Source organism: Serratia sp. 1D1416 (genome assembly GCF_003641105.1).
Classification (GTDB): Bacteria; Pseudomonadota; Gammaproteobacteria; order Enterobacterales; family Enterobacteriaceae; genus Serratia; species Serratia ficaria.
In genome coordinates this window covers 2000517-2058187 of the sequence record NZ_CP032738.1, presented here as the reverse complement: position 1 = coordinate 2058187, position 57671 = coordinate 2000517, and the positions used below count along the sequence as shown (strand labels likewise).

General features: G+C 59.9%; 44 protein-coding genes, 1 tRNA gene and 1 pseudogene (2 of these 46 cut by a window edge). 30 read left to right on the top strand and 16 right to left on the bottom strand.

Annotation, left to right across the window (positions count from 1 at the left end; all coding sequences use genetic code 11):
* The 9 genes from D7I37_RS09755 to lptF form a co-directional block, all read right to left on the bottom strand.
* On the bottom strand, positions 1-1909 hold the 5' portion of the coding sequence (locus D7I37_RS09755; protein WP_129543615.1) for a DEAD/DEAH box helicase. Its footprint begins 950 nt before the window's first position; only the first 1909 of its 2859 coding nucleotides appear in the window; its start codon is at positions 1907-1909; the stop codon falls past the left edge of the window.
* A 252-nt stretch (positions 1910-2161) separates the two neighbouring features.
* Entirely contained in the window at positions 2162-4393 is a 2232-nt protein-coding gene (locus D7I37_RS27010) for a hypothetical protein (protein WP_165283092.1), read from the bottom strand.
* Entirely contained in the window at positions 4390-9099 is a 4710-nt protein-coding gene (locus tag D7I37_RS09745; protein ID WP_129543614.1) for a hypothetical protein, read from the bottom strand. The genes D7I37_RS27010 and D7I37_RS09745 overlap by 4 nt, the downstream gene beginning before the upstream one ends.
* Before the next feature lie 258 nt (positions 9100-9357).
* Entirely contained in the window at positions 9358-9612 is a 255-nt protein-coding gene (locus D7I37_RS09740) for a hypothetical protein (RefSeq protein ID WP_129543613.1), read from the bottom strand.
* Between the two features lie 216 nt (positions 9613-9828).
* The gene (locus D7I37_RS09735; RefSeq protein WP_129543612.1) at positions 9829-10209 is read right to left on the bottom strand and encodes a putative T6SS immunity periplasmic lipoprotein; all 381 of its coding nucleotides are present in this window, start codon (positions 10207-10209) and stop codon (positions 9829-9831) included.
* Entirely contained in the window at positions 10206-10727 is a 522-nt protein-coding gene (locus D7I37_RS09730) for a type IV secretion protein Rhs (protein WP_129543611.1), read from the bottom strand. Before D7I37_RS09730 ends, D7I37_RS09735 begins: the two co-directional genes overlap by 4 nt.
* 212 nt (positions 10728-10939) lie before the next feature.
* A tRNA-Leu gene (locus D7I37_RS09725) sits at positions 10940-11024 on the bottom strand.
* Between the two features lie 232 nt (positions 11025-11256).
* On the bottom strand, positions 11257-12327 hold the full coding sequence (lptG, locus tag D7I37_RS09720; RefSeq protein WP_095095541.1) for an LPS export ABC transporter permease LptG: 1071 nt from the start codon (positions 12325-12327) through the stop codon (positions 11257-11259).
* Positions 12327-13421 carry an LPS export ABC transporter permease LptF gene (gene lptF / locus D7I37_RS09715; protein ID WP_061800568.1) on the bottom strand — a complete coding sequence of 365 codons (1095 nt, stop codon included), beginning with the start codon at positions 13419-13421 and terminating at the stop codon, positions 12327-12329. Before lptF ends, lptG begins: the two co-directional genes overlap by 1 nt.
* A 281-nt stretch (positions 13422-13702) precedes the next feature.
* On the opposite strand from lptF, the gene pepA reads away from it, so the two are divergent.
* The 5 genes from pepA to D7I37_RS09690 all read left to right on the top strand — a co-directional run bounded on the left by pepA (position 13703) and on the right by D7I37_RS09690 (position 21400).
* Positions 13703-15214 carry a leucyl aminopeptidase gene (gene pepA, locus D7I37_RS09710; protein WP_061800569.1) on the top strand — a complete coding sequence of 504 codons (1512 nt, stop codon included), beginning with the start codon at positions 13703-13705 and terminating at the stop codon, positions 15212-15214.
* 307 nt (positions 15215-15521) lie between these two features.
* Positions 15522-15971, top strand: coding sequence for a DNA polymerase III subunit chi (locus D7I37_RS09705; RefSeq protein ID WP_095095538.1), 450 nt, complete (start codon positions 15522-15524; stop codon positions 15969-15971).
* Between the two features lie 13 nt (positions 15972-15984).
* Positions 15985-18861 carry a valine--tRNA ligase gene (locus D7I37_RS09700; protein ID WP_129543610.1) on the top strand — a complete coding sequence of 959 codons (2877 nt, stop codon included), beginning with the start codon at positions 15985-15987 and terminating at the stop codon, positions 18859-18861.
* 199 nt (positions 18862-19060) lie between these two features.
* Entirely contained in the window at positions 19061-19564 is a 504-nt protein-coding gene (locus D7I37_RS09695) for a GNAT family N-acetyltransferase (RefSeq protein ID WP_129543609.1), read from the top strand.
* A 228-nt stretch (positions 19565-19792) separates the two neighbouring features.
* On the top strand, positions 19793-21400 hold the full coding sequence (locus D7I37_RS09690) for a GMC family oxidoreductase (protein WP_095095532.1): 1608 nt from the start codon (positions 19793-19795) through the stop codon (positions 21398-21400).
* Positions 21401-21416: 16 nt separating this feature from the next.
* Here D7I37_RS09690 and miaE read toward each other — a convergent pair whose 3' ends face one another.
* Both miaE and rraB read right to left on the bottom strand, forming a co-directional pair.
* A complete protein-coding gene (miaE, locus tag D7I37_RS09685; protein WP_061800578.1) occupies positions 21417-22181 on the bottom strand; it encodes a tRNA isopentenyl-2-thiomethyl-A-37 hydroxylase MiaE in 765 nt (254 codons plus the stop codon).
* 42 nt (positions 22182-22223) lie between these two features.
* A complete protein-coding gene (gene rraB, locus D7I37_RS09680) occupies positions 22224-22652 on the bottom strand; it encodes a ribonuclease E inhibitor RraB (protein WP_061800579.1) in 429 nt (142 codons plus the stop codon).
* 162 nt (positions 22653-22814) lie between these two features.
* Between rraB and argF the strand changes: the two are divergent.
* The 9 genes and pseudogenes from argF (at position 22815) to D7I37_RS09635 (ending at position 32194) form a co-directional block, all read left to right on the top strand.
* A pseudogene (argF, locus tag D7I37_RS09675) lies at positions 22815-23833 on the top strand (ornithine carbamoyltransferase).
* A gap of 235 nt (positions 23834-24068) precedes the next feature.
* Entirely contained in the window at positions 24069-25637 is a 1569-nt protein-coding gene (locus D7I37_RS09670) for an ABC transporter substrate-binding protein (RefSeq protein WP_129543608.1), read from the top strand.
* A gap of 286 nt (positions 25638-25923) precedes the next feature.
* Positions 25924-26859, top strand: coding sequence for an aspartate carbamoyltransferase (gene pyrB / locus D7I37_RS09665; RefSeq protein ID WP_129543607.1), 936 nt, complete (start codon positions 25924-25926; stop codon positions 26857-26859).
* A 13-nt stretch (positions 26860-26872) separates the two neighbouring features.
* Complete coding sequence (gene pyrI / locus D7I37_RS09660) at positions 26873-27337, top strand: aspartate carbamoyltransferase regulatory subunit (protein WP_061800584.1); 465 nt, start codon at positions 26873-26875, stop codon at positions 27335-27337.
* 275 nt (positions 27338-27612) lie between these two features.
* A complete protein-coding gene (ridA, locus tag D7I37_RS09655) occupies positions 27613-27999 on the top strand; it encodes a 2-iminobutanoate/2-iminopropanoate deaminase (protein WP_073970355.1) in 387 nt (128 codons plus the stop codon).
* 240 nt (positions 28000-28239) lie between these two features.
* Complete coding sequence (locus tag D7I37_RS09650; protein ID WP_061799793.1) at positions 28240-29676, top strand: circularly permuted type 2 ATP-grasp protein; 1437 nt, start codon at positions 28240-28242, stop codon at positions 29674-29676.
* Positions 29670-30599, top strand: a complete 930-nt coding sequence (locus D7I37_RS09645; protein WP_095095527.1) for an alpha-E domain-containing protein — start codon at positions 29670-29672, stop codon at positions 30597-30599. The genes D7I37_RS09650 and D7I37_RS09645 overlap by 7 nt, the downstream gene beginning before the upstream one ends.
* On the top strand, positions 30596-31390 hold the full coding sequence (locus D7I37_RS09640) for a transglutaminase family protein (protein WP_061799796.1): 795 nt from the start codon (positions 30596-30598) through the stop codon (positions 31388-31390). Before D7I37_RS09645 ends, D7I37_RS09640 begins: the two co-directional genes overlap by 4 nt.
* Positions 31391-31465: 75 nt before the next feature.
* A complete protein-coding gene (locus D7I37_RS09635; RefSeq protein ID WP_061799797.1) occupies positions 31466-32194 on the top strand; it encodes a proteasome-type protease in 729 nt (242 codons plus the stop codon).
* Positions 32195-32222: 28 nt separating this feature from the next.
* On the opposite strand, the gene D7I37_RS09630 is transcribed toward D7I37_RS09635, so the two are convergent.
* Together D7I37_RS09630 and mgtA are read right to left on the bottom strand one after the other, a co-directional pair.
* Positions 32223-34616 carry a beta-N-acetylhexosaminidase gene (locus D7I37_RS09630; RefSeq protein ID WP_129543606.1) on the bottom strand — a complete coding sequence of 798 codons (2394 nt, stop codon included), beginning with the start codon at positions 34614-34616 and terminating at the stop codon, positions 32223-32225.
* 145 nt (positions 34617-34761) lie between these two features.
* A complete protein-coding gene (gene mgtA, locus D7I37_RS09625) occupies positions 34762-37473 on the bottom strand; it encodes a magnesium-translocating P-type ATPase (RefSeq protein WP_129543605.1) in 2712 nt (903 codons plus the stop codon).
* 414 nt (positions 37474-37887) lie between these two features.
* On the opposite strand from mgtA, the gene treR reads away from it, so the two are divergent.
* From treR to treC, 3 genes are all read left to right on the top strand, one after another.
* Entirely contained in the window at positions 37888-38835 is a 948-nt protein-coding gene (gene treR / locus D7I37_RS09620) for a trehalose operon repressor TreR (RefSeq protein WP_095095518.1), read from the top strand.
* Between the two features lie 143 nt (positions 38836-38978).
* The gene (gene treB, locus D7I37_RS09615; RefSeq protein ID WP_129543604.1) at positions 38979-40394 is read left to right on the top strand and encodes a PTS trehalose transporter subunit IIBC; all 1416 of its coding nucleotides are present in this window, start codon (positions 38979-38981) and stop codon (positions 40392-40394) included.
* Between the two features lie 166 nt (positions 40395-40560).
* A complete protein-coding gene (gene treC, locus D7I37_RS09610; RefSeq protein WP_129543603.1) occupies positions 40561-42225 on the top strand; it encodes an alpha,alpha-phosphotrehalase in 1665 nt (554 codons plus the stop codon).
* 35 nt (positions 42226-42260) lie between these two features.
* On the opposite strand, the gene D7I37_RS09605 is transcribed toward treC, so the two are convergent.
* On the bottom strand, positions 42261-42785 hold the full coding sequence (locus tag D7I37_RS09605; RefSeq protein WP_061799806.1) for an NAD(P)H-dependent oxidoreductase: 525 nt from the start codon (positions 42783-42785) through the stop codon (positions 42261-42263).
* Between the two features lie 104 nt (positions 42786-42889).
* On the opposite strand from D7I37_RS09605, the gene D7I37_RS09600 reads away from it, so the two are divergent.
* The 3 genes from D7I37_RS09600 (at position 42890) to nrdG (ending at position 46808) form a co-directional block, all read left to right on the top strand.
* Positions 42890-43804 (top strand): LysR family transcriptional regulator, encoded by a 915-nt coding sequence (locus tag D7I37_RS09600; RefSeq protein WP_095095506.1) that lies wholly within the window; start codon positions 42890-42892, stop codon positions 43802-43804.
* Positions 43805-44009: 205 nt separating this feature from the next.
* Positions 44010-46148 carry an anaerobic ribonucleoside-triphosphate reductase gene (gene nrdD / locus D7I37_RS09595; protein ID WP_129543602.1) on the top strand — a complete coding sequence of 713 codons (2139 nt, stop codon included), beginning with the start codon at positions 44010-44012 and terminating at the stop codon, positions 46146-46148.
* A 195-nt stretch (positions 46149-46343) separates the two neighbouring features.
* On the top strand, positions 46344-46808 hold the full coding sequence (gene nrdG, locus D7I37_RS09590; RefSeq protein WP_129544761.1) for an anaerobic ribonucleoside-triphosphate reductase-activating protein: 465 nt from the start codon (positions 46344-46346) through the stop codon (positions 46806-46808).
* A gap of 127 nt (positions 46809-46935) precedes the next feature.
* On the opposite strand, the gene D7I37_RS09585 is transcribed toward nrdG, so the two are convergent.
* Positions 46936-48975 (bottom strand): RNA-binding domain-containing protein, encoded by a 2040-nt coding sequence (locus tag D7I37_RS09585; RefSeq protein WP_129543601.1) that lies wholly within the window; start codon positions 48973-48975, stop codon positions 46936-46938.
* Between the two features lie 91 nt (positions 48976-49066).
* Positions 49067-50125, bottom strand: coding sequence for a permease (locus D7I37_RS09580; RefSeq protein ID WP_129543600.1), 1059 nt, complete (start codon positions 50123-50125; stop codon positions 49067-49069).
* Between the two features lie 230 nt (positions 50126-50355).
* Here D7I37_RS09580 and phnF point away from each other — a divergent pair, with 230 nt between their 5' ends.
* The 10 genes in view from phnF to D7I37_RS09530 are tightly spaced (at most 16 nt apart) and all read left to right on the top strand, a layout consistent with a single transcriptional unit that may run on beyond the window.
* Entirely contained in the window at positions 50356-51081 is a 726-nt protein-coding gene (gene phnF / locus D7I37_RS09575) for a phosphonate metabolism transcriptional regulator PhnF (protein ID WP_129544760.1), read from the top strand.
* Complete coding sequence (phnG, locus tag D7I37_RS09570; protein ID WP_061799813.1) at positions 51082-51525, top strand: phosphonate C-P lyase system protein PhnG; 444 nt, start codon at positions 51082-51084, stop codon at positions 51523-51525. It begins immediately after the preceding gene.
* Positions 51526-51527: 2 nt separating this feature from the next.
* Entirely contained in the window at positions 51528-52109 is a 582-nt protein-coding gene (gene phnH, locus D7I37_RS09565; protein ID WP_129543599.1) for a phosphonate C-P lyase system protein PhnH, read from the top strand.
* Positions 52109-53194, top strand: coding sequence for a carbon-phosphorus lyase complex subunit PhnI (locus tag D7I37_RS09560; RefSeq protein WP_129543598.1), 1086 nt, complete (start codon positions 52109-52111; stop codon positions 53192-53194). The genes phnH and D7I37_RS09560 overlap by 1 nt, the downstream gene beginning before the upstream one ends.
* On the top strand, positions 53187-54047 hold the full coding sequence (locus tag D7I37_RS09555) for an alpha-D-ribose 1-methylphosphonate 5-phosphate C-P-lyase PhnJ (protein WP_061799817.1): 861 nt from the start codon (positions 53187-53189) through the stop codon (positions 54045-54047). Before D7I37_RS09560 ends, D7I37_RS09555 begins: the two co-directional genes overlap by 8 nt.
* Positions 54047-54835: a phosphonate C-P lyase system protein PhnK gene (gene phnK / locus D7I37_RS09550; protein WP_129543597.1), complete on the top strand. Its 789-nt coding sequence runs from the start codon at positions 54047-54049 to the stop codon at positions 54833-54835. Before D7I37_RS09555 ends, phnK begins: the two co-directional genes overlap by 1 nt.
* A 16-nt stretch (positions 54836-54851) precedes the next feature.
* Complete coding sequence (gene phnL / locus D7I37_RS09545) at positions 54852-55556, top strand: phosphonate C-P lyase system protein PhnL (RefSeq protein ID WP_129543596.1); 705 nt, start codon at positions 54852-54854, stop codon at positions 55554-55556.
* Entirely contained in the window at positions 55556-56692 is a 1137-nt protein-coding gene (phnM, locus tag D7I37_RS09540) for an alpha-D-ribose 1-methylphosphonate 5-triphosphate diphosphatase (protein ID WP_061799823.1), read from the top strand. Before phnL ends, phnM begins: the two co-directional genes overlap by 1 nt.
* Positions 56692-57261, top strand: a complete 570-nt coding sequence (gene phnN / locus D7I37_RS09535; RefSeq protein ID WP_129543595.1) for a ribose 1,5-bisphosphokinase — start codon at positions 56692-56694, stop codon at positions 57259-57261. Before phnM ends, phnN begins: the two co-directional genes overlap by 1 nt.
* On the top strand, positions 57258-57671 hold the 5' portion of the coding sequence (locus D7I37_RS09530) for a DapH/DapD/GlmU-related protein (RefSeq protein WP_129543594.1). Its footprint extends 189 nt past the window's final position; 414 of the gene's 603 nt are visible here — the first part of the coding sequence; its start codon is at positions 57258-57260; its stop codon lies beyond the right edge, outside the window. Before phnN ends, D7I37_RS09530 begins: the two co-directional genes overlap by 4 nt.

Sequence of the window (57671 nt, the reverse complement as noted above, 5' to 3'; positions counted from 1 at the left end):
ACAGGTCGTGTTCAGTATTTTCAGTGACATTGCTATTCAACAGATCATCGAACAGGCTGGCACCATCGTCCTGCATCATGAATTCAGCAACCTGCTCTTCTTCCTCTTCCTGCGTAAATTTGCTGGTAAATTCGGAGCTGTCACCGATATTCTTCTGCGCCTGTTCGTCTTTATTGATCAGCACTTCCAGCACGCGCATATCACCGTTGATCTGCGGTTCACTGGCTTCAGTCAGCAAGTAACGGATCTGTGGCTGGTGTTTTTGCCCGTAGCGGTCAATACGTCCGTTACGCTGCTGGAATACCATCAGCGACCACGGAATATCGAAGTGAATCATTTTATGGCTGAGGTGGTGCAGGTTGATACCTTCAGACGCCACATCCGAGCAGATGAGCAGGCGTAGCGGAGACTGGGTTTTGCCAAACGCTTCGACGCTTTCCATCAGAACTGTATCGCCCTGATCGCCTCGCAACGTGGCAATTTGATCGTCTTTCAGCTTGAGATCGGAGCGCAGTTGCTGCTCAAGGAACTCGAGCGTTTTGATACTCTCGGTAAAGATCACCAGACGATCTTCCGTGTTATTCGCTTTCCAGCGGAGATCGTTACGGATGGTCTCCAGCAACAACTGATACTTGCTGAACTGGCTGGCATCAATATTATTGAGCGCCAGCAGCAGTGACTCTAATTCGTTAATCTGGCTCTGACTGTTTATTTCTTTGCGGTTCTCAAGCCGCTTCAGGCGGTTAGCCACCACGCTGGCACATGCCATTGGACTGGAGAACAACGCTTTTTCGAGCGTAATTTTGAACAGGCGGCCTTTATTTGACCGCGAGTCTTCATCATCATCGTCACGGAACTGACTCTCAACCAATCGGCGGTAGGCTTCCTCTTCAGCTCCGGTTGCCGGGCGCATCAATTTGACGATATTACGTTCCGGAAACTCGCCAGCCATCTGATCTTTTACGTCTTTTTTGAAGCGACGCACAACCAGATTTTTATCGGCAAAATCGGCGTATTCATACTCTTTCGGATTGGCAATGGCCGTCGGGTCGAGCATGTTCATCAGGCTGGCAAAACTTTCAGCCTTACCGTCATGCGGCGTAGCTGAAAGCATAATCAGCGTATCGCTGCGCCCGGCGAGCAATTTTGCCAGTTTGCTGCGCAAAGAGCTGGTCCCACGTTCAGCGACATTATGCGCTTCATCGATAACAATAATATCCCACCAGGCGTTTTCCAGGTGATGGCGATATTCGATGTCCTGTTTCAGGGTATCGATGGAGATAATGGTCTTATCGAAATAATGGAACGGGTTGTGGTTGGTTGGGATGCGGTTACGCACCTTTTGTAAACCAGCTGAGTCAAGCCGCGTCAACGGAATAGCAAAACGGCTCCAGAACTCTTTCTGGAATTGCGTAAGCATGGATTTAACCGCCAGCACCAGAACGCGTTTGCCACGTCCACGGCGAATCAGCTCTGAAACCAGGATACCGGCTTCAAGCGTTTTACCCAGCCCTACCGCATCAGCAATTAATATCCGCTGGCGCGGTTGCGCCAGTGCCATGCGCGTGGGATCGAGCTGAAATGGCATTGAATCCATCGCAGCCTGATGTCCAAAATGGACTTTGCTGTCAGTCGGTACGCGTTGGCGTAGTTGGCTCTCTATGTACAACTGAGACGCCTGGTAATTGGCTGATTCATCTTCAACCAGTTTTGTTTTTGCTGGATCGAGAATCTCGACTTTTTGCTCCAGCTTTGTCAGAAACAGCCCTTCTTTACCGCGTACCAGCTCCGAAATGCCATCACAGGTCAGCAGGTAACCACCATCTCCGCTGTCATCCGCCCGGCGAATGCGCCACTCTGCATCACGAATAACCACCCGCATTCCAGGTGCATAATTTTGCTTATTCATCGGTTTTTCTGTCTGTATGAGGCAGTGGTGATAACACTATCCCGAGCGATATGTCGCTGCACACTGCGATAAAAAAGAGGGCTTCAAAGATAACATGAAGGGCGGCGTCCGGGGGTATAAAATGGAATGTAATGCGCAGAAATCGCGCATAAATTTCAAACAACGATAGTTAAAAAGTGAGCTTGGTCAACTCCCCCACACTGAGTCGGTGGAGGAGAGTTCGTGATTAAGGGACGATGGTTATAGACCGTGTTAGTTCTCAACCATCAATCGGGAAAGCTTGGCAAAAATCGAACTCTTACTACTTTCGCCGCTCCTGAGCATATCCAGGGTGAAGCTATTGAGGTAAGCACCAGTTAACGGGTGGTTAAATACATCTACGGCCTTACCTTGGGCATCCCATATCAGCAGATTTTCTACCAGGTTAGGCCGTGCAATAGTAGGATTTGTAGGCTGAGCATCGCTTACCAGAACAAACACTCCATTCTCATGCGGTTGCAGGTAAATATGGTGATGCTTCATCTTTTGAGTTTTGGTCAACGGGTCGTATTTCGAGCGGCCCGGTGATATCAGATAAGGCAGTACGTTTTGCTCCAATTTTGCTGAGCGGGTGATGGTATACCCGTTAAATTTATCACCTTGACGCTCCGCCAGCGTTTTTTCTCGTTCCTGATAAGCATATGAATCGACGATATTAAATTGCGCCGGGCCAATCAGGCGTGGCACGCGGGAGCTGTTATAGGTGGTAAGCAGCATATCTGCTGTGTGGTCGTAGAGATAGAAGCTTTTATCGAATAATTTCTTTAGTCGTCCCAGATATGGATGTTCAACAGATAGATACTCGAATTCACCTTCAGCGATCCCGGTATCAACCACCCTAAGTTGGCCGCGCTCTATTTTTAGCTCAACATATCCAAGCAGGGAGAGATAGCTTTTTGTTTTGCGTACTGCATAGGCGGTATAGTGCCCATCCGCCAATTCTGGCAGTGGTATGTTATGTTGATTGAGTAAGCTCTCTTTGAACCATAGCTCGGTTTTTGTTCGGCGTACCTTACTTTTTAATAAGGTAACTGCTGACTTGAGACGACTGTGAGGTTTCGTAAGATCGATTTCGTATTGCGCAGGGTTGCTTACCAATTGTTCATTAATAAAATCAATCGAATCCAACAACTTTCGATCAATATTCATACCCTGTAAAACCACAGGTAGAGGTTGTTGATTTAGCCACCCTTGCAAACGGTCTAGCTTAAGCTGGGTGTAAATATCCCAGTTGAGTTCAGGTTGTTTTCGGACGTCGGCAAAGGCTGCATAGAAATCATTGTACTCAACAGATTCATTATCTTGCTGCCGGATGCTGTTGCTTCGTTCTTCATCTACCGCATTGAGTACAAGAATAGATGTATTGGCAGGCAGCCCAGCAAATCCGGTTTGCTGAGAATGTTTAAGCGATGCCAGCGGCCAGAGTTTATACCCGGGGAACTGGTTGGCTAATGCGTCAAAGAAATAAGCTTCTTGCGTGGCGCTGAATTCGACGCCGTTATTAACCACCAACAGCGTATTAGCCAGCTGTTGATCGAGGTCGGTAGCGAACTGATTGACCTCGTGGGTGGCCTGAAATGGGATAGGTTGATGGGGGATCTCTAGTTCACTGAGCCGCTCGCAGGCAGCATTCATGACCACGTTATAGGTATAGGCTTGGCATTCACCATAGCCGCTGCGCTCACGAAAAAAGTCCAGTTTGCTTTCACGGGCATCAAGTTTGCGCCGAGCTTTAAGCCGACGATTATCGATGTTAAACCACACGCTGGTATCGTCCAGGGATAGGTGCATCTCATCCGCCGGTTCGACCAGGAATTTTCGTTTGTGCAGGGTAAAAGCGAGTTCGTTATATTCTGAAGCATAAATGTCGAGCTCAAAGGCTTCCATCACCCCGGTGCCTTTTTTTTGTGTGACGGGCTGACTCAGGCGAGCGTTAAGGTAAAGCGTTGAGTTGAAGTAAGTCGGCGATACCGAAAAGCGCTCACTGGCTTTTTCCAGCATTACCATTTTCAAATGCAGGCTAAATAATCCCTGAATCAGGCGAGATAGGTCATGATTTTCAGCGGTGAGTTGCTGACAAAGCGTTTCAATACGTTCTGCCAACGTCCTATGAGCCTGACTGTTCGGGTTAGTTGCAGGCGCCAGGAAAAAAAAGACGTGATGGTAATTTGGTAAGCAATGCAGCTCATATTTTACCTCCTGCCCTGCCTCCAGCCCAAGCTTCTGCCGCACGCAAGATTTTACCTGCTGATGAATTCGCGCATAGTAATCAGCGGATTTTTCTTTTCGCTCTTTAGTAAAGCGCTGAACCATAAAGTCTATCGTATAGATATTAGATATAGGGGCCAATAGACGCTGGATGGTCGTCAGCTGATCTTCTTCAAGCTTGATCAAATTGGTTCGGGCAATCGGAGTATCCGTCAGTTCATTCAGATTAGGGATCATGAGACTTTTCCTTTAGTCGGCAACTTTTCTACACCCAGCAGGGTTAGTAACATTGGGTTAATGTCCAATGTCATGCTCAGTTTCGAGTTTTCCTGAGCTCGTCCGCTTTCTCGATTTTTGGGCTGATAGTACTGGTAGTCGGTTTGCAACAGGTTAAGGTAGTGGATCGTGTGATCCACGTTATCTTGCCACATCAGATTATTGGGGTTCTGGCTGTAGGCGACGTTCAGATAGACAAATCGAATGCGTTCGTAACGGCCTGCCAGCACAGCCTGAAGCTGTTTCTGCCCCTCTGTATCTGCCTTTTGGCTGGTGATATTACAGATCTGGCGAATCTTGTTGTTGCTTTTCTCAAGCGTTTCTTCTGCCCGCGTTAAATCGTCCAACTGCGTCGCCCAGCGTTTAACGTCGATGCAGAGCAGGTCGTTACCCACTTCAAGAAAGCGGTCAAAAAACTCATATACTAGCGGTTCAAGGCGTTCAAACACCTGTTGATCAGAAAGTGGGGTAACGCCATAACTTTTTAGCACTTTATCGAAGAGATATTCACCGACATTGCCTTTGAGCAACGGAACTAGCCTGGGGTTGGGTACCCATTTTTTGAATGCTGTTTCCTGGATGTTGTCACATTCACGAATCAACTCGCCGACAAGGTTGCCGGGGGTAAAATCGACATCGTTTCTATACTGCGGAAAGAGGGTGAGCTCAGGCCGGTACTCTCTTGCGCCGCCAGTGAAATCCGACAGGGCGGAATAATCTCTGTGGACAAGTCCATCCGGGCCGCGTTTGTGGCAAAGTAAAATAGTTTGGTTGCCCTGATGGCGGTCGATAAACAGGGCGTGGTGGATAGATTGCATTTGCCGATTGGCGGCATACAAGGAATTAGCCTGAAGTTTTTCCAGCCAACGCAAGGGATCGGCAAAGGAGTCAGAATCGCGGAATAAATTACACAATTCGAGATATTTAAGGTTGCCGGCGCGTACCTGATTTATCCAGTCGGTTTTCAGGACTCGCTTATGAACAGCATCAATGCGGCGACCATTTTCTAGGATAGCCTGTTCAAACGCATACCGCTGTTCTGCATCACTAAATGACTGGCTCTGACTCAGCTTTTCGCACTCCTCCATGAGGCGGTGGTTAAGCAAGGACATGCTTTCTGATACTACCTCGTTACCGCTATCTTCACTGAGAGCGGCAAACTGGAATGCAACATTACGGAACACATCGCGGGGTAAAAAGATTTCTGTTTTCAATAGAGTGTCGCGACGCTCGACTCGCCCTACGGCCTGCACGACGACTTTGAATAAGCTCATATCATGTTCGGCCATTAACAGTCGATAGTTTTCGCCGTGGGCGAAATTAACGTTGAAATCGGCCAGCTTGTGGACGGTAATATCGTCATCAGCGTAGTGTTTAAGCACGGTAACGTAGTTAGGTAATGTATTGAGGTTGCCGCTGTTGTCCTTTACTTCGCTGTAAAATGAGGAGTTGATGAGCACTAAGCGCTCAAAATCGACATCCAGACGTGGTGCATTGATATCATTAATATCGCCGTCATGGTATTTAACAAAGTAGTTGAGGCCGGTGCCTGCACTTTTGTAGCTGCTCATAAATACCAGTACGGTATTGCTGTTCTGGAGATAGGTTTCTTGCCTAATATCTTCGACATTAGCCAGTGGTGAATCGAAAAAAACCAAATGGACGGTGTGACGCCCTTTGAATGGGGTAAAGGTCAGGATCTGGTCATGTTTCTTATCGTTATCCGTTTTATCATCGCACCGGGAGTGCATACCGTACTGCTGACGCCAGGCTGATTGATGAGTGCGCCAGGCGCTGATAAAGGCCCGCTTAAATGTCCCTGAAAGGGACAAAATCAGGCTGTTTTTACCCTCGTAGGCGGCAAGCAATAACGCTTCCAGTTCCCGCTGGTACTGACGCCGTTTATAGGTATTTTTCAGGTCGTACTCCAGCTGTTTCTTCAGCGCGTCGAAAAAGTTGTCATACGTCCTGCGATAGATCTCACAATTTTGGTAGATATCGGTCAATTTTAGCTGCTTATCATCAAACACTCTAAAGTCGACGTTGCGGATACTGGCTCTCAACGCACGTAGTGCTCTAAGCGTATCGATATCTGTTTTTTTACGTTCAATGACTCGATAGCCAAGGTCACGGCTATAGCGCTCCAGGAAGTGACGATTGAAGTTACCGTTTTTGGTGTGGCTAAAACCACTGGTGGCGCTAAGTCCAATCACTTTATTGTGCGTGCCCGTTAATAAACGTAGCAGCATGGCTTCAGGCAACTCTTGTACCAGATCCATCTCGAACGCCAGAATAATTGTACGCTCGGCTCCACTGTTCACGTAATTGAGTTCAACTATCGGCGTCATCGTGAATACGGTTTTGGGTTGCAGATAAGTGTAGAAATGATCAATCAACAAGTTTTTATCGGTGGTGCGATCGAAGATATGTCGCACCACTCCAGCTACATTATTGGCTGCGTCAACAAATTGGCCCAAAGGTGTATTCTGGCTGCTGGAGTTATCCTGGCCACCATTTTTTACCCAGCGCTTAAAGTGTCGGTTAGTGATATCAGAACAGGCGGCGAGGATGACGGAGACCAATTGGAACAGATCGTGCAGGGTGGGATTAGTGTCGCTGGCATCATTTTCGACTTCGTAATACAGCTCGGTGCGCGTTATGTCGCCTTCGCTGTTGCGCATACGAATGCGTTTCAGCCCCTCTTCATTAACGTACATTTTGGGGTTAAAGCTGAACACATTCCGGGTAATGGAAATGATGCGTTCGGCGGCGTCGCCGTTAACTTCGAATGCTCCTAACTGGTCGCGAAACATCTCCAGGATCGAGCCCAGCGTCGTACCGGGTGATAACTCGCACTTTTTCGCCAGTAGGTCTCGAAGGATGGTGATGAATTTGACCATCTCTTGCTCAAAGGTCGTTTGCGCTTCTTTGGGCTTTTTCCGGCGCTCCAGGCTGAGTACCGCATTGTAAATACGTCCCGCGACAGAGATAACATGCGCCAGATTATTTTCCTGTGTGATTAGCTTTACATGGCATGTTTCTTCAAGGCGAGTGTAGGCTTCATGTAGTTCATCAATGATTACCGTAAAGCGAATATTTTTCTGGCGAAAAGGGCAGTCTGGATTACGTCTGAAGTGTTCATCACGAAGATAGGCAACCTGCCCGGTATGGCCAGCTGCCGCAACGGTGCTGATCTGTGGATCTTTGGGAGTCAGCTTGCCGCCAATCAGCAAGTCGAAACCTACGGACTCAAAACGCACGCCTTCACCTCGCTGACGAGGCGCCAGTCGGTAAGTTGATGTGTCGAACTTATTCGTGGTCATTAATAGCACCGACGGGCGGTACTGGCAAACTTCGAAAGGCAATACCTGTTTGATAAGCTCGAAGTAGACTTCGTGTACGCTTAGTTCAGACTTGCTTGGTTTTCGTGCTGTCTCCGCGTTTTGCATTCGCTCTTGGCGCGCCTGGATCCCGCGACGAATGTACTCTTTAATAGAAGCTTTTTCACTATCTGGTCCAAATAGTAATTTACAGGCTGACTCAATCGTATTGCGGATACTATGACGACAGTTTTTTAGCTGCTCTTCAAGAATTTCTCTTTCGTAGTTGGTATCCTGAGAACCGTATGTTGTCAGCTTTTTTAACTGCTCTTCACAGCGATCAATTTGTGAGACATGGTAATTGAGTGAACGCATTGCGCTGCCAATATATTTGCTACCTTTCGCCCCTTCGTACCACTGAATATAGCGGTCGCGATTTTTCAGGCCCGTGGCCCAGTCCATAAAGTCGAGATCGGCAATATCCTTACGAGAGAGAACGCAAATAAATTCGCCGCCAGAAGCCAGAATTTTGTCTTTCTGGCTGCTATCCAGGTCGATTTGTGATTTTTGCGGCGACATGAACAGCAGGTTGGTAAAGCCACCTTCGGGAAACAGATCATCTGACTTTTGGTTTTTGGCGAAACACTCCAGATATTCGACATACCCTTGAATTACGCCATAACTTTTGCCGAATCCTGTGCCATCAGAACTGAAGATGACCTCAGCGCCATCACGTTCATGCACGTGGTAAAGTTGAGAGACTTGGGCGCGGCAAGCGTTAATATCTTCAACCAGCGTTATGTCAGGAATTTGCCTGGAGATGAGATCTTGCAGATTATTATTGATAGTTATCTCTCCAACACGCTCACACTCACGGTAACTATTGATGGTTATTTGGCCGCTGTCGATCAGAAGCTTTTCTATCTGCATGGAGGAAAGATGCAAGGCTTTTGCAATTTCATTGATAGTATTGGACAGTGGTTCGTGTGGATTGCTATTCGTGAAGTGGTTTAGTGCTGCTGCAACGGTATCTGGATGCAATGCTTTTCTGAGAGTGGGAAAGGTGAGGCTGTAATCGTATAGCGCCAAATCATTGTTTATCAGACAGCGAAACAGCTGTTTAGTGGGATCGCCTCCAGGACGGCTGGCAAATCCCAGGATTTTTGCCTGTTCGAGTCGATACAACAATGCTGCGGCATCGCGATCAGGTGAGTCAAATGCATCGTGAAGCTGCTGGCTAAATGGCATTGTGGCATTCAGCCGGTTTTGGCTGACCAACGCGGAAAAGTGCTGACGTACCAAGGTAAGCAGCTTACAATCTTCCTTAATAGTCCAGCTTTTTCTCATCTCTTCTTCCCCTTAATATAAATGCACCTGCAGTCACCCCATAACGTGTTCAACATCAAAAGCGCAGGACACTGATCCCGAATATGATCCAGTTATAATGAGCTTCAAGTTAGTTGCTTATTCTGGCAACCGGCAGATGCAGCAACGAAGCGGTACCGGAACGAAATACGGTTAATTAGCAGCACAAAACATACCTGTTTTTCACTAGCTCGTAGCAGGTATGTAGGCCCTTGCCCCACTCGAACAGACCTACTAACGTCAGCCCTTTTTTGCCAGAGCGTCCTGCAGCATGATGGTCTTGTCGAGGCCCTGATCTACAACCGCCTTAGTCAGGCGAAGATTTTCCTCTTCGAGCTGCCACATGTTCTTCAGTTTTGAATGCAAAATCCTGCCAAACTTCTTGCGCCAGGTATAAAACATGGCAACGGAATGCTCAAATTGCGACAGACTTTCGGCACGGACTTGCCCAGTTAAGCCAGCTTCACGGCAAAGACAACCTGTTCTTCGGCGCATCGAAATCCCCCCATCTCCGCTCGAGGGAGTGAATATAATGCCGGCATTCTGTTTCTGAATGAAACGGGATTTTGAGCCAAGGCTAATAAATTATGGTTGAGCACTAGTTGTCGCAGGTTATCTTTATCCTATGATGCCAAATATCTTCACTATAAAATAGCTTTTGGGTCAAATAACACCTTACCTAGCTAATAATTAACATTGTCACATTAAAACCTAATACGGCTCCAACATAACCTCCTCACCCCGTTTCCACACGATAAACCTTGCTTCGTAAGGATGCAAAGGCGTACTGACAATAACACTGTATCCTTCACCAGCGATAAAGTCATACTCACCAATGCCGGGAACACACTTCCCCGGTTCCAACGCGACGGGCGTGTTTGCATATGATTTTTCATAGACATAATCATCGTTGCCATACTTCCATATGGCTACCTTGAGAATGGACTCCTCTCTTTCCATGTCATTCTTATCGACAAAAACGCAGATCTTGCTGCCGACAGCCGTTGCTTTTGCCGGGCGTAAATTGACTTTATCCCCCATAGGGCATCCAGAGATAAAAAGAGGAATAAAGAGCAAGAGGAATTTTTTCATAGTGGCAGCCCTGCGCTTCTGATTATGGGTTGAAATTTTGACAATGTACTTCTGTCTACTATCCCTGAGTAATTCCTACCGTATAAACCGATAAAATCGCTAACGCCAAACTTCTTAAGATAGAAATAGTCTGCAATTATCGATGCTTGCTGTTCCATACTATACTCACGCAACAGCAACCGATCGAGCCGATATTGATAGCTCACCGCCCAACTGAGAAGCCCACGGGTACGCACCCACATGCCTCTTTGATGCTGCCACACATGTGCCATCTCGTGGATAAAAAGGTGCTGTGCCAAATGATGCACCGTAAAATCAGGTCGGTATAAAGCTCTGCGAAAGTACAACTCCCCATTCGGGCTCATCGCCGTGTACTGATTCTGTAGCCCAAACGGCAAGTAGCTGTCGCAGTGAACCAACACACTCTGATAGAAAATGGTGCTGCCAAACACCGAGCGTGCCGGATTGACTTCGCCCGGCGTTAACGCCCGCGTGATTCCTTCCTGTTGTGGCTCCATCCTGGAACTCCTTGATCCGAAAGAGTTCAATGAAACGTCATTTTAGCCTTTAAGGTCAATCAGATAGGCCTTAGGAAAACATCAGGAAGATCCGTTTTTTACTGAAATGGGAAATGCGTCAATACAGAGTAAAGTGGGCAAGTAGAGGCGGCGGGCAGATTCCAGGCACAAAAAAACCACCTTTCGGTGGCTTCTTGTTCGCGCTGTACTAATGGTGCCGAAGGCCGGACTCGAACCGGCACGTATCTCTACGGTTGATTTTGAATCAACTGCGTCTACCGATTTCGCCACTTCGGCACTGAAGTAGTATGCGGAAAACGGGTGCATTATACCTTCCAGCGATCCGTGCGCAACACTTATCCGTTGTTCAATGAGTTAAGTGTTGAAAAAAGCGCCGACCGGGCCGCGTCGGGCGCTTTGCCCAATATCGCCGCCGGCCCCAAATTCGCCCCTCAGCCCGCGCTGCGCGCACCAAACGAAAAAGGCGCAGCCCAACGGCCGCGCCTTTCAACCATGCCCTGCTGCCCCGTTACCGGCGTTTCAGCAGCATATATACGCTGATCAGCAGGAACAGCATGCTCGGCAGCAGCGCGCCCAGCACCGGCGGCATGTTGTACACCAGGCTCAGCGGGCCGAAGATCTGGTCCAGCACGTAGAACAGGAAGCCGAAGCTGATGCCGGTCACCACGCGGATGCCCATCGGCACGCTGCGCAGCGGGCCGAAGATGAACGACAGCGCCATCAGCATCATCACCGCCACGGAAAGCGGCGAGAAGATTTTGCTCCACATGTTCAGCTGGTAGCGGTTGGCTTCCTGGCCGCTCTGCTTCAGGTACTTCACGTAGTTGTGCAGCCCGCTGATGGAAAGCGAGGTCGGATCCAGCGCCACCACGCCCAGCTTGTCCGGGGTCAGGTTGGTTTTCCATTCGCCGGTCAGCGTCTGGGTGCCGGTCACCTGTTTTTCGTTGGTCAGGTCGGAGGTATCCACCTGCGAAAGCTTCCACACCCCGTCTTCAAAGCTGGCGGTGGCGGCGTAGCGCACCGTCTCCAGCCTGCGCTGGTCGTTGAAGTGGTAGATGTTCACGCCGGAAAGCTCTTTCTCGCCGGAGACGCGCTCGATGTAGATGAAGTCGTTGCCGTCCTTCGCCCACAGCCCGCTCTTGGTGGAAAGCAGCGAACCGCCGTACATCTGCTGCGCGCGGTAGTTGCGCGCCATCTGGTCGCCCTGCGGCGCCACCCACTCGCCGATCGCCATGGTCAGCAACACCAGCGGAATGGCGGTTTTCATCACCGAGCCGGCGATCTGCATGCGGGTAAAGCCGGAGGCCTGCATCACCACCAGTTCGCTGCGCGTCGCCAACTGGCCCAGGCCGAGCAGCGCGCCCAGCAGCGCCGCCATCGGGAAGAAGGTCTCGATGTCTTTCGGCACGCTCAGCAGGGTAAACATGCCGGCGCCCAGTGCGGAGTAATCGCCCTGGCCCACCTTGCGCAGCTGGTCAACGAACTTGATGATGCCGGACAACGACACCAGCATGAACAGCGTCATGATGATGGTGTTGAAAATCGTTTTGCCGATATAACGGTCCAGTACGCCAAACATCAGGCCGCTCCTCTCAGGCGTGCGCGCAGCTTGCGCATCGGCACGGTATCCCACAGGTTCAGCGCCAGCGCGATGACGAAGTAAACGGCGTTAACCGTCCACAGCCAGATCATCGGGTCCAGCTTGCCCTTGCCGGCGTTGGAGCGCAGCGAGGTCTGCAGCAGGAAGAAAATCAAATACAGCAGGATGGCCGGCAGCATGCTCAGCACGCGGCCCTGGCGCGGGTTCACCACGCTGAGCGGCACCACCAGCAGCGCCATCAGCACCACCGAAAGCACCAGCGTCAGGCGCCAGTGGAACTCGGCGCGGGCGTCCGGATCCTCGGATGCCCACAGCGTCTGCATCGACATCTGCTCGGCCTCGGAGTTGTCCACCGCCACCGTGCGGTGGCCCACCACCGCCTTGTAGTCTTTGAAGTCGGTAATGCGGAAGTCGCGCAGCAGCGCGGTGCCCTCGAAGCGGGTGCCCTTGTCGAGCGTCACCACCTGCGAGCCGTCTTTCTGCTGAATGATGTTGCCGTGCTCGGCCACCACCACCGAAGGGCGCTGGTTGCCGTTCGGCCGCAGCTGCGCCAGGAACACGTCATTGAAGGTGCTGCCCTTCACGTTGCCGATGAACAGCACCGCGTTGCCGTCCTGCGAAGGCTTGAACTGCCCTTCCGCCAGCCCGGCGATGCTCGGGTTGGCCTTCGCTTCGCTCACCACCACATCCTGGTAGCGCGAGGCCATCGGCCCGGCCCAAAACACGTTCACCGCGGCGACCGCGGAGGTGAGCAGCGCCAGTATCATGGCGGCGATAATCAGGGTGCGTTTGCCCAGCCCGCAGGCGTGCATAACGGTGATTTCGCTTTCGGTATACAACCGCCCAAGCGTCATCAACAAGCCGAGAAACAGGCTTAAAGGCAGGATTAGCTGCGCCATCTTCGGCACACCCAATGCGAGCAGAGAAAGTACTAAGTTTGTCGGGACATCGCCGTCCACCGCGTCGCCTAACACCCTGACCAGATTCTGACAAAAGAAGATCAGAAGCAGGATGAACAGGATGGCGATTTGGCTCTTTAGCGTTTCCCGTACCAGATATCTTATGATGATCACGCTTATTACGCCTGTGAAAACTTGTCTTTTTGCAGGAAAATCGATAGTTTCATCGCTAATCCGCCATTTATTCTCATCATATGGCAACCTTCACAGCTAAAATAGTATTACAACATCTAGCGTTTGGGTGTCCTATAGGAACTTGCTTATAGTCGCCAAAACAGAGCAATTTACGCCGTTCAGGTTAACATAGTTGGTTAACTCAAATGGCGGGAGATCGTTACGGAGTTGGTCATTCTAGCCGTAGCTTCCGCCTTTGTCTTTAAGATTCAGGAGAGTGCATGGAGTTCAGTGTAAAAAGCGGTAGCCCGGAAAAACAGCGCAGCGCCTGTATTGTAGTCGGTGTTTTCGAGCCGCGCCGCCTGTCACCTATCGCAGAACAACTCGACAAAATCAGTGATGGTTATATCAGCGCATTGCTGCGCCGTGGCGAACTGGAAGGCAAAGTCGGGCAGACGTTACTGCTGCACCATGTGCCTAACATTCTCTCCGAGCGCATCCTGTTGATCGGCTGTGGCAAAGAGCGCGAGCTCGATGAACGCCAGTACAAACAGGTGATTCAGAAAACCATCAATACCCTCAACGACACCGGCTCCATGGAAGCGGTCTGCTTCCTCACCGAGCTGCACGTGAAAGGCCGCAACACCTACTGGAAGGTGCGTCAGGCGGTGGAAACCGCCAAAGAGACGCTCTACACCTTCGATCAGCTGAAAAGCAACAAGGTCGAGCCGCGCCGCCCGCTGCGCAAAATGGTGTTCAACGTGCCGACCCGCCGCGAGCTCACCAGCGGCGAACGCGCCATCCAGCACGGCCTGGCGGTGGCTTCCGGCATCAAGGCGGCCAAAGATCTCGGCAACATGCCGCCGAACATCTGCAACGCCGGTTACCTGGCCTCGCAGGCGCGCCAGCTGGCGGATGCCTTCAGCACCAACATCACCACCCGCGTCATCGGCGAACAGCAGATGAAAGAGCTGGGGATGAACGCCTACCTGGCGGTTGGCGCAGGTTCGCAGAACGAATCATTGATGTCAGTGATGGAATATAAGGGCAACCCGAACCCGGACGCTAAGCCGATCGTGCTGGTGGGTAAAGGCCTGACCTTCGATTCCGGCGGCATCTCGATCAAGCCGGCCGAAGGCATGGACGAGATGAAGTACGACATGTGCGGCGCCGCGACGGTGTACGGCGTGATGCGCGTGGTGGCGGAACTGAACCTGCCGCTGAACGTGATCGGCGTGCTGGCCGGCTGTGAAAACATGCCGGGCGGCCGCGCCTATCGCCCGGGCGACGTGCTGACCACCATGTCCGGCCAGACCGTCGAGGTGCTGAACACCGACGCCGAAGGCCGCCTGGTGCTGTGCGACACCCTGACCTACGTCGAGCGCTTCGATCCGGAGCTGGTGATCGACATCGCCACCCTGACCGGCGCCTGCGTGATCGCCCTGGGCCACCACATCACCGGCCTGATGTCGAACCACAACCCGCTGGCGCACGAGCTGATCGGCGCCTCCGAGCAGGCCGGCGACCGCGCGTGGCGCCTGCCGATGGCCGACGAGTACTACGAGCAGCTGGACTCCAACTTCGCCGATATGGCGAACATCGGCGGCCGTCCGGGCGGGGCTATCACCGCAGCCTGCTTCCTGTCGCGTTTCACCCGCAAGTACAGCTGGGCGCACCTGGACATCGCCGGCACCGCCTGGCGCTCCGGCAAGGCCAAAGGCGCCACCGGTCGCCCGGTCGCGCTGCTGTCTCAATTCTTATTGAACAGGGCCGGACTCAACGGCGACGATTAAATACCCTTCATCTTTCAAGCCGCAGCGTTGTTGGCCGCATTTAGTTACATGGCCCATCCATGGGCCATGCCCCGTAAGGGGCCGCTGCAAGCAGCGTTCAAATCTGCTCCCGGCAGATTTGTCACCCCAGTCACTGACCTCATGTCAGCTCCTGGGGATGAACGAACTTGCCGCCTAGCTGCAACTTGAAACCTATTGGGTATATAATCCTTTCAGCAGCGAAGGGGCAGAGTTATCTGCTTCGTCCCAAAAGGGCGCAACCAACACGTTGTACCCTGTTTTTTTATAGGCAGCGGTGAATCAGATGATCAAACAGGCAACGTTCTATCTAATCGAACAGGCGGAACCGGCGGGCGCGCTCAGCGCCCATGAGGCCGTAGCCTGCGCCGTTGCCGCCGAGCGTTGGCGTTCCGGCAAGCGGGTGCTGATCGCCTGCGAGAGCCAGGAACAGGCCCAGCGGCTGGACGAAGCGCTGTGGCAGCGCGAGCCCCATCAGTTCGTGCCGCACAACCTGGCCGGCGAAGGGCCGCACTACGGCGCCCCGGTGGAGCTGTGCTGGCCCGGCAAACGCGGCAATGCCCCGCGCGATCTGCTGATCGCCCTGCTGCCGCAGTTTGCAGATTTTGCTACCGCTTTCCATGAAGTGGTAGACTTCGTCCCTTACGAAGACACCCTGAAACAGTTGGCGCGCGACCGTTACAAAGCCTATCGCAGCGTCGGCTTCCATTTGACCACGGCTACGCCGCCAACTCACTGAACAACGATATACAATGGAAAAGACAAACAGTCAGCTCGACACCGCATACGACCCAAAACAGATCGAACAGAAGCTGTACGATCACTGGGAAGGCCAGGGTTACTTCAAGCCGAACGGCGACACCGGCCAGGAAAGCTTCTGCATCATGATCCCGCCGCCGAACGTCACCGGCAGCCTGCACATGGGCCACGCGTTCCAGCAGACCATCATGGACACCATGATCCGCTACCAGCGCATGCAGGGTAAAAACACCCTGTGGCAGGCCGGTACCGACCACGCCGGCATCGCCACCCAGATGGTGGTGGAGCGCAAGATCGCCGCGGAAGAAGGCAAAACCCGCCACGACTACGGCCGCGATGCGTTCATCGAAAAAATCTGGCAGTGGAAAGCGGAATCCGGCGGCACCATCACCCGCCAGATGCGCCGCCTGGGCAACTCCGTGGACTGGGAGCGCGAGCGCTTCACCATGGACGAAGGCCTGTCGAACGCGGTGCGCGAAGTGTTTGTCCGCCTGCACAAAGAAGATCTGATCTACCGCGGCAAGCGCCTGGTGAACTGGGATCCTAAACTGCGCACCGCCATCTCCGATCTGGAAGTGGAAAACCGCGAGTCCAAAGGCTCCATGTGGCACCTGCGCTACCCGCTGGCCGACGGCGCCAAAACCGCCGAGGGCAAAGACTATCTGGTGGTGGCCACCACCCGTCCGGAAACCGTGCTGGGCGACACCGGCGTGGCGGTCAACCCGGAAGACCCGCGTTACAAGGACCTGATCGGCAAAGAGATCGTTCTGCCGCTGGTCGGCCGCCGCATCCGCATCGTCGGCGACGAACACGCCGACATGGAAAAAGGCACCGGCTGCGTGAAGATCACCCCGGCGCACGATTTCAACGACTACGAAGTCGGCAAACGCCACGGCCTGCCGATGATCAACATCCTGACCTTCGACGGCGACATCCGCCAGCAAGCCGAGGTGTTCAACACCCTGGGCGAAGTCTGCGCCGACTACTGCAGCGAGATCCCGGCCGAGTTCCGCGGCCTGGAGCGTTTCGCCGCACGCAAGGCGGTGGTGGCGGCCTTCGAGCAGCTGGGCCTGCTGGCAGAGATCAAACCGCACGACCTGACGGTGCCTTACGGCGACCGCGGCGGCGTGGTGATCGAGCCGATGCTGACCGACCAATGGTACGTGCGCACCGCGCCGCTGGCCAAAGTGGCGGTGGAAGCGGTCGAGCAAGGCGAGATCCAGTTCGTGCCGAAGCAGTACGAAAACATGTACTTCAGCTGGATGCGCGACATTCAGGACTGGTGCATCTCGCGCCAGCTGTGGTGGGGCCACCGCATCCCGGCCTGGTACGACGTGAACGGCAAAGTCTACGTCGGCCGCAGCGAAGAAGAAGTGCGCAGCGAGAACAACCTGGGCGCCGACGTGGCGCTGACCCAGGACGAAGACGTGCTGGACACCTGGTTCTCCTCCGGCCTGTGGACCTTCTCCACCCTGGGCTGGCCGGAGCAGACCGAAGCGCTGAAAACCTTCCACCCGACCAGCGTGATGGTCAGCGGCTTCGACATCATCTTCTTCTGGATCGCACGCATGATCATGCTGACCATGCACTTCATCAAGGATGAAAACGGCAAGCCGCAGGTGCCGTTCAAGACCGTCTACATGACCGGCCTGATCCGCGACGACGAAGGCCAGAAGATGTCCAAGTCCAAGGGCAACGTCATCGATCCGCTGGACATGGTCGACGGCATCTCGCTGGAAGACCTGCTGGAAAAACGCACCGGCAACATGATGCAGCCGCAGCTGGCGGAGAAAATCCGCAAGCGCACCGAGAAGCAGTTCCCGAACGGCATCGAGCCGCACGGCACCGACGCCCTGCGCTTCACCCTGGCGGCGCTGGCCTCGACCGGCCGCGACATCAACTGGGACATGAAGCGCCTGGAAGGCTACCGCAACTTCTGCAACAAGCTGTGGAACGCCAGCCGCTTCGTGCTGATGAACACCGAAGAGCATGACTGCGGCTTCAACGGCGGCGATAAAGTGCTGTCGCTGGCGGACCGCTGGATCCTGGCCGAATTCAACCGCACGGTGAAAGCCTACCGCGAAGCGCTGGACACCTATCGCTTCGATCTGGCGGCCAACATCCTGTACGAATTCACCTGGAACCAGTTCTGCGACTGGTACCTGGAGCTGACCAAGCCGGTGGTGAGCAACGGCAGCGAAGCGGAACAGCGCGGCACCCGCCACACGCTGATCACCGTGCTGGAAGCGCTGCTGCGTCTGGCGCACCCGATCATTCCGTTCATCACCGAGACCATCTGGCAGCGCGTGAGGCCGCTGACCGGCAGCGCCGCAGACACCATCATGCTGCAGCCGTTCCCGGCCTACGACGCCGCGCTGGAAGACGAGCAGGCGCTGAACGATCTGGAGTGGATCAAGCAGGCGATCACCGCGGTGCGCAACATTCGCGCCGAGATGAACATCGCGCCGAGCAAGCAGCTGGACGTGCTGCTGCGCAACTGCAGCGCCGACGCCCAGCGCCGCCTGCAGGAAAACCAGAGCTTCATCGCCCGCCTGGCGCGCCTGTCCTCCATCGCGCCGCTGCCGGCCGGTGAGAAAGGCCCGGTCTCCGTCACCAAGCTGGTGGACGGCGCCGAGCTGCTGATCCCGATGGCCGGCTTTATCGACAAAGACGCCGAGATCGCGCGTCTGGCGAAAGAGATGGGCAAGCTGGATGCGGAAATCGCCGCCATCGAAGGCAAGCTGGCCAACGAAGGCTTCGTGGCGCGCGCGCCGGAAGCGGTGGTCGCCAAAGAGCGCGACCGTCTGGCGGCCTGCAAGGAAGGCAAGGTGAAGCTGCAGGAACAGCAGGCGACCATCGCCGCGCTGTAATTTGCCGGCTTGCGCCAACGGTTGAAAACAGCGGGGATTTCCCCGCTGTTTTTTTATCGCCGTTGCGTCTGGCCCAGCTTCAGTGTTATTACAAAGTACTCATGAATGCCGCATGGACGCCGCCGGGAAATAACCCCGGCGCGTTTCGCGCTGCGATAAAAATAAACCAGGTCTCTGTTAATTTATGGCGAGTGTAAACATGACAACAGCAACCCCAGTGCGTTTTCTGGTGCGCCCAATAACGGCTGAAGACAATGCCGCTATTGCTAACGTCATTCGCGAAGTCTCCGCCGAGCATGGCCTGACGGCGGATAAAGGCTATACCGTCTCCGATCCCAACCTGGACGCCCTGTATCAGCTCTACAGCCTGCCGCGCAGCGCCTACTGGGTGATCGAGGTCGACGGCCGGATCGCCGGCGGCGGCGGCGTCGCGCCGCTGCAGGGCGGCGAAGACGACGTTTGCGAACTGCAGAAAATGTATTTCCTGCCGATATTGCGCGGTAAGGGATTGGCGAAACGCCTGGCGCTGCAGGCGCTGGACTTCGCCCGCCAGCACGGTTTCCGCCGCTGTTACCTGGAGACCACCGCCAGCCTGACGCAGGCCGTCGGCCTGTATGAGCATTTGGGCTTCGAGCACATCGGCTACGCCATGGGCGCCACCGGCCACGTCGACTGCGAAGTCACCATGCTGAAAACCCTGTAAGCGCAGGGCGCGTTCAACGGGGGCGCAGCCTGCCGCGCCCCTTTTTCATTAACATGAACATCAATCAGAAAAATTCGCGATAACCTCGTTTTTCAAGCAGATAAACTGAGCGTAAAATCAACGAGGCAAATTTAATGTGAAGTTCGTTAATAAATTAACGATCGCAAATTGACCACCTTCCTCCCTGCGTTACTCTGCCAGCATCCCTATCGCGCACGGAGAGCTGTCATGTCGGAAAACTCATTTGATTACATTATCGTTGGCGCCGGTTCCGCCGGCTGCGTGCTGGCGGCGCAGCTGATCCGCCGCACCCAGGCGCGGGTGCTGCTGCTGGAGGCGGGCGGCGACGACAATAACCTGTTTATCAAAATGCCGGCCGGCGTGGCGAAGATCATCGCCAAGAAAAGCTGGCCGTACGAGACCGAGCCGGAGCCGCACGCCAACAACCGCCGCATGCAAATCGCCCAAGGCAAGGTGCTGGGCGGCAGCAGCTCGGTCAACGGCATGATCTACATCCGCGGCCAGCGGCAGGATTACGACGAATGGGCCGAGCGCTACGGCTGCGCCGGCTGGGGCTATCAGGACCTGCTGCCCTACTTCAAGCGCGCCGAGGCCAACGAAAGCCTGTCCGACGGCTATCACGGCGGCGAAGGGCTGCTGCCGGTCAGCGAGAACCGCTACCGCCACCCGCTCAGCATGGCGTTTATCCGCGCCGGCCAGGAGCTGAACCTGCCCTACCGCAACGACTTCAACGGCGACAGCCAGCACGGCGTCGGCTTCTACCAGACCACCACCCGCAACGGCGAGCGCGCCAGCACCGCCCGCACCTACCTGAAGGCGGTGCGCGACGAGCGGCGGCTGGTGGTGAAGCTGAACGCACTGGTGCACCGGCTGACCTTCGACGGCAACGTCGCCACCGGCGTGGTCTACAGCCAGAACGGCGGCGCCGAGGTCGGCGCGCAGGCCACGCGGGAAGTGATCGTCAGCGCCGGGGCGGTCGGCTCGCCGAAGCTGCTGATGCTGTCGGGCATCGGCCCGCGCGAACACCTGCAGCAGCTGGGCATCGAGGTGCGAGCGGACCTGCCGGTCGGCAAGAACTTCCACGATCACCTGCATATGTCGATCAACGTCAGCACCCGCGAGCCGATCAGCCTGTTCGGCGCCGATCGCGGCCTGCAGGCGCTGGGCCACGGCGCGCAGTGGCTGGCGTTCCGCAGCGGCGTGCTCAGCTCCAACGTGCTGGAAGGCGCCGCCTTCAGCGACAGCCTGGGCGACGGCCGGCCGGACGTGCAGATCCACTTCCTGCCGCTGCTCGACAGCTGGGACGACGTGCCCGGCGAGCCGCTGCCGAATATCCACGGCTTCACGCTGAAGGTCGGCTATCTGCAGCCGAAGGCGCGCGGCGAGGTGCAGCTGCGCAGCCGCAACCCGGCCGATCCGGTCAAGCTGCAGGCCAACTACCTCGGCCACCCGGAGGATCTGGCCGGCAGCGTGCGCGCGGTGAAGTTCGGCCTGCGTTTCCTGCAGACCGAGGCGCTGAAACCGCTGATCAAAGACCTGCTGATGCCGCAGCCGGAATGGACCCGCGACGAGGCGCAGCTGGAGGCGTTCGTGCGCAACTTCTGCAAGACGGTGTATCACCCGGTGGGCAGTTGCCGCATGGGCCCGTCGCCGCAGGACTCGGTGACCGATCTGCAGCTGCGGGTGCACGGTTTTGAACGGCTGCGGGTGATCGACTGCTCGGTGATGCCGCAGGTGACCAGCGGCAACACCAATGCGCCGACCATCATGCTGGCGGAAAAGGCGGTGGATTTGCTGCTGGGCGCCCCGCAATAACCGAGCGCCCGGGCAATCAGGCGGCGGCGGGCACGCCGCTGTGGAAGCGCAGCTCGCTGTCCGGCGCCAGGATCAGCTCGGCTTCGATGCGGCCGAAATGCGCCACCCGTTCGCTGATGTCGCCGCCGGCGATCTGTTCCGCCAGCTGCAGGTAATCCTGGTAATGGCGCGCTTCGGATCGCAGCAGCGAGACGTAAAAGCGGTTGAGTTCGTCGTCCAGATGCGGCGCCAGCCTGGCGAAGCGCTCGCAGGATCGCGCCTCGATGTAGGCGCCGCAGATCAGTTTGTCGATCAACGTGGCCGGATCGTGGGTGCGGATCTCGCGGATCATGCCCTTGGCGTAGCGGCTGGCGGTGATCTTGCGGTACGCGATGCCGCGCGCCTGCATGATCTCCAGCACCTGCGAGAAGTGATGCAGCTCTTCTTTGATCAACAACACCATTTTATCCGCCAGATCCTGGCCGTAGGCCGAGCCGTTTTTCGGCAGGATTTTGCGGGTGAACTGGCCCTGCCGGAACAACGCCTCCGGCACGCCCTGCGCCTCGTGCAGAAACGCCTCGTAGGGCCGCAGCAACGCCAGCAACGCGTCGCCGCTCTCTTTGTCCGCCACGTAGCGGCGGATCAGCCACATGCCGGTCTGCGCCGCCTTCAGCTCGCACACCATATGGTCGGTCAGCAGCAGCTGCAGGTTTTCCGGGCGGCGCGCGGCGTCGATCCAGGCATCTGGGGTTTCGCAGTGCAGGAAGTTTAAAATCGGGGCTAACAGGGATCGGTATGTCATGTCGTTTATCAGGGGCCGACGAGAGCCGGCCCGCAGGGTTAATTAGTGGCGTTTGCCGTCGTCGTCTTCGTCGATGAAGTCACCGTCTTCGTCATCCTCGCCGTCGTCTTCGCCGTTCGGATCTTCAAAGTAGGTGCCCCAGCCGTCGTAGTTGACGCCGCAGCGTTCCGCCAGCGCCACCAGCTGCTCGACCTGGGTGTCGATCAGCTCGGCGTTCAGGCCGACTTCGCTGATCACGTCGCAGCACATCACCAGTGAACCGTCTTCCACTTCCAGCTCTTCGGCGTCAGTCACTTCGTAGCCCAGCTTGAAGGCTTCAACGGCGGCCTGCTCCAGAACTTCAAACTTCTCGGCGGAGAGATGGTGCTCGATAGTGTAGAGCGCGTCCGGATCGCTGCCGTCTTCCAGCAGTTCTTCGATGATCAGGCGGGTCTCTTCACGTTGTTCTTCCAGCAATTCGCGGTTTGCCATGCCTATATCCTCAAGTCAAATGGCCTTTATTCCTTCTATTTTCACACAGCGCCGACATTGCTTCCACGATAAACGTGAAAGATTTCTCCCTCGGGGTTGAAATTGAATATTCATACATATAAAGTGAATTTTAATTCAATTAAACAATCAGGACATCCGGCAATGAGCACCAGCAACCCGTTCTACAGACGTCACTTTCTGAGGTTAATGGATTTCACCCCCGCGGAGCTGCAGGCGCTGCTGGCGTTGGCGGCCGATCTGAAGCAGGCCAAGCGGCAGGGCCGGGAAAAACGCCGGCTGCAGGGCAAAAACATCGCGCTCATCTTCGAAAAAGACTCGACCCGCACCCGATGCTCTTTCGAAGTTGCCGCATTCGATCAGGGCGCCCAGGTGACCTACCTCGGCCCGAGCGGCAGCCAGATCGGCCATAAGGAGTCGATGAAGGACACCGCCCGGGTGCTGGGCCGCATGTACGACGGCATTCAGTACCGCGGCTACGGCCAGCAGCTGGTGGAAACCCTGGCCAACCACGCCGGCGTGCCGGTGTGGAACGGGCTGACCGACGAGTTCCACCCGACCCAGCTGCTGGCGGACCTGCTGACGGTGCAGGAGCAGCTGCCGGGCAAGGCGCTGAACCAGGTGAAGTTCGCCTACGTCGGCGACGCGCGCAACAACATGGGCAACACCCTGCTGGAGGCCGCCGCGCTGGCGGGCATGGATCTGCGGCTGGTGGCGCCGAAGGCCTGCTGGCCGCAGGCGGAGCTGGTGGCCGAGTGCCGGGCGCTGGCGCAGCGCACCGGCGCCAAGATCACCCTGACCGAAGATATCGCCGAAGGGTGAAGGACGCCGACTTCCTGTATACCGACGTATGGGTGTCGATGGGCGAGCCGAAAGAAACCTGGCGCGAGCGCATCGCGCTGCTGAAGCCGTATCAGGTCAACATGGCGATGGTGAAGCTGACCGGCAACCCGAACGTCAAGTTCCTGCACTGCCTGCCGGCCTTCCACGACGACCAGACCACCCTCGGCAAGCAAATGGCGGAACAGTACGGCCTGCACGGCGGCATGGAGGTCACCGACGAGGTGTTCGAATCGCCGCACAGCGTGGTGTTCGATCAGGCGGAAAACCGGCTGCACACCATCAAGGCGGTGCTGGTCGCCACCCTCAGCGACACGATTTAAAACCTATTGCCGGGGCGCGTCACGCAAAGGCAACGGGGAGCGCAGGCGACATCGCGCTCCCTGCCCCCCTCCGCCCTTCCGGCAACCTTCCCCAATGCGCCCAGGCAATTCCCGGCATATCAAATAACCGCTAGACCTTTGCCAACCTAGGGCTAAGCTTCTACTCTGATGCGAAAAACAACGATAACAAACACTTCTCGGCGCCATGCCTGGCGCCTTCAGGGGATACACATCGATGAAAACCAAAATCTTGCCGCTGTTAATGCTTGCCGCCCTGCCCGCCGCCGCACCGGCCGCGACCCCGCCGAACACCCTGGTGGTGGTGCAATCGCTGGATGACATCGTCAGCCTCGATCCGGCGGAAGCCAACGAACTCTCCAGCATCCAGACGGTGCCGAGCCTGTATCAGCGGCTGGTGCAGGCGGATCGCGATAACCCGGCCAAGGTGGCGCCGGTGCTGGCGGAGAGCTGGCAAAGCGACGCCGCGGCGAAAACCCTGACGGTGAAGCTGCGCCCGCAGGCGGCGTTCGCCTCCGGCAATCCGCTGACCGCCGACGACGTGATCTTCTCCTACGGCCGCGCGGTGAAAATGAACAAGTCGCCGGCGTTTATCCTCAACGTGCTCGGCTGGCAGCCGGACAATATCGACGCGCAGCTGAAGAAGATCGACGCGCATACGATCCAACTGAGCTGGAGCGCCGACGTCAGCCCGGCGGTGGCGCTGAACATTCTCTCTACGCCGATCGCCTCGATCGTCGACAGCAAAGCGGCGCTGGCCAACGTTAAAGACGGCGACTACGGCAACGCCTGGCTGAAAATGCACTCAGCCGGCAGCGGCCCGTTCAAGATGCGCGTCTACCAGCCGCATCAGGCGATCGTGCTGGACGCCAACCCAGGCTCGCCGGGCGACAAGCCGCAGCTGAAGAGCATCATCATCAAAAACGTGCCGGATCCGGCCACCCGCCGCCTGCTGCTCCAGCAGGGCGACGCCGACATCGCGCGCGAGCTGGGCGCCGACCAGACCGACACGCTGAAGAACCAACCGGGCGTTAAGGTGCTGGAGATCCCGTCCGCCGAGCAAAACTACCTGGTGTTCAACACCGGCAACGGCGCCAACCCGCTGCTGAACAACCCGGCCTTCTGGGAAGCGGCGCGCTACCTGATCGATTATCAGGGCATTACCCAGGATCTGCTGAAGGGCCAGTACTTCGTGCATCAAAGCTTCCTGCCGGTCGGGCTGCCGGGCGCGCTGGAAACCAACCCGTTCAGCTTCGATCCGGCCAGGGCCAAGGCGATCCTGGCCAAGGCCGGCATCAGCGACGCGTCCTTCACGCTGGACGTGGAGAACAAGCCGCCGTTCATCACCATCGCCCAGGCGCTGCAGGCCAGCTTCGCCGCCGCCGGCGTGAAGGTGGAGCTGCTGCCGGCCGCCGGCAGCCAGGTGTATTCGCGGGTGCGCGCCAAACAGCATCAGGCGGCGATCCGCCTGTGGATCCCGGATTACTTCGACGCCCACTCCAACGCCAGCGCCTTCGCCTACAACGACGGCAAGGCCAGCACGGTCGCCGGGTTGAACGGCTGGCGGATCCCGCAGCTGAACCGGCAGACGCTGGCGGCGGTGGCCGAAGCCGATCCGGCCAAGCGCAGCGCGCTGTATGCCGCCATGCAGCAAGAGCTGCAGCGCAGCTCGCCGTACGTGTTTATCGACCAGGCCAAGACCGAAGTGGTGCTGCGCGACAACGTCAAGGGCTACCGGCAGGGGCTGAACGCCGACATGGTCTACTACGATCGCGTCAGCAAATAAGCGCCGGCCAATCGATTGCGAAAGCGCAAAAATCGACGTTTTAGCGCTTGCAGTGGCGAAAAGCGCGAGTATAATGCGCGACAATTTGCCAGGAGAAAGCATGAAAAACGACGTTTGTTTTGTTAGCCACAACCGACAAAACCGACTGCCAATCGGCGGCCAGCTGCCGTTGTTTCTCCTGTTGCCAAACCGATCGTTTCAAGCCCCTCGTTGAGGGGCTTTTTTTTGCCTTAAGAATATCGAAAAGAAGTCCCGCGCCACGGGCACGCGTCGAGGAGAGTGAAAAATGGCCAACCCGCTGTATCACAAACATATCATCTCTATTAACGATCTCAGCCGCGAGGATCTGGAGCTGGTGCTGCGCACCGCCGCCAGCCTGAAGGCGCACCCGCAGCCGGAGCTGTTGAAACACAAGGTGATCGCCAGCTGCTTCTTCGAAGCCTCGACCCGTACCCGCCTGTCGTTCGAAACCTCGATGCACCGCCTGGGCGCCTCGGTGGTGGGCTTCGCCGACGGCAGCAACACCTCGCTGGGCAAGAAAGGCGAAACCCTGGCCGACACCATCTCGGTGATCGGCACCTACGTCGACGCCATCGTGATGCGTCACCCGCAGGAGGGCGCGGCGCGCATGGCGTCCGAGTTTTCCGGCGGCATTCCGGTGCTCAACGCCGGCGACGGCGCCAACCAGCACCCGACCCAGACCCTGCTGGACCTGTTCACCATTCAGGAAACCCAGGGCCGCCTGAACAACATCAACATCGCCATGGTGGGCGACCTGAAATACGGCCGCACCGTGCACTCGCTGACCCAGGCGCTGGCCAAGTTCGAAAGCAACCGCTTCTACTTTATCGCCCCGCCAGCGCTGGCGATGCCGACCTATATCCTGAAGATGCTGGAAGAAAAAGGCATCGAGTACAGCCTGCACGGCAGCATCGAAGAGGTGGTGCCGGAGCTGGATATTCTCTACATGACCCGGGTGCAGAAAGAGCGTCTCGACCCTTCCGAATACGCCAACGTGAAGGCGCAGTTCGTCCTGCGCGCCGCGGATCTGGCCGGCGCGCGCGACAACCTGAAGGTGCTGCACCCGCTGCCGCGCATCGACGAGATCACCACGGACGTGGACACCACGCCGTACGCCCACTACTTCCAACAGGCGGGCAACGGCATCTTCGCCCGCCAGGCGCTGCTGGCGCTGGTATTAACCGCAGATTTGGCTCTTTAAGGGGGGAACCGTCATGACTCACGATAACAAACTGCAGGTCGAAGCGATCAAATGCGGTACGGTGATTGACCATATTCCGGCGCAGGTAGGCTTCAAGCTGCTGACGCTGTTCAAGCTGACCGCCACCGATCAGCGCATCACCATCGGCCTGAACCTGCCCTCCAACGAGCTGGGCCGCAAAGACCTGATCAAGATCGAGAACACCTTCCTGACCGAGCAGCAGGCCAACCAGCTGGCGATGTACGCGCCGAAGGCCACGGTAAACCGCATCGACAACTACGAGGTGGTGCGCAAGCTGACCCTCAGCCTGCCGGACCATATCGACGGCGTGCTGACCTGCCCGAACGGCAACTGCATCAGCCGCAGCGAGCCGGTGGCCTCGAGCTTCAGCGTTAAATCGCGCGACGGCGACGTGCACCTGAAGTGCCGCTACTGCGAGAAAGAGTTCGAGCATCAGGTGGTGCTGCAGGCGGATTGAATCTGCTCATTTACCGGACGGCGCTGTTAATCCGCTCGCCACTCCCTATAATGGAATGCCGTAGAGAACGCATGTATTCGTCCCCTACGGTGATCGCACGCAGCCAACGACGCTGCGGTTTGAAAGACAAATGGCATACCCAAAATAATTGGAGTTGCATCAAGGCGGCAAGGGAGCGCATCCCGATGAGCTTACTGGAGTAAGTGATTCGGGTAAGTGAGCGCAGCCAACACAGAGGCAGCTTCAAGTATGACGGGTATATATTAGGAGAAAAAATGTCACGTAACATCAGCACTGAACTCGCCCCGGCAGCCATTGGTCCTTACGTGCAGGGCGTTGATCTGGGCAGCATGATCATCACTTCCGGCCAGATCCCGGTCGATCCGAAAACCGGCGCCGTGGCCGACGACGTCGCCGCTCAGGCGCGCCAGTCGCTGGAAAACGTGAAGGCGATCGTCGAAGCCGCCGGCCTGAAAGTGGCCGACATCGTGAAAACCACGGTATTCGTCAAAGACCTGAACGATTTCGCCACCGTCAACGCCGCATACGAAGCCTTCTTCAGCGAGCACAGCGCGCCGTTCCCGGCCCGTTCCTGCGTCGAAGTGGCCCGTCTGCCGAAAGACGTGAAGATCGAGATCGAAGCCATCGCCGTTCGTCGTTAATCCACGATAGCGCGCACAACGGTCAGCCCAGGCTGGCCGTTTTTATTTGCCAACGTTGAACCATCAACGACCATCCACACCCCCATTCGCCCCGTTTCAAGGCATCCCCACCCGGCCTTGCACCCAAAGCGTGCTTTTTGCCGCCTGAAACGCGCCGTTACGCGCCATTTCCGCCCCTTTCTCACCTTGGCACATTTTATGCTCGATTGATTTACAGCCTGCAATGTCGACGAGGTGACGATGCTGAATATCAATCTGTCCGCTTCACCGTTTTTTGATGAGATGCTTCTGGCTGAGGGGAAACACCGGGGCCATTACGCAGCTTACTGGCATTGGCTGCAGCAGGCCGACCACCAGGCCGTGCAACGCAAGCGGGAAGAGGCCGCGCTGCTGTTTCACCGGGTGGGCATTACCTTTAACGTCTATGGCGAAGACGACGGCGCCGAGCGGCTGATCCCGTTCGACAGCGTGCCGCGCATCATCCCGGCCGCCGAATGGGCGATGCTCGATCGCGGCATTCGCCAGCGCGTGCAGGCGCTGAACGCTTTCCTGCACGATATCTACCACCAGCAGCACATTCTGAAAGCCGGCATCATTCCGGCGGAGCAGGTGCTGGCCAACGATCAATATCAGCCCTGCATGCAGGGCGTCGATCTACACCGCAATATCTATGCACATATCGTCGGCGTGGACATGGTGCGCAACAGCGACGGCCAGTACTACGTGCTGGAGGACAACCTGCGCACCCCGTCCGGCGTTTCCTACATGCTGGAAAACCGCAAAATGATGATGCGGCTGTACCCCGAGCTGTTCGCCCGGCAGCGCATCGCGCCGGTGGAGCGCTACCCCTCGCACCTGCTGCAGACCCTGCGCGAAAGCTCGCCGAAAAACGATCCGACCGTGGTGGTGCTGACGCCCGGCCGCTTCAACAGCGCCTACTTCGAGCACAGCTTCCTGGCGCAGCAGATGGGGGTGGAGCTGGTGGAAAGCGCCGACCTGTTCGTCAAGGACGGCGCGGTGTTTATGCGCACCACCGCCGGGCCGTGCAAGGTCGACGTGATCTACCGCCGGGTGGACGACGCCTTCCTCGATCCGCTGGCGTTCCGCCCGGATTCGATGCTCGGCGTGCCGGGGCTGCTGTCGGTGTACCGCGCCGGCAACGTGGTGCTGGCCAACGCCATCGGCACCGGGGTGGCCGACGACAAGTCGATCTACCCCTATGTGCCGGACATGGTGCGTTTCTATCTGCAGGAAGAGCCGATCCTCAACAACGTGCCGACCTGGCAGTGCCGGCACCCGAACGAGCTGTCGTACGTGCTGGCCAACCTGGAGCAGATGGTGGTGAAAGAGGTGCACGGCGCCGGCGGCTACGGCATGCTGATCGGCCCGGCGGCCAGCAAGGACGAGATCGCCACCTTCCGCGCGCTGCTGCAGGCCCGGCCGCAGAACTACATCGCGCAAAACACCCTGGCGCTCTCCACCTGCCCGACCTTCGTCAACGACGGCCTGGCGCCGCGCCATATCGACCTGCGGCCGTTCGCCCTGAGCGGCGCGGAGATCCGCCTGGTGCCCGGCGGCCTGACTCGGGTGGCGCTGGCGGAAGGTTCGCTGGTGGTGAACTCGTCGCAGGGCGGCGGCACCAAGGACACCTGGGTATTGGAGGACGACGCATGCTGAGCCGCACCGCCAGTGAACTCTATTGGATGGCCCGCTATCTGGAGCGGGCGGAAAGCATCGCCCGGGTGCTCGACGTCACCAACAAGCTGTCGATGATGCCGATCCGCGACGGCGGCGATCGGGATCTGCAGGTGCCGCTCGATCTTACCGGCACCGGCCAGCTGTACGCCGCCGCCTACCCCGAGCTGACGATGGCCAACCTGGTGAGTTTCTTCGCCCTAGACAGCCGCAACCACAGCAGCATCTACAGCTGCCTGCAGATGGGCTGGAACAACGCCCACGCGGTGCGCGGCAGCCTGTCTTCCGAAGTCTGGGAGAGCATCAACGCCACCTGGATCGAGATGAAGCTGATCCGCCGCCAGGGCATCGGCTCGGTCGGCGCCGACGCCTTCTTCGACTGGGTGAAGGAGCGCTCGCACCTGTTCCGCGGCGCGATGTTCGGCACCCTGCTGCGCAGCGACGCAATGTGCTTTATTCGCCTCGGCACCCTGCTGGAGCGGGCCGACGGCACCGCCCGCCTGCTGGGGGTGAAGAACGCGCTGATGGACGGCGACGGCGACCCGGTGCGCGAATACTACCGCATGGACACGCTGCTGCGGGCGGTGAGCGCGCGCGAAGCCTATCACAGCATCTACAAGCAGCAGCTGAGCCGGGAAACCATCGCCGAGCTGATGATCCTGCGCAACGAGATCCCGCGCTCGCTGCTGGCCTGCGTCGGCGACATGGTGCAGCAGTTGGAGCAGATCGGCGGCGACAGCGCCAATCGGCCGCGCCGCCTGGCGCACACCCTGCACGCCGAGCTGCGCTTCAGCAGCATGAAGGATCTGAACCGGATCGGCCTGAACGACTGGCTGGACGCCTTCCTCGGGCAGGTCAGCGGCATTGCCGAAAGCATTCACCACACCTATCTGGAGGCGCAATGAAACTGAACATTGAGCACAGCACCCATTACCGCTACGCGCAGCAGGTGCAGCGCAGCACCCAATACCTGCGGCTGACGCCGCAGAATTCCCGGCACCAGCGCATTCTCTCCTGGCAGCTGACGCTGCCGGAGCACGCGGTGCGCACCACCGACGCCTTCGGCAACGTGCTGCACGTGCTGACGCTCGACGAGCCGCATCAGGCGATCACCATTCAGGCGCACGGGGTGGTGGAAATCGAAGACGGCGTCGACGATCTGGCGCTGGGCCATCTGTCGCCGCTGGTGTTCCTGCGCTACAGCCCGCTGACCCAGCCCGACGCCGCCATCCAGGCCTTCGCCCTGCGCTACCACCAGCCGCAGGCGGTGCTGGCCGGGTTGGAACGGCTGATGGGCGAGCTGCTGCTGAAAATGCCCTACAGCCCGGGCGCCACCCAGGTGACCGACAGCGCCGTCGACGCCTTCGCCACCGGCAGCGGGGTCTGCCAGGATCATACCCACGTATTTCTGGCCTGCTGCCGCAGCCTGAACATTCCGGCGCGCTACGTCAGCGGCTATCTGTACAGCGAAGACTCCACCCACGTCGCCACCCACGCCTGGGCGGAGGCCTGGGTGGAAGACCGCTGGCACAGCTTCGACATTACCAACAACACCCGCCTGCCGAATCAGCACCTCAAACTGGCGGTGGGCATCGATTACCTGGACGCCTGCCCGGTGCGCGGCATGCGGCTGGGCGGCGGCTGCGAGGACATGCGCACCGTCGCCGCGGTGCAGATGATGCCGGCCGGCCAGTAGCCGCTTGCCGCCGGCGAAAGTTTCGGGCACGCTGGCGTTTGGCGGCGTGCCAGTCTTGTATCGAGGAATTGTGGTATGACCTATTGTGTGGCCATGCGCTTGTCGTCCGGGCTGGTCTTTGCTTCCGATTCGCGCACCAACGCCGGGGTGGACCATATCTCCACCTTCCGCAAACTGCACGTGTTCCAGCAGGACGGCGAACGCACGCTGGTGCTGCAGAGCGCCGGCAATCTGGCGACCACCCAGAGCATCATCAGCCTGCTGCTGCGCCGCAGCCAGGACGCCGAGCGCCCCAGCCTGCTCAACGCGCCCAGCCTGTACGAAGCCGCCAGCCTGGTGGGCGAAACGGTGCGCGAAGTGATCCAGCGCGACAGCGAGGCGCAGCAGAGCGGCAGCACCACCGACTTCAGCTGCAACCTGCTGCTCGGCGGCCAGATCCGCGGCGAAGAGATGCGGCTGTTCCATATCTACCCGCAGGGCAACTTTATCGAAGCCACCCGCGACACCCCCTACTTCCAGATCGGCGAAAGCAAATACGGCAAGCCGATCATCGACCGGGTGCTGAACTACGACACCCCGCTGGAGCAGGCGATGCAGTGCGCGCTGATCTCGCTGGATTCGACCCTGCGCAGCAACCTGTCGGTCGGCCTGCCGCTCGACGTGATGATCTACCCGCGCGGCAGCTTCAGCAGCGCCCAGCAATACCGCATCACCGAAGATCACCCGCACTTCAGCGCCATCCGCAAAGGCTGGGGCGAAGGGCTGGTCAGCATTTTCAAACAGCTGCCGCCGCTGGCGCTTTAAGGGCTCGGCCTGCCGCGCCCCGCCACGGTTATTCCGCCCGCAGGCCGCGCAGCAGCGCCTCCAGCGGATACACCGCCGCGATCACCACCTCGTCGCGCACCTGCGCCGCCGCATCCAGCTGCCGCTGTGCCTGTTCGGCCTCGGCGCCGCTCAGCGGTTTGCCCTGCCGGTAGCGCTCCAGCAGCATCAGCCCCAGCGTCGACAGCGCACCGACGTCCTGCGCCACCGGCGCCAACGCCTGCATCACCCGGTTGCCGGCGATCGACGTTTTTGCCGGCGCGCCGTTCAGCTGCCAGCGCAGCAGGCGTTCGCGCAGCGCCTGCGCCGCCGCCCGGTTGTTCTTGTCCCGCAACAGCGCCGCCACCTGCTGCCCCATCTCGCGCACCGCGTTGCTTTCCGGCGGCAGGGCGTCGGCGAAGCGATTGAGCGGCTCGAACTGATGATAATTGCCCGCCTTGAACTTCAGGTGCTGGCGGGTGTAGTACTGCGCCGGCTCCAGCGCCTCGGCCAGGATCTGCAGCGGCGCGATCTCCACGCTGTTGGCCAGCCGGGTGAACTCGCGCGCGGTTTCGGCGTGCTGCTGCAGGCCGACCGACACCACCGACCAGGCGTCGATCGCCGCCAGCCGCCGGTACATGTTGCTTTCGTCGGTGACGTCTTTAGCCGACCACAGCCGCTCCGCCACCGCAAAGCCGCGCGGCCACAGCTTGAGATCGAGCAGCGGCGCGCGAACGTTTTCCGCCCACAGCGCCGCCTCGCCGCCGAGAATATTGGCCTGCCGCTTCTCGTCCGGCACCACCGGCGCTTTGCCCGGCGGGACAGCCGCCAATTTGCTGCCGCTGGTGGGGTAACGCACGTTGCCGACCAGCGTGTAGCCGCTGAGCTTATCCTGCTGCAGGGTAAATACCGGCCGCGTGTCGCCCATCCAGGTGTCGAGACGGAAGCTGACCTGCTGCGGCGTGCGCCAGACGATGTCGTGCAGCGCGCGGCGCGACTTGCCGTCGAAGTCGATAAAACCGCGCCAGCCCTGCCGGCCCTCGATCAGGGTAAAGCTGCCCGCCACCGCGCTGCCCTTCAGGCGCGGCATGCTGAACCGCCAGCTCTGCGCCTGCTCGCCGGGCTGCACCGCGGTTTCCACCCCCAACGGCTGCGGCAGGATTTCATTGCGGTAGTGATAGGCGGTGCTCTGCGGCTGGTCGACGTAGAAACCGGTCGACAGAATGCCCTGATAGCCGTCCTGCGCGCTGGCGCCGAGCGAATCCTGTCCCTGCCAGGACTGGATCACGATCGAACGCGGCAGCGACGGGTGATAAATCTCGTCCCAGCCGACCATCTGCCGCTGGTGCTTCTCGAGGATTTTTTCCAGCCGCTGGTTGAAGTAGGCCTGCAGCGCGTGGGTATCCGCCAGCTGATGTCGCCGCATGAACGCCTGAATGGACGGCGACGCTTTCCACTGGCTGGCGTCGACCTCATCGCCGCCGATATGCAGATAAGGATCCGGGAAGATCGCCGCCAGTTCACCGATGATCGTCTCGACAAACCGATAAACCTCGTCGCGGGTCGGATCGAGCGTCGGCTTGTGCACGCCCCACTGGCGCTCCATGCGGTACGGCCCCGGCGCGCTCATCAGCGCCGGGTAGGCCACCGCGATGCTCGAGGCGTGCCCCGGCAGGTCGATCTCCGGCACCACGCGGATGCCGCGCGCCGTGGCGTAGGCCACCACCTGCCGCATCTGCTCGCGGCTATAGAACTGGCCGTCGCTGGCCAGCCGTTGCAGCTTGGGGTAACGCTGCGAGGCGAAGCGCCAACCCTGATCGTCGGTCAGGTGCCAGTGGAAGACGTTGAGCTTGGCCGCCGCCATGCCGTCGAGCTGGCGCAAAATATCCGTCACCGGCAGGAAATGGCGCGCCGAATCCAGCAGCACGCCGCGCCACGGGAAACGCGGCACGTCGGTGATGTTCACCAGCGGCAGGAAGGTGTTTTCTCCGTCGGTCTGCAGCAGCTGCAGCAGGGTTTCCATGCCGCGCAGCGCGCCGAAGCGGGTGTTGGCGGTGAGGGTAACCCCCTGAGGGGCGACCGTCAGCCGGTAGCTCTCGTCGCTGCCCGGCAGCGGCTGCGCCGCCACTTTGTCTTTGATGACGATGTCGATGGCCGCGCCCCCGGCGCTTTCCGCCTGCGGCGCCAGGGTCCAGCCGGTTTGCAGTTCGATGCGCTGGCGCCAGCGCGGCAGCGCGTCGCCCAGGTCGTCGCCCTGCAGGCTTAACGACAGCCGGTGATCCAGCGCCAGCCTGCCCGCCGGTTGAGCCGGCTCAACCTGCTGCGGCCAGGGCATCAGCGGCAGCTCGCCGGCCGGCTGCGCCAGCGCGCCGCAAGAAAACCATAACGATGAAGCCAGTAGCGTATAACGGAAAGGTCTGCGCATCGGAAATTCCTCAGAGGAAAACATCAATAAAAACAGCCAACGCTGTAGATAAAGACCGAGGATAAAACCGATGTCCAACTGCGGCGGTGAAAAAGCGGGCTGGATCACAATCGCCCCTCTTCCGTGCGGAAGAGAGGCGCGGAGATTATTGCCAGCCGTAGCGGCGCACGAACCAACCCTTCACGCACTGGGTCAGCACCATGTAGCCCGCCAGGATCAGCACCAGCCATGGGAAGTAGCCGAGCGGCAGCGCCTGCAGCTGCAGGAAACCGGCCAGCGGCGAGAACACCAGGCCGATGCCGGTCACGATCACCGCCAGGGTCATGATGCACAGCGGCCAGGACGGGCGGCTCTGGATAAACGGAATTTTGCGCGTGCGGATCATGTGCACGATCAGCGTCTGCGACAGCAGCCCTTCAACGAACCAGCCGGACTGGAACAGCGTCTGCATTTCCGGCGTATTGGCCTTGAACACCCACCACATCAGGCCGAAGGTCAGCACGTCGAAGATCGAGCTGATCGGCCCGAAAAACACCATAAAGCGCCCGATATCGCCGGAGTTCCAGCGCTGCGGCCGGGTTATCTGATCGTCGTCGACGTTGTCGAACGGGATGGCGATCTGCGAAATATCGTACATCAGGTTCTGGATCAGCAGGTGCAGCGGCAGCATCGGCAGGAACGGCAGGAAGGCGCTGGCGATCAACACGCTGAACACGTTGCCGAAGTTGGAGCTGGCGGTCATCTTGATGTACTTCAGCATGTTGGCGAAGGTGCGGCGCCCTTCAATCACCCCTTGTTCCAGCACCATCAGGCTTTTTTCCAGCAGGATGATGTCCGCCGCTTCCTTGGCGATGTCCACCGCCGAGTCGACGGAGATGCCGATATCGGCCGCGCGCAGCGCCGGCGCGTCGTTGATGCCGTCGCCCATAAAGCCCACCACGTGCCCCTGGCCGCGCAGCAGTTTAACGATGCGTTCCTTGTGCAGCGGCGTCAGCTTGGCGAACACCGTGGTGTGCGCCGCCGCCTGCGCCAGCTGCTCGTCGCTCATCCGTTCGATTTCCGGCCCGCACAGCGGATGATCCGCCTCCAGCCCGACGTCGCGACACACCTTGGCGGCCACCAGCGCGTTGTCGCCGGTGAGGATCTTCACCCTGATGCCGTTTTGCTTCAGCGCCGCCAGCGCCGGAGCGGTGCTCTCTTTCGGCGGATCGAGAAAGGCGACGTAACCTTCGAGGATCAGATCCGACTCATCCGCCACGCCGTATTCATGGGGCTGCGCCGGCAGGATCTTGTTGGCCACCGCCACCACCCGCAGCCCCTGCTGGTTGAGATCGTCGGTAATGCGGCGAATGCGCGCCAGCAGCGCCTCGCTGAGCGGCTGAACCTCATCGCCCTGCCGCACGTGGCGGCAGACAGCCAGCATTTCCTCCAGCGCGCCCTTGCACACCAGCTCGTGATAGTGGTTGTCCCTGGCCACCACCACCGACATGCGGCGGCGTTCGAAATCAAACGGGATCTCGTCCACTTTGCGGTAGTGCTGCAGCGCCTCCGGCTGGCGGTTTTGCTCCGCGCAGCTCAGCACCGCCACGTCGAGCAGATTTTTCAGCCCGGTCTGGTAGAAGCTGTTGAGCCAGGCGTAGCGCAGCACCCGCTCGCTGCTGGCGCCAAACACGTCGGTGTGGCGCTCCAGCACGATTTTGTCCTGGGTCAGGGTGCCGGTTTTATCGGTGCACAGGATGTCCATGGCGCCGAAGTTCTGGATGGCGTCCAGCCGTTTGACGATCACCTTCTGGCGCGACAGCTTCACCGCCCCTTTGGCCAGCGTCGAGGTGACGATCATCGGCAGCATTTCCGGCGTCAGCCCGACCGCCACCGACAGCGCAAACAGCGCCGCCTCCCACCAGTCGCCCTTGGTGTAGCCGTTGATCAGCAGTACGATCGGGGTCATCACCAGCATAAAGCGGATCAGCAGCCAGCTGACCTTGCCGATGCCGGTCTGGAAGGCGTTCGGCTGCTCGTCCTGGCTGGTGACGCGCTGCGCCAGCTGGCCGAAGTAGGTGCCGCCGCCGGTGCCGATCACCATCGCCAGCGCGGTGCCGCTCACCACGTTGGTGCCCATGAAGCACAGGTTGCGGCAGTCGAGCGGATCCTCCGCCCGCTCGCCCGGCGCGGCGCCCTTCTCCACCGGCAGGGATTCGCCGGTCAGCGCCGCCTGGCTGATAAACAGATCCTTGGCCGACAGCACGCGCAGATCCGCCGGGATCATGTCGCCGGCCGCCAGCTTGATGATGTCGCCCGGCACCAGCTGCGAGATCGGCAGTTCAACATGCTCGCTTTTGCCGGTGATCGCGTCGCTGCGGTAAACCGTGGCGGTATTGCTGACCATCGCCTTCAGCGCATCCGCCGCCCGGTTGGAGCGCGCCTCCTGAATGAAATTCAGCAGCGTGGAGATCGCCACCATCAGGGCGATCACCAGCGCGCCGGTCAGATCCTCGGTGGCGTAAGAGATCATGCCGAGCGCGGTCAGCAACAGGTTGAACGGGTTGCGATAGCAGTGCCACAGGTGTTGCCACCAGGCCTCTTGCTGCCGATCGTCGATGATGTTTTCGCCGCAGCGCCGGCGCGCCAGCTCCGCCTCGTGGGCGGTGATGCCTTCCGGGTGGCTGTGAAAACGTTCGTACAGCGCCATGGCATCGGCGGCGGCGCACGCCAGGCGCTGCTGCGCCAGACCGGCCGGCATGGCGGCATTCGCCGCGCCGCTGACGCCATCGAGCAGGCTGTCGCGCCGCACCAGGCGGCGCGGCAGGTTGCGGCTGAGCGTGCCCAGCAGCTGACGGGGAAGTTTTTTGAGTTTCATGGTTCGCACCTCGTCGCCCGGCGCCTCACGGCGGCGGGTGAACGCGGGACCGCCCGGGGCCAGGTTTTGGGCGCGCCAAAAACCGCTGCCGGAGCAGATCCTTGTTTTTCATAACAGCAGGAGCGAACGACAGAGCGTGCGCTACCGGTTACCGTTTACATCACCGGTAAAACAGCAGCGCCAGGCGGAGAGGTTTTACCGGTAAACCGAGTGAGTGTCTAAAGCGGTCGGATCGGGGTCCATATGGGGAATAACCTCCGGTAAATGAAAAGATCGAACGACAGGAGCGGCCGTTCAGCGCAGTGCCGCAATCGCCGCATTGCATCAAGATCCCAGGGGGAAAATAGGCTATGCTGACGAGCATTAATCACAGGCGGCAAGTTTACGCCTGTTAACCTCAACGAAATGTAAACCATGCAAAACCGGCTGACCATCAAGGACATCGCACGCCTGAGCGGCGTAGGAAAATCCACCGTATCGCGCGTGTTGAACAACGAAGGCAGCGTGAGCCCGCAGACCCGCGAACGGGTGGAAGCGGTGATCCGTCAGCAGGGGTTTACCCCCTCCAAGTCGGCGCGCGCCATGCGCGGCCAAAGCGACAAGGTGGTGGGCATTATCGTTTCGCGCCTCGATTCGCCGTCTGAAAATCAGGCGGTGCGCACCATGCTGCCGCTGCTGTATCAGCAGGGCTTCGACCCGATCGTGATGGAGAGCCAGTTCGAAACCCGCCTGGTGCAGGAACACCTGCACGTGCTGCAGCAGCGCAACGTCGACGGGGTGATCCTGTTCGGCTTCACCGGGCTGAGCGCGGCGATGCTCAGCCCCTGGCAGGAAAAAATGGTGGTGATGGTGCGCGAGTACGACGGTTTCTCTTCCGTTTGCTACGACGACGCCGGCGCGGTCAACCTGCTGATGGACCGCCTGCATAAACAGGGGCATCGACATATCAGCTACCTCGGCGTGCAGCTGAGCGACGCCACCACCGGCCAGCGCCGCTATCAGGCCTATCTCGCCGCCTGCGAGCGCCTGCAGCTGGCGCCGCGCGCGGCCCTGGGCGAACTGAATTACCAGAGCGGCTTCCAGCGCGCCGCCGAGGTGATCGACCCGCAAACCAGCGCGCTGATCTGCGCCTCCGACAGCATCGCCCTGGGCGCCATCAAATACCTGCAGCAGCAGCCTGCGCAGCGCATTCAGGTGTGCGCCATCGGCAACACCCCGCTGCTCAGCTTCCTGTTCCCCGACACCCTGTCGGTCGAATTCGGCTACGGCAGCGCCGGCCTGCAGGCGGCGCAACAGCTGCTGGCTCAGCTCAGCGGCGAGCAAGGCATTCGGCGCATTGTGGTGCCCAGCAAACTTTCCTGAGTGAAAAATGCACATATTTTGTCATTTTGTGATCCTCGCCCCAAACCGGGAACGTTCCCATTTCATAAAAAAAGCCGAATGACTAAGCTTTGATCATTACTCAGCCAACACCTCTGCGCCTTAGCCAATAAAGGTATCCAATAATGAGCAAAGTAAAACAGCAGGACATCGATCGCCTGATTGTTTTGGTGGGCGGCCGCGAGAATATCGCCACCGTCAGCCATTGTATTACCCGATTACGTTTCGTCCTCAACGATCCCAACCAGGCCAAACCGAAAGAAATCGAAGAGCTGCCGATGGTGAAAGGCTGCTTCACCAACGCCGGGCAGTTCCAGGTGGTGATCGGCCCCGAGGTCGGCGATTACTACCAGGCGCTGATCGCCACCACCGGCGTCAACGAAGCCGACAAGGAGCAGGCCAAGGTCGCCGCGCGGCAGAACATGACCTGGAGCGAGCGCGCCATCTCCCACTTCGCCGAAATCTTCTTCCCGCTGCTGCCGGCGCTGATCAGCGGCGGTCTGATCCTCGGCTTCCGCAACGTGATCGGCGACATCCCGATGTCCGGCGGCCAGACGCTGGCGCAGATGCACCCGGCGTGGAAAACCATCTACGACTTCCTGTGGCTGCTCGGCGAAGCGATCTTCATGTTCCTGCCGGTGGCCATTTGCTGGTCGACGGTGAAAAAAATGGGCGGCACGCCGGTGCTCGGCATCGTGCTGGGCGTGACCCTGGTGTCGCCGCAGCTGATGAACTCCTATCAGCTCGGCCAGCAGATCCCGGAAGTGTGGAACTTCGGCTGGTTCGCCATTCAGAAGGTCGGCTATCAGGCGCAGGTGATCCCGTCCATGCTGGCCGGTATGGCGCTGGGTTGGATTGAAACCCGGCTGAAAAAGATCGTGCCCGACTACCTGTATCTGGTGGTGGTGCCGGTAGTGTCCCTGCTGCTGGCGGTGTTCCTGGCGCACGCGCTGATCGGGCCGTTCGGCCGCATGATCGGCGACGGCGTGGCCTGGGCGGTGAAAGCGGTAATGACCGGCAGCTTCGCGCCGATCGGCGCCGCGCTGTTCGGCTTCCTGTATGCGCCGCTGGTGATCACCGGCGTGCATCAGACCACCCTGGCCATCGACATGCAGATGATCCAAAGCATGGGCGGCACCCCGGTGTGGCCGCTGATTGCGCTCTCCAACATCGCGCAGGCCTCGGCGGTGCTGGGCATCATCATCATCAGCCGCAAAGCCAACGAGCGCGAAATTTCGGTGCCGGCGGCGATCTCCGCCTACCTCGGCGTGACCGAACCGGCGATGTACGGCATCAACCTCAAGTACCGCTTCCCGATGCTGTGCGCGATGATCGGCTCGGCCTTCGCCGGCCTGATCTGCGGCCTGGACGGCGTGATGGCCAACGGCATCGGCGTCGGCGGCCTGCCGGGCATCCTGTCGATCAAGCCGCAGTTCTGGCTGATCTACTCGCTGGCGATCCTGGTGGCGGTAGTGATCCCGCTGGTGCTGACCATTATGGTCTACAAGCGCAAGGCCGCCCGCGGCGAGCTGCCGGTTTGATTTACGCGATATGAATGTAGGGGCTGAAAATACCCTATAGCTTTCGAGCTGCATCCCCAGGAGCTTACTCAAGTAAGTGACTGGGGTGCAGCGCCAGCAGCCAACAACGCTGCAGTTTGAAAGATGAAGGGTACGGCCCGTTGTCACGATTCAAAGGTATACAGCTATGAGCAACCCAACCCCCTGGTGGCAGAACGGCGTCATCTACCAAATTTACCCGAAGAGCTTTCAGGACAGCACCGGCAACGGCTACGGCGATCTGGCCGGCGTCACCCGGCGGCTGGACTATCTGCAGGAGCTGGGCGTCGACGCCATCTGGCTGACGCCGGTGTATGTCTCGCCGCAGGTGGACAACGGCTATGACGTGGCGGACTACTGCGCCATCGACCCGGCCTACGGCAGCATGGCGGATTTCGACAATCTGATCGCCGCCGCCCACCGGCGCGGCATCCGCATAGTGATGGACATGGTGTTCAACCATACCTCCACCGAGCACCCCTGGTTCCGGGCCGCGCAGGACCGCGACAGCCCTTACCGCCAGTTCTATGTCTGGCGCGACGGCGAAGGCGACGCACCGCCGAACAACTGGCGCTCCAAGTTCGGCGGCAACGCCTGGCAGTGGCACGCCGACAGCGGCCAGTACTACCTGCACCTGTTCGCCACCGAGCAGGCGGACCTGAACTGGGAGCACCCGCCGGTGCGCGAGGAGCTGAAGAAGGTCTGCCAATTCTGGGCCGACAAGGGCGTCGACGGCCTGCGCCTCGACGTGATCAACCTGGTCTCCAAGCGGCAGGATTTCCCGTCCGACAGCCAGGGCGACGGCCGCCGCTTCTATACCGACGGCCCGCGCATTCACGAGTTCCTGCAGGAGATGAGCCGCGAGGTGTTCCAGCCGCGCGGCCTGATGACCGTGGGCGAGATGTCCTCCACCACGCTGGCGCATTGCCAACAATACGCGGCGCAGAGCGGTGAAGAGCTGTCGATGACCTTCAACTTCCACCACCTGAAGGTGGACTACGCCGGCGGAGAAAAATGGACGCTGGCGGCGCCGGACTACGTGGAGCTGAAGCGGATTTTCCGCCACTGGCAGCAAGGCATGCACGGCCGCGCCTGGAACGCGCTGTTCTGGTGCAACCACGATCAGCCGCGCATCGTTTCCCGCTTCGGCGACGAAGGCGAGCTGCGGGTGCCGGCCGCCAAAATGCTGGCGATGGTGCTGCACGGCATGCAGGGCACGCCGTATATCTATCAGGGGGAAGAGATCGGCATGACTAACCCGGGCTTCCGCGACATCGGCCAGTATCGCGATGTGGAAAGCCTGAACATGTACGCCGAGCTGAGCGCCCAGGGCAAGAGCGACGCCGAGCTGCTGGCGATCCTGGCCGGCAAATCGCGCGACAACGGCCGCACGCCGATGCAGTGGAGCGCGGCGGCCAACGCCGGTTTCACTCAGGGCACGCCCTGGCTGGGCTGCGCGGAAAACTATCCGCAGATCAACGCCGAAGCGGCGCTGGCCGATCTGGACTCGGTATTTTACGCCTACCGCCAGCTGATCACCCTGCGCAAGCAGTACCCGCTGCTGACCCACGGCGACTATCAGGATCTGGCGCCGTCGCACCCGGCGCTGTGGTGCTACCAGCGCAGCTGGAACGGCCAGCGCCTGCTGGTGGCGGCCAACCTCAGCCGCGAACCGCAGGCGTGGGGCGCGGAAGGCGTGGAGCCCTCCGCCCAGTGGCGCCCGCTGATGAGCAACTACGCCGATGCGGCGGACCAGCCGCAGGCGCTTACTCTGCGGCCGTTCGAAGCGGTATGGTGGCTGCTGGAAGACTAAAGCCTTCCCTCACGGGCGCAGCCCCCCGCTGCGCCCTACAATTTTTGCAGCAGTTGCACCACGCCGGCGGCCTCTTGCGCCAGCCGTTCGTCGCTCATGTCAAACACCCCTTGCACCAAATGCGGCGGCAGGTAATCCATGCCGGTCAGGTTGGCCATGGCGTTGAACGGGCGCAGCAGATCCGCCACCGGATAGCGGTTGTAACCTTCCGGCGTATAGGCCTGCGCGTTGCCGCCGGTGCTCACCACCAGCTGCAGCGGTTTGCCGTGCAGCCGGGTGCCTTCGCTGCCGTAGGCGAAACCGTAGGTTAATACCGCGTCCTGCCATTCGCTGAGGATCGCCGGCGAGCTGTACCAGTAGAACGGGAACATCATCACTACCGCGTCATGGGCTTCCAGCAGTTCCTGCTCGCGCGCCACGTCGATGCGATAATCCGGGTAAGCGCGGATCAGCTCATGCAGGGTAACGTTCGGCAGCGGGCGCAGCGCTGCGATCAGCGCCTGGTTGATGCGCGATTCGTCGGGCGTGCGGTGGGCGGTCAAAACTAAAATGCGTGACATACAACATCCTTGGTTGAGATTTGATAACGCATTTTTCCATTTCCGCCGCCGCGGGTGTAGGCTGTGATGGGTTACATCAATTTCAACTAAAAGTATCAACCGCCATGTCGCTGCCCTTTGACGTACATCGTCTGCTGCCGGCGTTTCTCGCCGCCGCCCAGACGCAAAACTTTTCCGCCGCTGCGCGCCAGCTGGGTGTCACCCCGGCGGCGGTCAGCAAAAACATTCGCGTGCTGGAAGAAAAGCTGGCGCTGCGTCTGTTCCAGCGCAACACCCACAACGTGGTGCTGACCGACGAAGGCAAAGCATTGCTGGCGCAGGTGGCGCCGCTGTGGCAGGCGCTGTCCGCCACGCTGGAAAACGCCGGCGGCGTGCGGCAGGCCCCTGCCGGCACCGTGCGCGTCAGCATGATCCCCGGCTTCGGCCGCCAGATGCTGATGCCTTTGATCCCGCTGTTTCTGCAACGTTACCCGCAGATCGATCTCGATCTTTCGCTGGATGCGCGGGTGGTTAATCTGGTGGGCGAAGGCTTCGACGTCGGCATCGGCAGCCGGATCGATCCCGACAGCCGGCTGGTGGCCCGGCCGCTGTACCCGATGCGGATGGTGCTGGCGGCCTCGCCGGGCTACCTGGCGCAGCGCGGCGCGCCGCAGGATCCTCAGGATCTGCCGCAGCACGACTGCCTGCTGCACCGCAACCCGGCCAACGGGCGCAGCGTAAAGTGGCAGCTGCAGCGACGCGGCCAACCGCTGACGCTGGATCTGCATGGCCGCCTGATGGCCAGCCGCCCGGAGATGCTGCTGGACGCGGCGCTTGCCGGCCTGGGCATCGCCAACCTGGCGCACTGGTACGCCGAAAAGCACTTCGCACAGGGCACCCTGCAGCCGGTGCTGCCCGCCTGCTGGCCGCGCCCGGTTCAGCTGTGGCTGTATTACGCCTCGGCGGATCTGCCGCCGCGCGTCCGCGTCTGGGTCGATTTTTTGCTTGAACATTTCCGCCCGCAGCCGGCGGGCGATTGACGTCTGTACAGCTTGCGCCCGCCGTTGAATTTTCCTTGTCCTACATCAAAAGAATCCCGCCGATATCTATATATAGTGCATTAATAATCGCAAACACCTATATATAGTAGTTATCCACAAAATCATCCACACGCCGCCGCAGCCCTTGCGCGCTGCGGCTTCGCCCTGTGGATAACCTATCCCTCGGGAAACAAGGAGTCACAACGTGAAACCAGTAGTGATTAAACGGGACGGTTGCCAGGTACCTTTTGACGAAGCGCGCATCGCGCAGGCGATTGAACGTGCCGCCCTGGCGGCCGGGGTGGTCGACGCCGACTACTGCGCCACCGTCGCCCGCGTGGTCGCTCAGCGCATGGAGCGGCGGCAGCACGTTGATATCCATGAAATTCAGCAGGCGGTGGAAAACCAGCTGATGGCCGGCGAATACAAGCAGCTGGCGCGCGCCTACATCGAATACCGCCACGATCGCGACGTGGCGCGCGAGCTGCGCGGGCGGCTGAACCAGGAGATCCGCGGCCTGGTGGAACAAAGCAACCGCGCGCTGCTGAACGAAAACGCCAACAAGGACAGCAAGGTGATCCCGACCCAGCGCGATCTGCTGGCCGGCATCGTCGCCAAACACTACGCCAAGCAGCACATCCTGCCGCGCGACGTGGTGCTGGCCCATGAGCGCGGCGAAATTCACTACCACGACCTCGACTACGCGCCGTTCTTCCCGATGTTCAACTGCATGCTGATCGACCTGAAAGGCATGCTGACCAACGGCTTCAAGATGGGCAACGCCGAGATCGAACCGCCGAAGTCGATCTCCACCGCCACCGCCGTTACCGCGCAGATCATCGCCCAGGTCGCCAGCCATATTTACGGCGGCACCACCATTAACCGCATCGACGAGATCCTGGCGCCCTTCGTCAGCGAAAGCTTCCGCAAGCACCGCGAAGTGGCCGAACAATGGCAGATCCCGGACGCGCAGGGCTACGCCATGGCGCGCACCGAGAAAGAGTGTTACGACGCCTTCCAGTCGTTGGAATACGAGGTCAACACCCTGCACACCGCCAACGGCCAGACGCCGTTCGTCACCTTCGGCTTCGGCCTCGGCACCTGCTGGGAATCGCGCCTGATCCAGCGTTCGATCCTGAAAAACCGCATCGCCGGGCTGGGCAAGAACCGCAAGACCGCCGTGTTCCCCAAGCTGGTGTTCGCCATCTGCGACGGCCTCAACCACCAGTACGGCGATCCGAACTACGACATCAAGCAGCTGGCGCTGGAGTGCGCCAGCAAACGCATGTATCCGGACATCCTCAATTACGATCAGGTGGTGAAGGTCACCGGCTCGTTCAAGACGCCGATGGGCTGCCGCAGCTTCCTCGGCACCTACGAGGAAAACGGCGAGCTGGTGCACGACGGCCGCAACAACATCGGCGTGATCAGCCTGAATCTGCCGCGCATCGCGCTGGAGGCGATGGGCGATGAGTCGCGCTTCTGGAGCCTGCTCGATCGGCGCCTGCTGCTGGCGAAAAAGGCGCTGATGACGCGCATCGCCCGGCTGGAAGGCATCAAGGCGCGCGTGGCGCCAATCTTGTACATGGAAGGCGCCTGCGGCGTGCGGCTGAAGGCCGACGACAACATCGCCGACATCTTCAAGAACGGCCGCGCCTCTATCTCGCTGGGTTATATCGGCCTGCACGAAACCATCAACGCGCTGTTCGGCAACGGCACCCACGTTTACGACGACGAAACGCTGCGCGCCAAGGCGGTGGCGATCGTCGAACGGCTGCGCGCCGCCACCGACGGCTGGAAGGCGGAAACCGGCTACGGCTTCAGCCTGTACAGCACGCCGAGCGAAAACCTGTGCGACCGCTTCTGCCGGCTGGACACCGCCGATTTCGGCGTGGTGCCGGGCGTGACCGACAAGGGCTACTACACCAACAGCTTCCACCTCGACGTGGAGAAAAAGGTCAATCCGTACGACAAGCTGGACTTCGAGGCGCCCTATCCGCCGTTGGCCAACGGCGGCTTCATCTGCTACGGCGAATACCCCAACCTGCAGCACAATTTGAAGGCGCTGGAAGACGTGTGGGACTACAGCTACAGCCGGGTGCCTTATTACGGCACCAACACGCCGATCGACGAGTGCTACCAATGCGGCTTCACCGGCGAGTTTTCCTGCACCAGCAAGGGCTTCACCTGCCCGAAATGCGGCAACCACGAGCCGTCCAAGGTGTCGGTCACCCGGCGGGTGTGCGGCTACCTCGGCAGCCCGGACGCCAGGCCGTTCAACGCCGGCAAGCAGGAAGAGGTGAAACGGCGGGTGAAGCACCTCGACAACGGGCGGCTCGGCTGAGGTGCCCCGTTTAACCCTGATGAGCGGGTTCAGTATACAGAGCTCTGATAAAGCCAATTATTAGGGAAAGCGTGCCGAAGGGGTCGTAGCGGCTTGCCGCCGGAGCGCCCCTCGGGGCGCTAAGCCCGGGTATCTCGGGCGAAAAGACAACTTTGCCACTAAACATACACTGAACCCCTGCAACCAGAAAAAATGATAAATTATCACCAGTACTATCCCCTAGATGTGGTCAACGGCCCCGGCACCCGCTGCACGCTGTTCGTCGCCGGCTGCGTGCACCAGTGCCCCGGTTGCTACAACAAGAGCACCTGGCGGCTCAACTCCGGCCAGCCGTTTACCCCGGAGCTGGAAGACCGCATCATCGCCGATCTGAACGATGCGCGCGTGCCACGTCAGGGGCTGTCGCTCTCCGGCGGCGATCCGCTGCACCCGGCCAACGTGCCGAGCATCTTGCAACTGGTGAAACGGGTGCGCGCCGAGTGCCCCGGCAAGGATATCTGGCTGTGGACCGGCTACCGGCTGGCGGAGCTGGACGCGCAGCAAATGCAGGTGGTGGACATAATTAACGTGCTGATCGACGGCAAGTTCGTGCAGGATTTGAAAGACCCAGCGCTGATCTGGCGCGGTAGCAGCAACCAGGTGGTGCATAGGTTGCGATGAGTTGATAGCGCAGACTTGATCTCGCACAGCTACGGCATGGAGCCAATCTGATGGGCGGGTTTGTGCCAAATGCGGACATTACTGGCATCTCAGCGTATTAATCAATGGGGAGCAGATCAGTACTCCCTTAAACCGTACTGTATCCTTGCTTAGAATGGTTTTTGTACTGAGGAAATGCCAGTTTCAGTTGCCCATGATCCACCAGTTGCTTTAGATACTGCTGGCGCAGCGCGTTGGGGTTACGGTTCAGAATGTCCCCCAACGCAGATACTGAAATAAAATGCCCTTGGCATACAGTCAATATTACAGTTTTCATCAGCTCCTTGTCTCCGAGGCGCAATTTTTCACGCGGGATTGCGGCTTGCGCGAACAACATATCTCGGAACGGTTGCGTCAGATGAGCTACGGAGTCAATGTAGGGTAAGTCGATGAAGCGGTTTAATATTCGTCCATATTCATCCCTAACAACGCATTGATGACCATCCTCTATATCAGACATGCTCATCGCCGCACGCTCTGGCATGATCTCGTTTTGTGTCATGCCTCCCTCGCTATATATGGAGCGCTGATCTTTAAGTGTGGAGCCCTCTCCGTAATATGTGGAGCTGCTTAGCACATTAACTGCTCCCTGTGTGAAAACTTCATCCGGGGTCATTACTGAAACACCTGGCAGCGTGTAATGCTTACTCTTCTGCTCGCCGCCGGCGGTGAGGAAGCCTTTACTTTCCAGCCGGGGTAGTGTCAGTGTGACTTCCCGTGGATGCTTAGTTGTCAGCTGGCAGGCGCGCTCATGATTCACCCAGCCTTCAATAGCTGCCGTTGCAATAATGACCTGTTCAAAGTCATCTAGCAGCTCGAACCGCTCACCAAATTGCTGGTGCAACACGTCAAGAATGTGCTGTGGAATAAGGCTCGCAGTAGAAAGCTCGAGTAAAGTTTGCGCTGGGATAGTTTTTTCCCATAACTTTGGCGTTCGCCAGTTAGCCGATTTCCAGCCACTGAAAATCTTGGGCATGCCTGAACCGGCTTTCTCACCCAGTCCAATGAGCAGAAACATTTGATGCAGAAGGCGATTACGGCAGTCGCTTGTGCCCCCCGCAACCACATCTTCCAGTGGCAAGCGCATAAGTCCCGGGTTTCGAAAACCAAACATATCAGGTCGTTTAACAATCAGAATGGAAACCCGATCTGAAAAATCAGCGTGTACCAGCGCATTGACCAACGCTTCACGTAATGCAATGTGGATAGGCGTATCGGTTTTACGCTGACCTTCCTCAAGGGTAAAAGGGACTTTAAGGTCGGCAACAAGTTTTTGATAAACTTTACGATAAAAATCAAATAGATTCCCAGACCACGTACCGTCAGGGGTTATCCTATCGACCCAGCGCAGTTCCGTTTTGGCCTCCGGGCGCTCCTGATAATCCACCATATAGTTAGGTAAAGCAGCAGTAATGGCCTCCCACTTACCAAACATCAAAATTCCCGCAAGTGTAATACCCTGCTTTCCCGTTTCACGGTCTTTACGCCAGCCACCGACCATCTTGAGTAACTCAAAAAGCTCGCAGGCGAGATAGGGGTGCTGTGGATTATTTGACGAAAGCAGGTTGCGGTAAACTTTCAGACTGTCGAGATCAATATCTTCGTCAAAACCATAATGTTCGGAGAGGACTTCATTATCACGACTGTCGTGGATCTGCTCAGCAAGCATGCGCTTAACCGTCATATCATCACAAATGCGATCACCTTCATGTAGACGCTGATAGGTGTTACCAAAAGGTGATTTTTTTAAGTGAACAGGTTTTTGTTTTCGCGTAGCGGGAGAAATGTGTATTGCCAGAACATCCCTGCCCTGTAAGTTCACTAACTGCACGTCTTTCTCGGATTGAAGAACATTGGCACTGACACGATCACGGTCGTTCAGTTGATTGAATAAATCAGTTTTAATCTTTTGGGGGTCAACTACGCCAACGGGCGTGAATTCACCACCCTGTTCTTTGATACCCAAGATAACCCAGCCACCTCTTCCATTGGCCATAGCAGAATAGGTCGGCCAGAAATCCTTTGGTAACTCACCTTTGCCGTCTTTGCCACCTGCCAACTTAAACTCAACCTGCTCGGATTCAACGAGGGTCTGCAGATCAATAATATCCTGTATTTGCAAAAACATACCCATTCCTCTGGCTCAAAAAACAGACTAATTTAACATACTTTCTTCATCTGCTCTTTATCACCATCGATACAGTGTAACCACCAATAAGCTACACCAGATACATCCCCAGCACGCCGGTCGCTACGCCGCACAGCGCCACCAGCGCCGCGGTCAGGCACAGCGCCCGAGCGGTAAACACTTTGTTCAGCATCAGCAGCGAAGGCAGGCTGACCGCCGGCAGGGTCATCAGCAGCGCCAGCGCCGGGCCGGTGCCCATGCCCGCCAGCATCATGGCCTGCACGATCGGGATTTCCGCCGCGGTGGGGATCACGAACAGGCAGCCGACGATCGCCAAACCGATGATCCACAGCAGGCTGTTGTCGACCGCGCCGTCGGCGTGGGGGAACAGCCAAACCCGCGCCGCGCCCAGCGCCAGCACCGCCAGGATGTAGATCGGAATGGTCGACCAGAACAGCGCCCACAGCGCCTTCAGCCAGCGGCCGAGGAACGGCCGATCTTCGGTTTTCGCCGGCGACATCGGCGGCTGCCGCAGCGCGGCCGGCTGCGGGTCGTTGGCGGTAACGCGCTGCACCAGCCAGGCGATGCCCAACACCATCACCACCCCGGCCACCAGCCGAATGGCGGCGAACGGCCAGCCGAGCACGAAGCCCATAAAAATCAGCGTCGCCGGGTTCAGCACCGGGTTGCTCAGCCAAAAGGCCAGCGCCGCGCCGCTGGATACCGACTGGCGACGTAGCCCGGCGGCCACCGGCGCCGCGCAGCAGGTGCACATCATGCCCGGCAGCGCGATCAGCGTGCCCAGCAGGGTGCCGGAAAAACGCGGGTGGCCGAGCGTGCGCAGCAGCCAGTCGCGCGGGATCAGCACCTGCACCAGCGATCCCAGCAATACGCCGAGCAGCGCCGCCTTCCACACCGCGGTGAAATAGATCAGCGCATAGTGCCAGGCCGCCAGCCAGGGGCTGCCGTCGGCTCCGGCCAGTATCGATTTGCCGATCGAATGGGTGTCCGCCGCCAAAAAGGCCTTGCCGTAGTAAGGCTGCCATTTGACGTAGTAGAGGCCGACGGCCACCACCAGCAGGAACAGGATCGGTTTCCACAGCGGCCAGGCGCGGGGCGTGCGGTCAGGGGCGGTAATAGGTTGCGGCATGGTGTCGGCCAGAGTCAGTCACGGGTGCCCCAGCATAGCGCGCCGCGCCCGGCCGCGCATCCCCGGGCTGTCCAAAATAGTTCATCTGTTCGCCACCGACGCGTAACGCGATTGTCATCTGCGCCCGTCACCATGATGCCGACGAGAAAACCACAGGGTAGACGCACGATGAAACGCACCGCTTCCGCCTTCATCGCACCGCCATCGGCACGACGAGGTTTTTTATTATGATGGACTTATCTAGACATCCGACCAGCTACCCCACCCGCTACCAGCAGATCGCCGCCCAGCTGGAACAAGAGCTGCGCACCCAATACCGCTGCGGCGACTATCTGCCCTCCGAGCAACAGCTGGCGGAACGTTATCAGGTCAATCGCCACACCCTGCGCCGCGCGGTGGACCAGTTGGTGGAGCGCGGCTGGCTGCAGCGCCGCCACGGCGTCGGCATTCTGGTGCTGATGCGCCCCTACGACTACCCGCTGCACGCCAATACGCGGTTCAGCCAGAACCTGCTCGAGCAGGGCAGCCACCCCACTAGTGAGCGCTTACTTGCAGTATTGCGCCCGTGCAACGGGCATATCGCCAGCGCGCTGTCGCGTGAAGAAGGCGAGATGGTGATCCACCTGCGCACCCTGCGCCGGGTCAACGGCGTGCCGATGAGCGTGATCGACCATTACCTGCCCGATCTCGACTGGTGGCCGGCGCTGCAGCAGTTCCACAGCGGCTCGCTGCATGAGTTTATCGAACAGCACATTCGCCAGCCGCTGACCCGCAGCCAGACGCGCATCAGCGCGCGCCGCGCACAGGCCAAAGAGAGCCGGCTGCTGGCGATCGCCACCCACGCGCCGCTGCTGTGCGTGCGCACCCTGAACGTCTGCAACGGCAGCGACCGCGTGGCGGAATACTCCGTCAGCCTGGCCCGCGCCGACATGATCGAACTGACGATGGAGCACTGAATGCAATCCTTACAGTCAAGACAGCGCTGGATGTCGGTGCTGGCGCACAGCCAGCCGGCCCAGCTGCGCAGCCACTGGCAGGCGCTGAATATCAGCCCGAGCTACCGCAGCATCCGCGCGCCGGAGATTGGCCTGGCGCAGCTGCAGGGGCGCATGGGCGCCACCGGCCGCCGCTTTGTGCTGGGCGATATGACGGTCACCCGCGCGGTGGTGCAGCTGGAAAACGGCGGCTACGGCTACAGCTATATCGCCGGGCGCGACAAGGCGCACGCCGAGCTGTGCGCGCTGGCCGACGCGCTGCTGCAACAGCCGGAACACGGCGAGCGGCTGCAACAGCGGCTGATAGCGCCGCTGGCCGCGCTGCAGCACGAGCAGCGCCAGCTGCGCGCCCGTGCGGTGGCGTCCAGCCGGGTGGATTTCTTTACCCTGGTGCGGGGGGATTGAGCATGAGTTTATTGACCGGTTTTGACCGCCCCATAGAACAATCGCAACGCAGCTTCCGTTTGATCCTCAAAGCGTTAAGCGAGCCAGGCCATTGCGTCACGCTGCAGGGCGGCCCCGCCTGGGGCGCGCTGAACGCCGCCAGCACCGCCGCGCTGCTGACGCTGGCGGATCAGGAAACCCCGCTCCAGCTGTGTGAGGCGCTAAAAAGTGAGCAAGTGCTAACAAACATTCGCTTCCACAGCGGCGCGCCGCTGGCCGCCAATGCGCAAGAAGTCGGCTTTGCGCTGTTCGATGCGCAGCTGCAGGCCGCCGATCTGCAGGCGTTGCCGCACGGCAGCGAGATTTCGCCGGAATTCGGCGCCACGGTGGTGGTGCAATTGGCCGGGCTGGAACAGGGCGCTGCGCTGCGCCTGAGCGGCCCCGGTATCGAACGTCAACGGGTTATCTCGCCGCAGCTGCCGCCGGCGCTGCTGGATTACCTGATCACCCGCCCGCAGCGCTTCCCGCTCGGGCTGGATTTTCTACTGACCTGCGGCGATCGCCTGCTGGCGATCCCGCGGACCACCCGCGTGGAGGTGTGCTGATGTACGTAGCGGTAAAAGGGGGCGAAAAAGCCATCGAGGCCGCCCATCGGCTGCAGGAACGGCTGCGGCGCGGCGACGACGGCCTGCCGGCGATCGGCGTGGAGCAAATAGAACAGCAGCTGGGGCTGGCGGTGGACCGGGTGATGACCGAAGGCGGCATCTACGATCCCGAGCTGGCGGCGCTGGCCATCAAACAGGCCAGCGGCGATCTGGTCGAGGCGATTTTCCTGCTGCGCGCCTATCGCACCACCCTGCCGCGCCTGGCGATCAGCGAACCGCTGGCGACCGAAAACATGCGGCTGGAGCGGCGCATCTCGGCGGTTTACAAGGACTTGCCCGGCGGGCAGGTGCTGGGGCCGACCTACGATTACACCCACCGGCTATTGGACTTCGCGCTGCTGGCGGAAGGCGAAACGCCCCACGCGCCGCAGGCCGACGAGCCGCTGCCGGAAAGCTGCGCCCACGTGTTCGAGCTGCTCGGCAAACAGCAATTGGCGCTGGCGGAACAGGACGACGGCAGCGCGCCGGACGACATTACCCGCAACCCGCCGGTTTATCCCTGCTCGCGCTCGGCGCGCCTGCAGCAGCTGGTGCGCGGCGACGAAGGTTTTCTGCTGGCGCTGGGCTACGCCACCCAGCGCGGCTATGGCCGCAACCACCCGTTCGCCGGCGAGATCCGCACCGGCTACGTTTCGCTGGAGATAGTGCCTGAAGAGCTCGGTTTCGCGCTGGATATCGGCGAAATCCTGCTGACCGAGTGCGAGATGGTCAACGGCTTCGTCGATCCGCAAGACCGCCCGCCGCACTTCACCCGCGGCTATGGCTTGGTGTTCGGCCGCGCCGAACGCAAAGCGATGGCGATGGCGCTGGTGGATCGCGCGCTGCAAAGCCCAGAGTACGGCGAAGGGGTCGCCGGCCCGGCGCAGGACGAAGAGTTCGTGCTGGCCCATGCCGACAACGTGGAGGCCGCCGGCTTCGTCTCCCATCTCAAGCTGCCGCACTACGTCGACTTCCAGGCCGAACTGGAGCTGCTCAAGCGGCTGCAACAGGAATACAGCGAGCGTCAGGAGGCCCGCGATGAGTGAAGTATTGACCGGCTATAACCTTGGCTATCTCGACGAGCAGACCAAACGCACTCTCCGCCGCGCCATTCTGAAGGCGGTGGCCATTCCCGGCTATCAGGTGCCGTTCGGCGGCCGCGAGATGCCGATGCCTTACGGCTGGGGTACCGGCGGCATTCAGATCACCGCCAGCATCATCGGCCGCGCCGACGTGCTGAAGGTGATCGATCAGGGCGCCGACGACACCACCAACGCGGTGTCGATTCGCCGCTTCTTCCAGCGCGTCGCCGGGGTGGCGACCACCGAGCGCACGCCGGAGGCCACGCTGATCCAGACCCGCCACCGCATCCCGGAAACCGCGCTGCGCGAGGACCAGATCCTGATTTATCAGGTGCCGATCCCGGAGCCGCTGCGCTTTATTGAGCCGCGCGAAACCGAGACCCGCAAGATGCACGCCCTGGAAGAGTACGGCGTGATGCAGGTGAAGCTGTATGAGGACATCGCGCGCTACGGCCACATCGCCACCACCTACGCCTACCCGGTGAAGGTGAACGATCGCTATGTGATGGATCCGTCGCCCATCCCGAAATTCGATAACCCGAAAATGCACATGATGCCGGCGCTGCAGCTGTTCGGCGCCGGGCGCGAGAAACGCATCTACGCCCTGCCGCCGTTCTGCAAGGTGGAGAGCCTGGACTTCGACGACCATCCGTTCAGCGTGCAGCAGTGGGACCAACCCTGCGCCCTGTGCGGCTCGCGCCACAGCTACCTGGACGAGGTGGTGCTCGACGACCAGGGCAACCGCATGTTCGTCTGTTCGGACACCGACTACTGCCGGCAACGGCTGGCGCAACCTTCGCAAGAGGCGCAGCACTGATGACTTCTACCCCACTGAGCACCACGCCGCTGCTGTCGGTGAGCCGCCTCACCCATCTGTATGCGCCCGGCAAAGGCTTCAGCGACGTGTCGTTCGACATCTACCCCGGCGAAGTGCTGGGCATCGTCGGCGAATCCGGCTCCGGCAAAACCACGCTGCTGAAATCCATTTCGGCGCGGCTGGCGCCGCAGCGCGGGCAGATCATTTATCGCCCGCAGGCCGACCGCCGGCACGACCTGTACGCCATGGCGGAGAGCGATCGCCGCCGCCTGCTGCGCACCGACTGGGGCGTGGTGCACCAGCACCCGCTCGACGGGCTGCGGCCGCAGGTTTCCGCCGGCGGCAACATCGGCGAACGGCTGATGGCCATCGGCCAGCGCCACTACGGCGATATCCGCCGCCAGGCCGGCCAGTGGCTGGAAGACGTCGAGATCCCGCTGTCGCGCCTCGATGACCTGCCCACCACATTCTCCGGCGGCATGCAGCAGCGGCTGCAGATTGCCCGCAACCTGGTGACCCACCCCAGGCTGGTATTTATGGATGAGCCGACCGGCGGGCTGGACGTGTCGGTGCAGGCGCGCCTGCTCGATCTGCTGCGCAACCTGGTGGTGGAGATGCAGCTGGCGGCGGTGATCGTCACCCACGATCTCGGCGTGGCGCGGCTGCTGGCGCACCGGCTGCTGGTGATGAAGCAAGGGGAAGTGGTGGAAAGCGGCCTCACCGATCGGGTGCTGGACGACCCGCACCATCCTTACACCCAGCTGCTGGTTTCTTCGGTACTGTCGTAACCCAAGGCGATAACAGATGACCATTCAAATTCGAGTTGAACACCTGAGCAAAACCTTCGTGCTGCACCAGCAGCACGGCATCCGGCTGCCGGTGCTGCAAGACGCCAACATGACGGTCGGCAGCGGCGAATGCGTGGTGCTGCACGGCCACTCCGGCAGCGGCAAATCCACCCTGCTGCGCTCGCTGTACGCCAACTATCTGCCCGACAGCGGCCATATCTGGGTCAACCATCAGGGGGAGTGGCTGGATATGGTGCAGGCCGAAGCGCGCCAGATCCTGGCGGTGCGCCGCCATACCCTCGGCTGGGTCAGCCAGTTCCTGCGGGTGATCCCGCGCATCAGCGCCCTCGAGGTGGTGATGCAGCCGCTGCTGGAACAGGGCGTCGACCGCGCCGAATGCCGCCAGCGCGCCGAAACGCTGCTCGACAAGCTCAACGTGCCGCAGCGCCTGTGGCAGCTGGCGCCGTCCACCTTCTCCGGCGGCGAGCAGCAGCGGGTCAACATCGCCCGCGGTTTTATCGTCGACTACCCGATCCTGCTGCTGGACGAGCCGACCGCCTCGCTCGACAGCCGCAACGGCGCGGCGGTGGTGGCGCTGATAGAGCAGGCCAAGGCGCGCGGCGCGGCCATCGTCGGCATTTTCCATGATGAAGCCGCCCGCCGGCAGGTCGCCGACCGGTTATATGACATGCAGGCGCCACAGGCGCTGGAGAGCCTCTGATGATCATCAACAACGTTAAGCTGGTGCTGGACGACCAGGTAGTGGCCGGTTCACTGGAGATGCACGAGGGCGCGATCCGCAGCTTTGCCGATACCCCCAGCCAGCTGCCGCAGGCGCTGGACGGCGACGGCGGCTGGCTGCTGCCCGGGCTTATCGAGCTGCACACCGACAATCTGGACAAGTTTTTCACCCCGCGGCCCAACGTCGACTGGCCGGCGCATTCGGCGATGAGCAGCCACGACGCGCTGATGGTGGCCAACGGCATCACCACGGTGCTGGACGCGGTGGCGATCGGCGACGTGCGCGACGGCGGCCACCGGCTGGAGAACCTGCAAAAAATGATCGACGCGGTGATCCACAGCCAGCGCGCCGGGGTGAACCGCGCCGAGCATCGGCTGCACCTGCGCTGCGAGCTGCCGCATGAAAGCACCCTGCCGCTGTTCGAACGGCTGATGGACAAGCCCGGGGTGTCGCTGGTGTCGCTGATGGACCATTCGCCGGGCCAGCGCCAGTTCGCCTCGCGCGAAAAGTACCGCGAGTATTATCAGGGCAAATATCACCTTAACGACCAGCAGATGAGCGAGTTCGAAGAGCAGCAGATCGGGCTTTCCGCCCGCTGGGCCGCGCCGAACCGCGAAGCGATCGCCGCCCACTGCCGGGCGCGCCATATCTCGCTGGCCAGCCACGACGACGCCACCGCCGAGCACGTGGCGGAGTCCTGCGCGCTGGGCAGCAATATCGCCGAGTTCCCCACCACCGAGGCGGCCGCCCGCGCTTCGCACCGGCAGGGGCTGCAGGTGCTGATGGGCGCGCCGAACATCGTGCGCGGCGGTTCCCATTCCGGCAACGTGGCGGCGCATCACCTGGCGGCGCTGGGGGTGTTGGATATTCTCTCTTCCGACTATTACCCGGCCAGCCTGCTGGATGCGGCGTTCCGCATCGCGGCGGACGATCGCAACGGTTACGACCTGCCGCAGGCGGTGCGCATGGTCACCCGCAACCCGGCGCGTGCGCTGGATCTGCAGGATCGCGGCACCATCGCCGAAGGGCTGCGGGCCGATCTGGTGCTGGCGCGGCCGCACGGCGAGCATATTTACGTGCAGAACGTCTGGCGCCAGGGCAGGCAGGTGTTCTGATGGCGCAGCTTATCTATCTGATGGGGCCTTCCGGTGCGGGCAAGGACAGCCTGCTCGAGCGGCTGCGCGGCTGCGCCGACCGCGCGCCGCTGGTGGCGCACCGCTACATCACCCGGCCGGCGGACGCCGGCTGCGAGAACCATATCGCGCTCAGCGAGCCCGAGTTTCTGCGCCGCCGCGCCAAGGGGTTGTTCGCGCTGGACTGGCAGGCGCATCAGCACCGCTACGCCTTCGGGATCGAGGTGGATCTTTGGCTGCTGCAGGGGATCGACGTGGTGGTCAACGGCTCGCGCGCCCACCTGCCGCAGGCGCAGCGGCGCTACGGCGCGCAGCTGTTGCCGGTGTGCCTGCAGGTCAGCGCCGGGGTGCTGCGCCAACGCCTGCAGCGCCGCGGGCGGGAGAACGCCGCGCAGATTGAGCAGCGGCTGGCGCGGGCGGCGGAGTATCAGCACCGCCTGCCCGCCGGCTGCCGGCGGCTGGATAACGACGGCCCGCTCGAAGACACCCTGGCGGCGCTGCTGGCGCTGTTGCCCGCCGCCGCCGCACAACCTCAGGACGCCATGCCATGACCGACCTTGCCCAGCCGAAAATCGGCGACCACGTGATCCTTAACCGCACCCGGCTCGGCCAGTATGTGCATCTGGCCGACGATGCGATCCTGGAAGAGGTGGAAATGGGGGACTACTCCTACACCGCCGGCCACAACCAGATTTTTTACGCCACCATCGGCAAGTTCGTCTCCATCGCCTCCTACGCGCGCATCAACCCGGGCAACCACCCGACCTATCAGCGCATCGCCCAGCACCACTTCACCTACCGCGCCGCCGACTACGGCCTGGGGGAAGACGACGCGGCGTTTTTCGACTGGCGGCGCCAACACCAGGTCACCGTTGGCCACGACGTGTGGATCGGCCATAACGCCATCCTGATGCCGGGCGTCAGCGTCGGCAACGGCGCGGTGATCGGCAGCGCGGCGGTG

Bases quoted from the DNA above. Each gene is read 5' to 3' on its own strand.
- D7I37_RS27010 (WP_165283092.1), bottom strand. From the start codon at position 4,393: ATGATCCCTAATCTGAATGAACTGACGGATACTCCGATTGCCCGAACC.
- D7I37_RS09745 (WP_129543614.1), bottom strand. From the start codon at position 9,099: ATGAGAAAAAGCTGGACTATTAAGGAAGATTGTAAGCTGCTTACCTTG.
- D7I37_RS09740 (WP_129543613.1), bottom strand. From the start codon at position 9,612: ATGCGCCGAAGAACAGGTTGTCTTTGCCGTGAAGCTGGCTTAACTGGG.
- D7I37_RS09735 (WP_129543612.1), bottom strand. From the start codon at position 10,209: ATGAAAAAATTCCTCTTGCTCTTTATTCCTCTTTTTATCTCTGGATGC.
- D7I37_RS09730 (WP_129543611.1), bottom strand. From the start codon at position 10,727: ATGGAGCCACAACAGGAAGGAATCACGCGGGCGTTAACGCCGGGCGAA.
- lptG (WP_095095541.1), bottom strand. From the start codon at position 12,327: ATGTTTGGCGTACTGGACCGTTATATCGGCAAAACGATTTTCAACACC.
- pepA (WP_061800569.1), top strand. From the start codon at position 13,703: ATGGAGTTCAGTGTAAAAAGCGGTAGCCCGGAAAAACAGCGCAGCGCC.
- D7I37_RS09700 (WP_129543610.1), top strand. From the start codon at position 15,985: ATGGAAAAGACAAACAGTCAGCTCGACACCGCATACGACCCAAAACAG.
- D7I37_RS09695 (WP_129543609.1), top strand. From the start codon at position 19,061: ATGACAACAGCAACCCCAGTGCGTTTTCTGGTGCGCCCAATAACGGCT.
- D7I37_RS09690 (WP_095095532.1), top strand. From the start codon at position 19,793: ATGTCGGAAAACTCATTTGATTACATTATCGTTGGCGCCGGTTCCGCC.
- miaE (WP_061800578.1), bottom strand. From the start codon at position 22,181: ATGACATACCGATCCCTGTTAGCCCCGATTTTAAACTTCCTGCACTGC.
- rraB (WP_061800579.1), bottom strand. From the start codon at position 22,652: ATGGCAAACCGCGAATTGCTGGAAGAACAACGTGAAGAGACCCGCCTG.
- D7I37_RS09670 (WP_129543608.1), top strand. From the start codon at position 24,069: ATGAAAACCAAAATCTTGCCGCTGTTAATGCTTGCCGCCCTGCCCGCC.
- pyrB (WP_129543607.1), top strand. From the start codon at position 25,924: ATGGCCAACCCGCTGTATCACAAACATATCATCTCTATTAACGATCTC.
- pyrI (WP_061800584.1), top strand. From the start codon at position 26,873: ATGACTCACGATAACAAACTGCAGGTCGAAGCGATCAAATGCGGTACG.
- ridA (WP_073970355.1), top strand. From the start codon at position 27,613: ATGTCACGTAACATCAGCACTGAACTCGCCCCGGCAGCCATTGGTCCT.
- D7I37_RS09650 (WP_061799793.1), top strand. From the start codon at position 28,240: ATGCTGAATATCAATCTGTCCGCTTCACCGTTTTTTGATGAGATGCTT.
- D7I37_RS09645 (WP_095095527.1), top strand. From the start codon at position 29,670: ATGCTGAGCCGCACCGCCAGTGAACTCTATTGGATGGCCCGCTATCTG.
- D7I37_RS09640 (WP_061799796.1), top strand. From the start codon at position 30,596: ATGAAACTGAACATTGAGCACAGCACCCATTACCGCTACGCGCAGCAG.
- D7I37_RS09635 (WP_061799797.1), top strand. From the start codon at position 31,466: ATGACCTATTGTGTGGCCATGCGCTTGTCGTCCGGGCTGGTCTTTGCT.
- D7I37_RS09630 (WP_129543606.1), bottom strand. From the start codon at position 34,616: ATGCGCAGACCTTTCCGTTATACGCTACTGGCTTCATCGTTATGGTTT.
- mgtA (WP_129543605.1), bottom strand. From the start codon at position 37,473: ATGAAACTCAAAAAACTTCCCCGTCAGCTGCTGGGCACGCTCAGCCGC.
- treR (WP_095095518.1), top strand. From the start codon at position 37,888: ATGCAAAACCGGCTGACCATCAAGGACATCGCACGCCTGAGCGGCGTA.
- treB (WP_129543604.1), top strand. From the start codon at position 38,979: ATGAGCAAAGTAAAACAGCAGGACATCGATCGCCTGATTGTTTTGGTG.
- treC (WP_129543603.1), top strand. From the start codon at position 40,561: ATGAGCAACCCAACCCCCTGGTGGCAGAACGGCGTCATCTACCAAATT.
- D7I37_RS09605 (WP_061799806.1), bottom strand. From the start codon at position 42,785: ATGTCACGCATTTTAGTTTTGACCGCCCACCGCACGCCCGACGAATCG.
- D7I37_RS09600 (WP_095095506.1), top strand. From the start codon at position 42,890: ATGTCGCTGCCCTTTGACGTACATCGTCTGCTGCCGGCGTTTCTCGCC.
- D7I37_RS09585 (WP_129543601.1), bottom strand. From the start codon at position 48,975: ATGTTTTTGCAAATACAGGATATTATTGATCTGCAGACCCTCGTTGAA.
- D7I37_RS09580 (WP_129543600.1), bottom strand. From the start codon at position 50,125: ATGCCGCAACCTATTACCGCCCCTGACCGCACGCCCCGCGCCTGGCCG.
- phnF (WP_129544760.1), top strand. From the start codon at position 50,356: ATGGACTTATCTAGACATCCGACCAGCTACCCCACCCGCTACCAGCAG.
- phnG (WP_061799813.1), top strand. From the start codon at position 51,082: ATGCAATCCTTACAGTCAAGACAGCGCTGGATGTCGGTGCTGGCGCAC.
- phnH (WP_129543599.1), top strand. From the start codon at position 51,528: ATGAGTTTATTGACCGGTTTTGACCGCCCCATAGAACAATCGCAACGC.
- D7I37_RS09560 (WP_129543598.1), top strand. From the start codon at position 52,109: ATGTACGTAGCGGTAAAAGGGGGCGAAAAAGCCATCGAGGCCGCCCAT.
- D7I37_RS09555 (WP_061799817.1), top strand. From the start codon at position 53,187: ATGAGTGAAGTATTGACCGGCTATAACCTTGGCTATCTCGACGAGCAG.
- phnK (WP_129543597.1), top strand. From the start codon at position 54,047: ATGACTTCTACCCCACTGAGCACCACGCCGCTGCTGTCGGTGAGCCGC.
- phnL (WP_129543596.1), top strand. From the start codon at position 54,852: ATGACCATTCAAATTCGAGTTGAACACCTGAGCAAAACCTTCGTGCTG.
- phnM (WP_061799823.1), top strand. From the start codon at position 55,556: ATGATCATCAACAACGTTAAGCTGGTGCTGGACGACCAGGTAGTGGCC.
- phnN (WP_129543595.1), top strand. From the start codon at position 56,692: ATGGCGCAGCTTATCTATCTGATGGGGCCTTCCGGTGCGGGCAAGGAC.